This is a genomic window from Shinella sp. WSC3-e (assembly GCF_945994535.1).
Taxonomy (GTDB): domain Bacteria; phylum Pseudomonadota; class Alphaproteobacteria; order Rhizobiales; family Rhizobiaceae; genus Shinella; species Shinella yambaruensis.
The window spans coordinates 3,452,501-3,507,390 of record NZ_OZ000530.1 but is presented as its reverse complement, the minus strand read 5'-3'; the positions used below and the strand labels follow the sequence as shown (position 1 = coordinate 3,507,390).

Annotated in this window: 58 protein-coding genes, 1 tRNA gene and 1 pseudogene; 35 read left to right on the top strand and 25 right to left on the bottom strand. The window is 65.3% G+C overall.

Annotation, left to right across the window (positions count from 1 at the left end):
* Positions 1-85 precede the first annotated feature (85 nt).
* Positions 86-418, bottom strand: coding sequence for a hypothetical protein (locus tag AABF56_RS17310; RefSeq protein WP_272806892.1), 333 nt, complete (start codon positions 416-418; stop codon positions 86-88).
* Positions 419-830: 412 nt separating this feature from the next.
* Between AABF56_RS17310 and AABF56_RS17305 the strand changes: the two genes are divergently transcribed.
* Both AABF56_RS17305 and AABF56_RS17300 read left to right on the top strand, forming a co-directional pair.
* Positions 831-1,388, top strand: coding sequence for a biliverdin-producing heme oxygenase (locus tag AABF56_RS17305; protein ID WP_272806891.1), 558 nt, complete (start codon positions 831-833; stop codon positions 1,386-1,388).
* Positions 1,375-3,942 carry an HWE histidine kinase domain-containing protein gene (locus AABF56_RS17300; RefSeq protein ID WP_272806890.1) on the top strand — a complete coding sequence of 856 codons (2,568 nt, stop codon included), beginning with the start codon at positions 1,375-1,377 and terminating at the stop codon, positions 3,940-3,942. Before AABF56_RS17305 ends, AABF56_RS17300 begins: the two co-directional genes overlap by 14 nt.
* Before the next feature lie 404 nt (positions 3,943-4,346).
* Here AABF56_RS17300 and AABF56_RS17295 read toward each other — a convergent pair whose 3' ends face one another.
* Both AABF56_RS17295 and AABF56_RS17290 read right to left on the bottom strand, forming a co-directional pair.
* Positions 4,347-4,616 (bottom strand): hypothetical protein, encoded by a 270-nt coding sequence (locus AABF56_RS17295; protein WP_272806889.1) that lies wholly within the window; start codon positions 4,614-4,616, stop codon positions 4,347-4,349.
* Between the two features lie 147 nt (positions 4,617-4,763).
* Complete coding sequence (locus AABF56_RS17290) at positions 4,764-5,138, bottom strand: hypothetical protein (RefSeq protein ID WP_272806888.1); 375 nt, start codon at positions 5,136-5,138, stop codon at positions 4,764-4,766.
* Between the two features lie 162 nt (positions 5,139-5,300).
* On the opposite strand from AABF56_RS17290, the gene AABF56_RS17285 reads away from it, so the two are divergent.
* A complete protein-coding gene (locus AABF56_RS17285) occupies positions 5,301-5,483 on the top strand; it encodes a hypothetical protein (RefSeq protein WP_272806887.1) in 183 nt (60 codons plus the stop codon).
* A gap of 81 nt (positions 5,484-5,564) precedes the next feature.
* Here the strand turns inward: AABF56_RS17285 and AABF56_RS17280 are convergent.
* A tRNA-Leu gene (locus tag AABF56_RS17280) sits at positions 5,565-5,649 on the bottom strand.
* Between the two features lie 164 nt (positions 5,650-5,813).
* Here AABF56_RS17280 and AABF56_RS17275 point away from each other — a divergent pair.
* Positions 5,814-6,329 (top strand): disulfide bond formation protein B, encoded by a 516-nt coding sequence (locus AABF56_RS17275; RefSeq protein WP_398431381.1) that lies wholly within the window; start codon positions 5,814-5,816, stop codon positions 6,327-6,329.
* 70 nt (positions 6,330-6,399) lie between these two features.
* Here AABF56_RS17275 and AABF56_RS17270 read toward each other — a convergent pair whose 3' ends face one another.
* On the bottom strand, positions 6,400-6,957 hold the full coding sequence (locus tag AABF56_RS17270; RefSeq protein ID WP_024271138.1) for an HNH endonuclease: 558 nt from the start codon (positions 6,955-6,957) through the stop codon (positions 6,400-6,402).
* Positions 6,958-7,063: 106 nt separating this feature from the next.
* The gene (locus AABF56_RS17265; protein WP_272806886.1) at positions 7,064-7,714 is read right to left on the bottom strand and encodes a DNA-3-methyladenine glycosylase family protein; all 651 of its coding nucleotides are present in this window, start codon (positions 7,712-7,714) and stop codon (positions 7,064-7,066) included.
* Between the two features lie 152 nt (positions 7,715-7,866).
* Here AABF56_RS17265 and gluQRS point away from each other — a divergent pair, with 152 nt between their 5' ends.
* Entirely contained in the window at positions 7,867-8,775 is a 909-nt protein-coding gene (gene gluQRS / locus AABF56_RS17260; protein ID WP_272806885.1) for a tRNA glutamyl-Q(34) synthetase GluQRS, read from the top strand.
* Here gluQRS and AABF56_RS17255 read toward each other — a convergent pair.
* Entirely contained in the window at positions 8,722-9,666 is a 945-nt protein-coding gene (locus AABF56_RS17255) for a YihY/virulence factor BrkB family protein (RefSeq protein ID WP_244769374.1), read from the bottom strand. The genes gluQRS and AABF56_RS17255 overlap by 54 nt on opposite strands.
* Positions 9,667-9,855: 189 nt before the next feature.
* Between AABF56_RS17255 and AABF56_RS17250 the strand changes: the two genes are divergently transcribed.
* The 11 genes from AABF56_RS17250 (at position 9,856) to AABF56_RS17200 (ending at position 19,317) form a co-directional block, all read left to right on the top strand.
* Positions 9,856-10,704, top strand: coding sequence for an SDR family oxidoreductase (locus AABF56_RS17250; protein ID WP_272806884.1), 849 nt, complete (start codon positions 9,856-9,858; stop codon positions 10,702-10,704).
* A gap of 101 nt (positions 10,705-10,805) precedes the next feature.
* On the top strand, positions 10,806-11,003 hold the full coding sequence (locus AABF56_RS17245; RefSeq protein ID WP_023514935.1) for a twin transmembrane helix small protein: 198 nt from the start codon (positions 10,806-10,808) through the stop codon (positions 11,001-11,003).
* A 7-nt stretch (positions 11,004-11,010) separates the two neighbouring features.
* The gene (locus AABF56_RS17240) at positions 11,011-11,589 is read left to right on the top strand and encodes a cob(I)yrinic acid a,c-diamide adenosyltransferase (protein WP_272806883.1); all 579 of its coding nucleotides are present in this window, start codon (positions 11,011-11,013) and stop codon (positions 11,587-11,589) included.
* A 34-nt stretch (positions 11,590-11,623) separates the two neighbouring features.
* Positions 11,624-12,412 (top strand): rhomboid family intramembrane serine protease, encoded by a 789-nt coding sequence (locus AABF56_RS17235; RefSeq protein ID WP_272806882.1) that lies wholly within the window; start codon positions 11,624-11,626, stop codon positions 12,410-12,412.
* Positions 12,413-12,595: 183 nt separating this feature from the next.
* Positions 12,596-13,345: an electron transfer flavoprotein subunit beta/FixA family protein gene (locus AABF56_RS17230; protein ID WP_272806881.1), complete on the top strand. Its 750-nt coding sequence runs from the start codon at positions 12,596-12,598 to the stop codon at positions 13,343-13,345.
* Positions 13,346-13,368: 23 nt separating this feature from the next.
* A complete protein-coding gene (locus tag AABF56_RS17225; protein ID WP_272806880.1) occupies positions 13,369-14,298 on the top strand; it encodes an electron transfer flavoprotein subunit alpha/FixB family protein in 930 nt (309 codons plus the stop codon).
* Positions 14,299-14,446: 148 nt separating this feature from the next.
* Positions 14,447-15,319, top strand: coding sequence for a 3-hydroxybutyryl-CoA dehydrogenase (locus tag AABF56_RS17220; protein ID WP_244769380.1), 873 nt, complete (start codon positions 14,447-14,449; stop codon positions 15,317-15,319).
* 142 nt (positions 15,320-15,461) lie between these two features.
* Positions 15,462-16,445, top strand: a complete 984-nt coding sequence (gene cysP / locus AABF56_RS17215) for a sulfate ABC transporter substrate-binding protein (protein WP_244769381.1) — start codon at positions 15,462-15,464, stop codon at positions 16,443-16,445.
* A gap of 132 nt (positions 16,446-16,577) precedes the next feature.
* Entirely contained in the window at positions 16,578-17,399 is an 822-nt protein-coding gene (gene cysT, locus AABF56_RS17210; RefSeq protein ID WP_272806879.1) for a sulfate ABC transporter permease subunit CysT, read from the top strand.
* Between the two features lie 2 nt (positions 17,400-17,401).
* On the top strand, positions 17,402-18,298 hold the full coding sequence (gene cysW / locus AABF56_RS17205) for a sulfate ABC transporter permease subunit CysW (RefSeq protein WP_272806878.1): 897 nt from the start codon (positions 17,402-17,404) through the stop codon (positions 18,296-18,298).
* The gene (locus tag AABF56_RS17200) at positions 18,295-19,317 is read left to right on the top strand and encodes a sulfate/molybdate ABC transporter ATP-binding protein (RefSeq protein ID WP_272806877.1); all 1,023 of its coding nucleotides are present in this window, start codon (positions 18,295-18,297) and stop codon (positions 19,315-19,317) included. The genes cysW and AABF56_RS17200 overlap by 4 nt, the downstream gene beginning before the upstream one ends.
* Positions 19,318-19,336: 19 nt before the next feature.
* On the opposite strand, the gene tlpA is transcribed toward AABF56_RS17200, so the two are convergent.
* Positions 19,337-20,011, bottom strand: coding sequence for a thiol:disulfide interchange protein TlpA (gene tlpA / locus AABF56_RS17195; protein WP_272806876.1), 675 nt, complete (start codon positions 20,009-20,011; stop codon positions 19,337-19,339).
* Positions 20,012-20,033: 22 nt separating this feature from the next.
* Between tlpA and argH the strand changes: the two genes are divergently transcribed.
* The 4 genes from argH (at position 20,034) to AABF56_RS17175 (ending at position 25,818) form a co-directional block, all read left to right on the top strand.
* Positions 20,034-21,437 (top strand): argininosuccinate lyase, encoded by a 1,404-nt coding sequence (gene argH, locus AABF56_RS17190; RefSeq protein ID WP_244769386.1) that lies wholly within the window; start codon positions 20,034-20,036, stop codon positions 21,435-21,437.
* Positions 21,438-21,541: 104 nt separating this feature from the next.
* The gene (gene lptM, locus AABF56_RS17185; protein ID WP_244769387.1) at positions 21,542-21,727 is read left to right on the top strand and encodes an LPS translocon maturation chaperone LptM; all 186 of its coding nucleotides are present in this window, start codon (positions 21,542-21,544) and stop codon (positions 21,725-21,727) included.
* A 73-nt stretch (positions 21,728-21,800) separates the two neighbouring features.
* Entirely contained in the window at positions 21,801-23,069 is a 1,269-nt protein-coding gene (lysA, locus tag AABF56_RS17180; RefSeq protein WP_244769388.1) for a diaminopimelate decarboxylase, read from the top strand.
* A 118-nt stretch (positions 23,070-23,187) separates the two neighbouring features.
* Complete coding sequence (locus AABF56_RS17175; protein WP_272806875.1) at positions 23,188-25,818, top strand: TIGR02302 family protein; 2,631 nt, start codon at positions 23,188-23,190, stop codon at positions 25,816-25,818.
* Positions 25,819-25,824: 6 nt separating this feature from the next.
* On the opposite strand, the gene AABF56_RS17170 is transcribed toward AABF56_RS17175, so the two are convergent.
* The 3 genes from AABF56_RS17170 to AABF56_RS17160 all read right to left on the bottom strand — a co-directional run bounded on the left by AABF56_RS17170 (position 25,825) and on the right by AABF56_RS17160 (position 27,675).
* The gene (locus AABF56_RS17170) at positions 25,825-26,184 is read right to left on the bottom strand and encodes a response regulator (protein WP_064331584.1); all 360 of its coding nucleotides are present in this window, start codon (positions 26,182-26,184) and stop codon (positions 25,825-25,827) included.
* Between the two features lie 175 nt (positions 26,185-26,359).
* On the bottom strand, positions 26,360-26,908 hold the full coding sequence (hpt, locus tag AABF56_RS17165) for a hypoxanthine phosphoribosyltransferase (protein ID WP_272806874.1): 549 nt from the start codon (positions 26,906-26,908) through the stop codon (positions 26,360-26,362).
* Positions 26,909-27,000: 92 nt separating this feature from the next.
* Positions 27,001-27,675 (bottom strand): hypothetical protein, encoded by a 675-nt coding sequence (locus tag AABF56_RS17160; protein ID WP_272806873.1) that lies wholly within the window; start codon positions 27,673-27,675, stop codon positions 27,001-27,003.
* Positions 27,676-27,879: 204 nt separating this feature from the next.
* Between AABF56_RS17160 and ftsE the strand changes: the two genes are divergently transcribed.
* The 4 genes from ftsE to AABF56_RS17140 all read left to right on the top strand — a co-directional run bounded on the left by ftsE (position 27,880) and on the right by AABF56_RS17140 (position 31,247).
* Positions 27,880-28,539, top strand: a complete 660-nt coding sequence (ftsE, locus tag AABF56_RS17155; protein ID WP_244769392.1) for a cell division ATP-binding protein FtsE — start codon at positions 27,880-27,882, stop codon at positions 28,537-28,539.
* Entirely contained in the window at positions 28,532-29,539 is a 1,008-nt protein-coding gene (locus AABF56_RS17150; RefSeq protein WP_272806872.1) for a cell division protein FtsX, read from the top strand. The genes ftsE and AABF56_RS17150 overlap by 8 nt, the downstream gene beginning before the upstream one ends.
* A gap of 70 nt (positions 29,540-29,609) precedes the next feature.
* Complete coding sequence (locus tag AABF56_RS17145) at positions 29,610-30,323, top strand: YdcF family protein (protein WP_272806871.1); 714 nt, start codon at positions 29,610-29,612, stop codon at positions 30,321-30,323.
* A 135-nt stretch (positions 30,324-30,458) separates the two neighbouring features.
* Positions 30,459-31,247 carry a lysophospholipid acyltransferase family protein gene (locus AABF56_RS17140; RefSeq protein WP_244769395.1) on the top strand — a complete coding sequence of 263 codons (789 nt, stop codon included), beginning with the start codon at positions 30,459-30,461 and terminating at the stop codon, positions 31,245-31,247.
* On the opposite strand, the gene AABF56_RS17135 is transcribed toward AABF56_RS17140, so the two are convergent.
* Positions 31,248-31,799, bottom strand: coding sequence for a gamma-glutamylcyclotransferase (locus AABF56_RS17135; RefSeq protein ID WP_272806870.1), 552 nt, complete (start codon positions 31,797-31,799; stop codon positions 31,248-31,250).
* A gap of 85 nt (positions 31,800-31,884) precedes the next feature.
* On the opposite strand from AABF56_RS17135, the gene AABF56_RS17130 reads away from it, so the two are divergent.
* Positions 31,885-32,892 (top strand): DUF2125 domain-containing protein, encoded by a 1,008-nt coding sequence (locus AABF56_RS17130; RefSeq protein WP_244769397.1) that lies wholly within the window; start codon positions 31,885-31,887, stop codon positions 32,890-32,892.
* Positions 32,893-32,894: 2 nt separating this feature from the next.
* Here the strand turns inward: AABF56_RS17130 and AABF56_RS17125 are convergent, their stop codons facing one another.
* Positions 32,895-33,824, bottom strand: a complete 930-nt coding sequence (locus AABF56_RS17125) for a prephenate/arogenate dehydrogenase family protein (RefSeq protein WP_244769398.1) — start codon at positions 33,822-33,824, stop codon at positions 32,895-32,897.
* A gap of 64 nt (positions 33,825-33,888) precedes the next feature.
* Positions 33,889-34,638: a class I SAM-dependent methyltransferase gene (locus AABF56_RS17120; RefSeq protein ID WP_244769399.1), complete on the bottom strand. Its 750-nt coding sequence runs from the start codon at positions 34,636-34,638 to the stop codon at positions 33,889-33,891.
* A gap of 89 nt (positions 34,639-34,727) precedes the next feature.
* On the opposite strand from AABF56_RS17120, the gene gloB reads away from it, so the two are divergent.
* Positions 34,728-35,492, top strand: coding sequence for a hydroxyacylglutathione hydrolase (gene gloB / locus AABF56_RS17115; protein ID WP_272806869.1), 765 nt, complete (start codon positions 34,728-34,730; stop codon positions 35,490-35,492).
* Complete coding sequence (locus tag AABF56_RS17110; protein WP_272806868.1) at positions 35,492-35,914, top strand: cupin domain-containing protein; 423 nt, start codon at positions 35,492-35,494, stop codon at positions 35,912-35,914. Before gloB ends, AABF56_RS17110 begins: the two co-directional genes overlap by 1 nt.
* Here AABF56_RS17110 and yddG read toward each other — a convergent pair whose 3' ends face one another.
* Both yddG and AABF56_RS17100 read right to left on the bottom strand, forming a co-directional pair.
* On the bottom strand, positions 35,915-36,796 hold the full coding sequence (yddG, locus tag AABF56_RS17105) for an aromatic amino acid exporter YddG (RefSeq protein ID WP_272806867.1): 882 nt from the start codon (positions 36,794-36,796) through the stop codon (positions 35,915-35,917). It lies immediately after the preceding gene.
* 40 nt (positions 36,797-36,836) lie between these two features.
* Positions 36,837-37,628 (bottom strand): DUF3108 domain-containing protein, encoded by a 792-nt coding sequence (locus tag AABF56_RS17100; protein ID WP_443021134.1) that lies wholly within the window; start codon positions 37,626-37,628, stop codon positions 36,837-36,839.
* A 241-nt stretch (positions 37,629-37,869) separates the two neighbouring features.
* Here AABF56_RS17100 and rpmB point away from each other — a divergent pair, with 241 nt between their 5' ends.
* Entirely contained in the window at positions 37,870-38,160 is a 291-nt protein-coding gene (rpmB, locus tag AABF56_RS17095) for a 50S ribosomal protein L28 (RefSeq protein ID WP_064331573.1), read from the top strand.
* A gap of 160 nt (positions 38,161-38,320) precedes the next feature.
* Complete coding sequence (locus tag AABF56_RS17090) at positions 38,321-38,959, top strand: VUT family protein (RefSeq protein ID WP_244769404.1); 639 nt, start codon at positions 38,321-38,323, stop codon at positions 38,957-38,959.
* A 121-nt stretch (positions 38,960-39,080) separates the two neighbouring features.
* On the opposite strand, the gene AABF56_RS17085 is transcribed toward AABF56_RS17090, so the two are convergent.
* The 4 genes from AABF56_RS17085 to AABF56_RS17070 all read right to left on the bottom strand — a co-directional run bounded on the left by AABF56_RS17085 (position 39,081) and on the right by AABF56_RS17070 (position 43,771).
* A complete protein-coding gene (locus AABF56_RS17085; protein WP_272806865.1) occupies positions 39,081-40,082 on the bottom strand; it encodes an esterase-like activity of phytase family protein in 1,002 nt (333 codons plus the stop codon).
* 31 nt (positions 40,083-40,113) lie between these two features.
* Positions 40,114-42,015 carry a cobaltochelatase subunit CobT gene (gene cobT, locus AABF56_RS17080; protein ID WP_272806864.1) on the bottom strand — a complete coding sequence of 634 codons (1,902 nt, stop codon included), beginning with the start codon at positions 42,013-42,015 and terminating at the stop codon, positions 40,114-40,116.
* A gap of 16 nt (positions 42,016-42,031) precedes the next feature.
* Positions 42,032-43,030, bottom strand: a complete 999-nt coding sequence (cobS, locus tag AABF56_RS17075) for a cobaltochelatase subunit CobS (RefSeq protein ID WP_064331569.1) — start codon at positions 43,028-43,030, stop codon at positions 42,032-42,034.
* A gap of 117 nt (positions 43,031-43,147) precedes the next feature.
* Entirely contained in the window at positions 43,148-43,771 is a 624-nt protein-coding gene (locus AABF56_RS17070) for a J domain-containing protein (RefSeq protein ID WP_244769407.1), read from the bottom strand.
* 118 nt (positions 43,772-43,889) lie between these two features.
* Between AABF56_RS17070 and AABF56_RS17065 the strand changes: the two genes are divergently transcribed.
* Entirely contained in the window at positions 43,890-44,171 is a 282-nt protein-coding gene (locus AABF56_RS17065; RefSeq protein ID WP_244769408.1) for a BolA family protein, read from the top strand.
* Positions 44,172-44,272: 101 nt separating this feature from the next.
* On the opposite strand, the pseudogene AABF56_RS17060 reads toward AABF56_RS17065, so the two are convergent.
* The 4 genes and pseudogenes from AABF56_RS17060 to AABF56_RS17045 form a co-directional block, all read right to left on the bottom strand.
* Positions 44,273-45,013: pseudogene (locus tag AABF56_RS17060) on the bottom strand (transporter associated domain-containing protein); the annotation flags it as partial.
* A gap of 176 nt (positions 45,014-45,189) precedes the next feature.
* Entirely contained in the window at positions 45,190-46,317 is a 1,128-nt protein-coding gene (aroB, locus tag AABF56_RS17055) for a 3-dehydroquinate synthase (protein WP_272806862.1), read from the bottom strand.
* 10 nt (positions 46,318-46,327) lie between these two features.
* Complete coding sequence (locus AABF56_RS17050; protein WP_272806861.1) at positions 46,328-46,921, bottom strand: shikimate kinase; 594 nt, start codon at positions 46,919-46,921, stop codon at positions 46,328-46,330.
* 110 nt (positions 46,922-47,031) lie between these two features.
* On the bottom strand, positions 47,032-47,958 hold the full coding sequence (locus AABF56_RS17045) for an IS110 family transposase (protein ID WP_272806860.1): 927 nt from the start codon (positions 47,956-47,958) through the stop codon (positions 47,032-47,034).
* A 366-nt stretch (positions 47,959-48,324) separates the two neighbouring features.
* On the opposite strand from AABF56_RS17045, the gene AABF56_RS17040 reads away from it, so the two are divergent.
* From AABF56_RS17040 to AABF56_RS17020, 5 genes are all read left to right on the top strand, one after another.
* A complete protein-coding gene (locus tag AABF56_RS17040) occupies positions 48,325-48,474 on the top strand; it encodes a hypothetical protein (protein ID WP_133034593.1) in 150 nt (49 codons plus the stop codon).
* On the top strand, positions 48,471-49,418 hold the full coding sequence (gene xerD / locus AABF56_RS17035; protein ID WP_272806859.1) for a site-specific tyrosine recombinase XerD: 948 nt from the start codon (positions 48,471-48,473) through the stop codon (positions 49,416-49,418). The genes AABF56_RS17040 and xerD overlap by 4 nt, the downstream gene beginning before the upstream one ends.
* Before the next feature lie 75 nt (positions 49,419-49,493).
* On the top strand, positions 49,494-50,447 hold the full coding sequence (locus AABF56_RS17030) for an acetyl-CoA carboxylase carboxyltransferase subunit alpha (RefSeq protein WP_272806858.1): 954 nt from the start codon (positions 49,494-49,496) through the stop codon (positions 50,445-50,447).
* A gap of 204 nt (positions 50,448-50,651) precedes the next feature.
* Positions 50,652-52,154 (top strand): L,D-transpeptidase family protein, encoded by a 1,503-nt coding sequence (locus AABF56_RS17025; protein WP_272806857.1) that lies wholly within the window; start codon positions 50,652-50,654, stop codon positions 52,152-52,154.
* Positions 52,151-52,399, top strand: a complete 249-nt coding sequence (locus AABF56_RS17020) for a sulfurtransferase TusA family protein (RefSeq protein WP_272806856.1) — start codon at positions 52,151-52,153, stop codon at positions 52,397-52,399. Before AABF56_RS17025 ends, AABF56_RS17020 begins: the two co-directional genes overlap by 4 nt.
* Before the next feature lie 92 nt (positions 52,400-52,491).
* Here the strand turns inward: AABF56_RS17020 and AABF56_RS17015 are convergent, their stop codons facing one another.
* The gene (locus AABF56_RS17015; protein ID WP_272806855.1) at positions 52,492-54,447 is read right to left on the bottom strand and encodes a M23 family metallopeptidase; all 1,956 of its coding nucleotides are present in this window, start codon (positions 54,445-54,447) and stop codon (positions 52,492-52,494) included.
* Between the last annotated feature and the right edge of the window lie 443 nt (positions 54,448-54,890).

The window sequence follows — 54,890 nt, the reverse complement described above, 5'->3', positions numbered from 1 at the left end:
ATCGGTAGGCGCTTCGTGCCGCGCCCGCGTGCAGGACCGACATGGCGTCCGCGGGCGGCATCAGGGCGGGATGCGTGCTGCCTGGCTATCGGACCTTGGCATAGATCATCAGCGCAAAGCCTGCGCCCATGCCGGCATAGCAGATCCACGTCAATATTTCCTGCCAGCGCGTGGGACGCAGGCGATCGATTTCCTCGTCGCCTGGCCCGCCATTGCGTGTCTGGAGCCCGAATAGGCCGAGCGTACGATGGGTGGCCTCGTGGTCGATCCTGGTGTTGCGTATCGTGCCGCCGACGATGCGCCCCAGCAGGTAGCGCTTCATGCCCGCGACGAACGAACCGAGGAAGAACGTGTTCAGGATGAAGGAAAAAGCCAGGGCGATGGCAAGCCCTATGATGAACAGGATCCAGTCGCTCATCTGTCCTCCGCCTTGTGCAGGTGCAGCATGGGGATACGCAAGACGCCCGCGCCTCCGATAATTCCAGGAATACGGCTGATCCAGCCGGCCTATTCGGTTGCGCCGGGACTTTCTCGCCATGCCGGTGGCGGTGTTGGGCGGACTTGCGGAAACGTCTCTCGGCGAATCCCCATGTCCGCGGCCGTGTGAACTATCAAAAAATGCGTTGAGCGCGCACGCCGCTTTTCTTTCTTACCCAAACGGTCCTGCTTGCACTTGTCGTGAGGGACGCAGCGACCTACCTTCCACGGCGATTTGTTCGCCGGTTCCGCTGCGTCCTGCCAGTATTTGATTGAGACGCCGCCGTTTCAAACAGAGGAAGGCGGGTGAATTGAGCATCGGGCGATGTTGGTATTCCCGATGTGGAGAAGAGATGGACGGTAGCGAACGACGCTTTGATCTGAGGAAACGCACGCGGACGGCGCATGAGCGATTGGATGCAGCGGTCGGAGGCTTCTGCACCATTGATGAATATCGGCACTATCTGATGGGGCTTGCCTGTTTCCGGGCCGCGATGGATGGGGCGTTGCAGCGTGTCGTCTGGCCGGCCGGCTGGTCCTGGCGTCCTACCGCCCTCGCCAGATCGCTTGACAAGGACGCAATCGATCTCGGCCTTCCGGCCGCGGGTGAGGCCAGCCACGACATCGCGCTTGCCGACCAAAGTGCCCTGCTCGGTGCGCTCTATGTGCTGGAGGGCTCCACGCTCGGTGCGCGGGTTCTTTGCCGGCGGGCGGCGGCGCTTGGGCTTGACGAGGCCTTTGGCGCGCGGCATCTCGCCGTCCTGTCGAAGGACCTGACGCAGTGGCACGCTTTTCTCCTGCTCTTGGACGAGGCTGGGGACTTCGACATCGACCAGGCTGCTGCGTCCGCCAATGCCGTCTTCGCGCTCGCGCTGCAATGCTTTGAAAGTGAACTTCTTGTCGTCCACTGAACCCGTCAATCTCGATACCTGCGACAGCGAGCCTATCCACATCCCGGGCAGCATCCAGTCGCATGGATGCCTTCTTGCCTGCGATATCGGCCTGACGAGGATCGAGAGGGCTTCCGAGAATGCACGGGCGGTTCTTGGCCACGACTGCAATCCGCTCGGCCGCAGCGCCGTCGACGTTATCGGACAAAAACTGCTGCATGACCTGCGCAACGCACTCGCAACGGCGTCGAGCGTGTCGCGGCCAGCGCTTCTTCTCGACATGGTGTGCGGCGAGCGCGTGTTTGACATCGCGATCCATCACTACAAGTCTGCCGTCATCATCGAGTTCGAGCCGGCGCCCTCCGTCGGCCAGCCGCTGCACATCGCGCGGGAAATGATCGGGCGCATCAGCGATATCATGGATGTCGATCGCCTCGTGCAACGCGCGGGGCGGATCGTTGCGGGCGCGACCGGCTACGACCGCGTGATGATCTATCGTTTCGAGCAGGACGGCTCGGGCAAGGTCGTCAGCGAGACGAAACGCGCGGATCTCGAGAGCTTCCTCGGCCAGTACTTTCCGGCGAGCGACATTCCACAGCAGGCGCGCACGCTCTATCTCAAGAACACGATCCGCGTCATAGCCGATACCAGCGGCGAGCGGGTGCCGGTCAGCCCCGTGCTCGACGCGTCCGGCGAGCCTCTCGATCTCAGCTTTGCGCATCTGCGCAGCGTCTCGCCGATCCATTGCGAATATTTGCGCAACATGGGCGTGGCGGCGTCCATGTCGATCTCGATCATCCTCGATAGCACGCTTTGGGGACTGATCGCCTGCCATCACTATTCGCCGCGCGCCTTGCCCATGGCGCAGCGCGTGGCCATGGAGGTGTTCGGCGAATTCTTCTCCCTGCACCTCAAATCACTCAAGGAGCGCCGGCGTGTCGCGGCCGTTGCCGGCACCCGCGAGGCGCTCGACCGGTTCCTCATCCTATCGTCCCATCACGAGGACGTCGGCGAACTGCTGCGCCAGAGCCTGCGCGAATTCTCCCGGCTCCTGCCGAATGACGGTGTCGGCGTGATGTTCGAGGGAAAGTGGACGTGTCTCGGCGCCACCCCGCCGGAGGACGCGGTCCCCCATCTCCTCGGTTTCATCAGGATGGTCAGCGAAGGCCGCGTATGGGCGACCCATGCGCTGTCGCAGAAGGTGCCCGAAGCCGCGGCCTACGGCGACCGCGTGGCCGGCGTGCTCGCTATTCCGCTCTCGCAGACAGGATCGGATTGCCTGCTCTTCTTCCGAAAGGAACTGGTGCAGACGCTCGACTGGGCGGGCAATCCGGAAAAGACCTACGAGACGGGTCCGCTTGGCGACCGGCTTACGCCGCGCAAGAGCTTTGCGATCTGGAAGGAAACGGTGAAGGACCAGGCTCAGGCCTGGACGGAGCCCGAGCGGGAAATTGCGGAAATAGCGCGGGTTTCCATCGTCGAGATCGTTCTGCGCCACAACGAACTGATGGCCGGCGAGCGGCGCAAGTCCGAAGTGCGGCAGCGCATGCTGAACCAGGAACTGAGCCACCGTGTGAAGAACATCCTGGCCGTCATCAAGTCGCTGGTGACGAGCCCGCAGCATCACAAGAGCACGCTTGAGGACTATGTCGCCACTCTTCAGGGCCGCATCGAGGCCCTCTCGGTCGCCCATGACCAGGTGGTTCGCGGCGATGGCGGCGGCATCCTCGCCGAGCTGCTGCAGGCGGAACTTCAGCCCTACAGGGCAAAGGCATCGACCATCAGCCTTTCCGGCCCGTCCGTCTGGCTCGACAGCCGGGCCTTCTCCGTCATGGCGCTGGTGTTTCACGAACTCGCGACCAATGCCGCCAAATACGGGGCCTTGTCGATGGCGACGGGCTCCGTGGAGATTTCCTGGGCGATGACCGGGGAGGCCGTCTGCGAGATCCGTTGGCGCGAGCAGGGCGGCCCTGTCGTGCATGTTCCCTCCCGCAGCGGCTTCGGCAGCGCATTGATCGAGCGGAGCGTTCCCTACGACCTCAACGGCGAAAGCACGATCCGCTTCGAGCCGTCCGGGCTGGAAGCCGTCTTCAGGATTCCGCCCCCGCATGTGAAGCTCGCGTCATCCGGTTCGGGGCCGGCAACGCGCATGGTGGATGACACGTCCGAGCGACCCAACGCTTTGAGCGCAGCCGATCCAGCGGTGCTCATCGTCGAGGACCAGATCCTCATAGCCCTCGACCTGGAGGCCATGCTCGCCGATGAGGGCCTGTCGAAGGTTGCGACCACCAGCTCCGTCAAGCAGGCAATGGCACAGATCGAAGCCAACCCGCCCGACCTTGCTATCCTCGATATCAATCTCGGCCCGACGAACTCCTTCGCCGTCGCCGAAGAACTGCGCAAAAGAGGGACGCCCTTTGTGTTCGCGACAGGCTACGGAGAGGGCGCAGAACTCCCTGAAGCATTGGCAGGCGTTCCCATCGTGCGCAAGCCTTATAGCCGGAACGCGATCGTGGCGGCACTCGGATCCCTGATCGAAAGTCAGCAGCCGGGTCCCGGCAGGGACAAGAGCTGAGCGGAGACAACTTGCAGGCGCGGATAATTAGGGGAGCATGCCGGCCGCTATCGACTCCGCCGCCCGGACGATGCATCTTCTCGTTGTCGGACCAGGGGAGATGTTGTGTTATGGCTCGGCAGCTCGCTTTGATTTTCATTATCGGCGTCATTGCCTATGCCTGTTTTTGGGCGGCGTGGACGTGGTTTTGATTGTGGGGGGCAATCTGAGGAGGGCGGGTTGAGTTTGGATGACTTCATTCGCATCCTCAGGTGTGATGGCGCGATTGCATATGCCCTCGTCGGGTTGGTCTTTTTCTCGGTCGCTTGTGAAGTCACATCGCGGATTCGGAGCTGGGACGGCTATCTCTCGCGCTTCTGGTTCGTCATATACGGCGCGGCCGGGTTCCTGCTCGGCGGTGCGATCTATCTGCTGACCCGCGGGCATTGTGCAGCCAGCGCTCCGGTCGTTGCCGTCCTGTCGCCCTTGCCGCTCTGAAATCCCTGCGTTTCGTGGTCGAGGGCTTCGTTCCCGGCATGGTCTCCGGCCATATCCAAGGCCGCTCTGCTGGCCTTGGCGAGATCTGCAATCCCTTCGGCAATGCGTAGCAGGTCCCGCGCCGCCCGCTGCCTTTCTTCACGAACGATATCGTCGATCGCTTCTTTCAGAACATCGCGTGTCGTGTCCATGTCCAACAGCGCCTCCATCACTGCGATGACAGGGAGAGGCCCGCCGAGGGCATGGGGATGCTTTACGGGCCTCTCTTGCCGCATGCACAGCGGCTTGGCAAACTTGGCTTCCGCCAGATGAACGGCGGATGAACACGCATGTTTCGATGCCGGCTACATCACGCCGTGAACCTTGCATCGCTCGTCCAAGCCGGCGGCGTCCGCCGAGGCAACCATGTCCATGACGGTGAACAGAACGGTGTTGAACGTCTCGCTCGAAACGTGGGTCAGCTTGCCGATAAAGCGGCGCTGTTCACCGCCCCTGGCAATACTGAAAGTACCGCAGACATAGGTTCCTCCGCCACTTTCGGCCGCGGCTGTCGCCTCCACGAGTTTCGATCCTTGTTGCCCGGAAGAGCGATCAATCCCTGCCTCTATCGCGGCCTGGTCCTCGGCGGTCAATGCATAACGGCCCGTTTGCGGGGTTAGTACCTCCTCCGGCGCGGGCGTCTGGCATGACACCAAGGTCATGGCAAAGAGTACGGTCACAGCTCGTCGCAATGTCTTGCCTCCTGAGATGCGAAGGAAAATATCACCGCATCACGTTCGGTCAAATATCCTCCGGCGTCAGCGGTTTGCGCATCGCGTCATCGAACGCGCCAAGGGAACATTGCAGCGTCGGGCCGGTTCTCATATCGAGAGGAGATGAACATGACCGTTGAGACCGAACATTCCGGCCCGAAGACGCCGCCCGAGCGCTCGCCCGACCTGCCCGAGGATGTGCCGCAGCGGCCTATCGAAGAGCCGGCCCCCGATGTGGTGCCGGATGATATTCCCGAGCCCGGCCCGGATGTTCCCGATGTGCAGCCGGTGCAGGATCCGCCGGCACGCTAAGTCGCCGCAATCCTTGAACGATGGGGTAAATCTGCCACATTGGCTGCAACGCCTGAGAAACCGGCATTTCCTGAAAAGTTATGGTGCCCCATGCCGGAATCGAACCAGCACTCCTTTCGGAACTCGATTTTGAGTCGAGCGCGTCTACCAGTTCCGCCAATGGGGCACGGCACTTGCAGCCATCGCCGTTTACACGATGCGTTCACGGGCGGCAACCGGCAAATCCGCACGCGCTTATGATCACATATGCGTGCGGGTGATTTACAACGTCGCCTCACCTGATAGAACTCGGCGCCGTTCCGCCGGCATCCCCGCCGGCCCGATTGGACAATGCCGATGACCGCATCCCTCGACCTTTCCCGCAAGACATCCGCAGGCCTCCTGACGCTCGGCATGGCGGCGACCGTGGGCGGGGCGCTCGGCTTCGAGCATATCGGCGGCTATATTCCCTGTGCGCTCTGCCTGTTGCAGCGCGATCCCTACTATTACGGCATCCCGGTCGCGATTGCCGCGCTGCTGTCGGCGCTCTTCGGCGGCCCGGCCTGGCTGACGCGGCTCCTGCTCGCCATCGCCGGCATCATGATGCTCGTCGGCGCGGGCATGGGCGTCTACCACGCGGGTGTCGAATGGGGCTTCTGGGAGGGACCTGCGACCTGCGCGACCTCGGCGCAGGGCGTCACGCAGAATGCCGGCGATCTCCTTGCCGACCTCAATTCCAAGCACGGGCCATCCTGCACGGAAGCCTCCTTCCGTTTCCTCGGCCTCTCCTTTGCCGGCTGGAATGTGATCGCAAGCCTCATCCTCGCCGCGATCGCCTTTTCGGGCGTGCGGTCGGCGAAAGCTTGATATCCCCGCAACCCGGTCGCAAATGCCTGTGGGTGCCGCAAAAACGCCTGGCGTCTCTGCGATTCCGGCATCAGGGCTGCAGTTCGACGTCCCAGTAGAGATAGTCCATCCAGCTTTCGTGCAGATAGTTGGGTGGAAACAGTCGCCCGTTGTTGTGCAGATCCTGAACCGTCGGCTGGTAGGGCTTCTGATGCGGGTGCATGCCCGCCTGCTTCGGCAGCTTGCTGCCTTTTCTCAGATTGCACGGGGAGCAGGCCGCGACCACGTTGCACCAGGTCGTCTCGCCGCCATGGGCGCGGGGGATGACATGGTCGAAGGTCAGGTCGTCCGGCGACCCGCAGTACTGGCATTCGAACCTGTCGCGCAGGAACACGTTGAACCGGGTGAAGGCCGGGTGGCGTGACGGCTGCACGTATGTTTTCAGGCACACGACGCTTGGCAGGCGCATCGTGAAACTCGGGGAAGACACCGAATGCTCGTATTCGGCGATGATGTTTACGCGGTCGAGAAACACGGCCTTGATCGCGTCCTGCCAGGACCAGAGCGACAAGGGATAATAACTCAGCGGCCTGTAGTCAGCATTCAGTACAAGGGCTGGCAGGGCCTGTGGTGAAACAGAAATCGTCAAGGGCTTCTCCTGATCGATTCGGCATCTGCCCTTCTATATTAGGCCCGTTGTTACAGCATTGTGAAGCGGGAAAGGAAAAGCGAAAACAAGCTATTTCGCGGGAAGCTCAGCCTTCGAGCACCGGCACCGCCTCGCGGCGCATCTCCCGGGAATAGTAGGCCCAGAACAGCCGGGCGGAGACGCCGCGCCAGGGCGACCAGCCCTCCGCGATCCGGTCAAGTTCCTGCGGGCTCGGGCGCACGGCAAGGCCGAGCGCATGGGCCACCGCGTTTTGCAGCGCGATGTCGCCGGACGGGAAGATATCCGGATGGCCGCCGCAAAAGAGCAGGTAGACATCCGCCGTCCAGCGGCCGATGCCCTTGACCGCGGTCAGCCTGCGACTGGCCGCTGCCGCCTCCATGTGGCAGACCGCGTCGAGATCGAGTTCGCCGCGGTCGACCATTTCCGCGGCACGGCGCAGCGTCTCCGTCTTGGCGCGCGAGAGGCCGACGGCGCGGCAATCCTCGTCGGAAAGATCGAGGATATGGTGGGGCGTGATGTCGCCGGCCGTCTTCTCGAGCCGATGCCAGATGGCGTCCGCGCTGGCGCGCGAGACCATCTGCGCGACGATGATGCCGGCAAGGCCGCGATAACCGGGCGAGAGACGGCGAAGCGGCACGGGGCCGGCCTTGTCGATGACGGTGAAAAGGCGCGCGTCGAGCAAGGCGAGGTCGACGAGACCCGCTGCGACATCCGCATCCGTCCTGATCATGTGCAACTGCATTTTCCCGAGCGGCCTCGACCCCCTGCCGTCACCGCGGCCTTTGCGGTTCAGGTCTTCACTTGTCCCAAGACCCTTGGCAAACCGCTGCGCGCCTCTGCGCGGCATGCTTTGGTGGCGTAACGCACCTCTTCGTGCCAGAAGACCTCATGCAAACTGCTTTGTCAAAAAATCGTGTCTTCCGGTTCGCGCCGAGCCCGAACGGCCTTCTGCATCTCGGCCATGCGCTGTCGGCGATCCTCAACCACGACCTTGCCGCGGCCTGCGGCGGGCGCTTCCTGCTGCGCATGGAAGACATCGATCCCGCCCGCTCGCGGCCCGAATTCGAAGCGGCGATCTATCGCGATCTCGCCTGGCTCGGCCTCGACTGGGAAAAGCCGGTGCGGCGCCAGTCGGAGCACCTTGCCTTCTACGGCGGGGCGCTGGAGCGGCTGAAAGCGATGGGCGTGCTCTATCCGGGGTTCCTCAGCCGCGGCGAGGTGAAGGCGCGGGTTCTGGCGCAGGAGGCCGCGGGCGGCGTGTGGCCGCGCGATCCCGACGGCGCGCCGCTCTATCCGACGGAGGAGCGCTCGCTCGACCGGGACCGGGCGCTCGGCTGGATCGCTGCAGGCCGCCAGCACGCCTGGCGGCTCGACATGGAGAAGGCGCTGGCGCTCGTGCCGGAGGCGCTCTCATGGTCGGAGGCGGGCGAGGGGCCGGAGGGCGAGACGGGCACCGTCGCGGCGCGGCCGGAGCGCTGGGGCGATGTCATCCTCTCGCGGCCGGATGCGCCGGCGAGCTACCACCTTGCCGTGGTGCTCGACGATGCGGCGCAGGGCATTACCGACGTGGTGCGCGGGCAGGATCTCTTTCATGCGACGGCCGTGCACCGCCTCCTGCAAAGCCTGCTCGGCCTGCCGGCGCCCTCCTATCGGCACCATGGGCTGGTGCCGGGGCCGGATGGGCGGAAACTGTCCAAGAGCAACGAGGATACCGGCCTTGCGGCCTATCGGGAAAGGGGCGTGTCACCGGCCGGCATTCGCGCCCTGCTCGCGGGCTATGGCTTCGTCCTCCATTGAATCCTCCTCGGGCTGCGGCGGTTTGCGCACGCCGCGGATCCGGTCGAGGATCAGGTGCTTCACCCGGTATTTCATCAGCGCCGCGTTGATCTCCGCGCCGATGATGAAGATCGCCCCGACGATGTAGAGGAAGACCAGCGCGATCATGATCGAGGCGAGGCCGGCATAGGTCGAGACATAGTTGGCGAAGGTGGCGAGGTAGGAGGCGAAGGCATAGGCGCCGATGCCCCAGGCGATGAGCGTCACCAGGATGCCGGGCAGCACGTCGGCGATCTTCCGTCGGCCGGCCGGTAGCCATAGATGGGCGATCAGGAGGCCGACGAGCAGCACCAGGATGGTGCCGAACAGCCCCCAGCTTTCCACCCAGGAATAGACATACGTGAGCCAGGGCAGCCAATCGCCCGTCGCCCGGACCGCAAGGGGCGCGGCGACGAGCACGATGCTGATGACCGCCAATGCCAGGACGCCGGCGATGACGAAGCCGAGGCTGGCGAGGCGCGTGACGTACCAGTAGCGCGTCTCGGCCACCCGGTAGGCGCGGTTGAGCGAGACGCGCAGCGCCTCCACCCCGTTCGAGGCGAAATAGGCGGCGGCGAGCACGGAGACCGTCAGCAAGCCGCCGCGCGGGATGGTGAGCACCGCGACGACCTCGCGCGAGATCGGTGCGGCGATCGATTCCGGCCAGGTATCGAAGATCAGGTGCACGGCGGTTTCGGCGAACTGGTCAGCGCCAAGGAAGGAGCCGAGCGCCGTGCCGAAGATCAGGAAGGGGAAGATCGCCAGCAGCGTCGAGAGCGCGACATGGCTCGCCATCGCCCAGCCGTCGTCTTCGGAAAAGTGCCAGATCGCATCGAAGACGACCTTGTAGGCAAGGCGAATGGCGGTCGGCATCGGCAATCTCGGTCCCTCGCGGCCGTCTTCGGCCGTCTCTCGCATTGTCTGCCCGGGCATAACCCCTTACATCGGGATCGGTTCAAGGGCGACCCGGATTATGGTCCGCCACGCGCCCGTGCATCGGAACGACGTGCGGCACTGGTGGTGAATATGGGAAACACGAGCAGATTTGTACAGGAAACCGCCATGCCTTCTTCAAATGCGTCAACGCCGCCGAGCATCATCGTCACGGGATGCTCCTCGGGCATCGGCGCCCATTGCGCCCGGGCGCTGAAGGCGGAAGGCTGGCGCGTCTTCGCGACGGTGCGCCGGCAGGAGGATCTGGCGAGCCTCGAGGCCGACGGCATCGAGGTGCTGCTGATGGACTATACGAAGCCGGAGACGATCGCCGCGCTTGTCGAGACCGTGCTGGCGCGCACCGGCGGCCGGCTCGATGCGCTCTTCAACAACGGCGCCTACGGCCAGGCCGGTGCCGTCGAGGACCTGCCGGTCGAGGCGCTGCGGATGCAGTTCGAAACCAATGTCTTCGGCTGGCACGACCTGACGCGGCGGGTGATTCCCGTCATGCGCCGGCAGGGTTCTGGACGCATCGTGCAGTGCTCGTCGATCCTCGGCATCGTGCCCTATCGCTGGCGCGGCGCCTATAACGCCTCGAAATTCGCGCTCGAGGCCCTGTCGCTGACACTGCGCATGGAGCTTGCGGGCTCGGGCGTGCATGTCAGCCTCATCGAGCCCGGGCCGATCGCCTCGCGTTTCACGGCCAACGCGCTGACGCATATCGAGCGGAACATCGATCTTGAAAATTCCGTGCATGCGGAAGAGTATCGCCGCCAGTTGCGCCGGCTGCGCGGCGAGGCAAAGCCCGCGCGCGGAAAGCTCGGCCCCGAGGCGGTGCATGCGGTGCTGCGCCACGCGCTGACGGCGAAATCGCCGCGGCCGCACTATATCGTCACGATGCCGGCCAAGCAGGGCGTGCTCCTGAAAAAGCTGCTGCCGGCGGCGCTCTTCTATCGGATCATCGGCAAGCTTGGCTGACGCGGCGCGGCGTCGCAGGGGTTTCGCCTGCAAAAAGCGTGCACTTTGCGCGGAATGCCCTATGTGAATAGGGCTGACGGAAATCAAATCGGATCGTTGGCATGTCTTCCTTCCTTACCTTCATGACCCTGCTCGTCATGGGCCTCGTCGCCATCGTGCTGGTGCGCGGTCTCGTCAACATGGCCAAGGGCGGCAGCGGCAACACCTCGAACAAGCTGATGCAGCTTCGCGTGCTCTTGCAGGCGATCGCGATCGTCCTCATCATGCTGACGCTCTGGATCACGGGCGGCGGGCGCTGAGGGGAACATGGTCAAGCTCAACAAGATCTACACGCGCACGGGCGATGACGGCACGACCGGCCTCGTCGCCGGGCCGCGCCGCAAGAAGCATGACCTGCGCGTCGAATCCTATGGCGAGGTGGACGAGGCCAATTCCTGCATCGGCCTCGTGCGCCAGCATCTTGTCGAGCATCCCGATCTCGACGCGATGCTGATGCGCGTCCAGAACGACCTGTTCGACCTCGGGGCGGACCTGGCGACGCCGGAGACCGGCAAGAGGCTCGACTACGAGCCGCTGCGCATCGCGCAGGCGCAGGTGGACCGGCTGGAGCGGGAAATCGACCTGCTCAATGCCGATCTTCAGCCGCTGCGCTCCTTCGTCCTGCCGGGCGGAACGCCCGCGGCGGCGGCCCTGCACCTTGCGCGCACCGTGGCGCGCCGGGCGGAGCGGCGGATCGTGGCCTTGCAGGCCTGCGAGGGCGAGGCGGTCTCGGCCGCGGCCGCGGCCTATATCAACCGGCTCTCCGACTTCCTCTTCGTCGCCGCGCGCTGGGTCAACGACAAGGGGCGTACGGACATATTGTGGGTTCCGGGTCAGAACAGGTAAGCTCGCTTCCAGCGCGCCTCGGGGAAGGGGATCCATGTTCATACCGCTGCACGATGCGAACGCCCTGAAATACATCAAGGTGCAGTATGTCACGATCAGCCTGATCGTGATCAATGTCGCGGTCTGGCTGGTGACGGGCCTTGCCTCGACGCAGGCCTTTTCCGACGCGACGGTGGTCGGCCTCGGCTATATCCCCGCGGTCGTCTTCGATTTCGCCGACTTGGAGCCCAGTCTCGTGCTGGTGCCGGAGGACGCGACCTACATCACCTATGCGTTCCTGCATGGGGACTTCATGCACCTTGCCTCGAACATGCTGTTCCTCTGGGTGTTCGGCGACAATGTCGAGGATGCGCTCGGCCATGTCCGCTTCCTCCTTTTCTACCTCCTCTGCGCGGCGGCCGGCGCGCTGGTGCACGGCCTCGTGCAGCCGGATTCGGAGGCGCCGCTGATCGGTGCCTCGGGGGCGATCTCCGGCGTGGTGGCGGCCTATTTCCTGCTGCATCCGAAGGTGCGCGTCTGGGTGCTGGTGTTCTTCCGCATTCCCCTGCCGCTGCCTGCGGTCATTCCGCTCGCCTTCTGGATCGCCCAGCAGTTCTACATGCTGGTGGTCGACGGCGACAGCGGTGTTTCCTGGGGCGCCCATGTCGGCGGCATCCTCGCGGGCGCGCTTCTCGTGCTCGTGCTGCGGCGGCGGGGCGTGCCGCTGTTCGACCGGACCATCGTCACGCCGAAGGCGGTGCGGCATGTCGAGGCGACGCCCGTTGCCAGCAGCGAGGAGGCTGCCTCCCGGCCCTCCGTGCCGCCGACCCACTGGGGGCGGTGAGCGCGTCGCGATGAGAAAATTGACGTGAACGTAAAGGTAATTTATAACCCGTCCGTTTTCGCGTCGGGGGAGGCCGTGATGCATTGTAATTGGGGAAAAAACGCGTATCGATGTCGCCAACCGACAATCAGGGCGCCTTTCAAAGGCGCATTTTCCCTCGCGGGCATTTGAAGGAAGGAAGCCATGAAGATCTTGGTGCCAGTCAAGCGTGTCGTCGACTACAACGTGAAGATCCGCGTGAAGGCGGATGGCTCGGGTGTCGAGCTTGCGAACGTGAAGATGTCGATGAACCCGTTCGACGAGATTTCGGTGGAAGAGGCGCTTCGGCTGAAGGAGGCGGGCAAGGCGGAGGAAGTGGTCGTGGTGTCGATCGGCCCGGCGAAGGCCGAGGAGACGCTGCGCACGGCCCTTGCCATGGGCGCAGACCGGGCGGTGCTGGTCGAGACCGAGGACCAGGTCGAGCCGCTGGCGGTCGCCAAGATCCTCAAGGGCGTGGCGGAAGCAGAAGCGCCGGGTCTGGTCATCGTCGGCAAGCAGGCGATCGACGACGATTCGAACCAGACCGGCCAGATGCTGTCGGCGCTGCTCGGCTGGGCGCAGGCGACCTTCGCCTCGAAGGTCGAGATCGGCGATGGCAAGGCGACCGTAACGCGCGAGGTCGACGGCGGCCTGCAGACCATCGAGGTCAAGCTTCCGGCGGTGGTCACGACGGACCTTCGCCTCAACGAGCCGCGCTACGCCTCGCTGCCGAACATCATGAAGGCGAAGAAGAAGCCGCTCGACAGGAAGACGCCCGGCGACTTCGGCGTCGATACCGCCCCGCGCCTCAAGGTCTTGAAGACGGAAGAACCGTCGGGCCGCAAGGCGGGCGTCAAGGTGAAGAGCGTCGCCGAGCTGGTCGACAAGCTCAAGACCGAAGCCGGCGTGCTCTGAGAACGGAAAGGGAGAACATCATCATGGCCATTCTTCTTCTGGCAGACCACGACAACACCCACCTTTCCGACCAGACCGCCAAGGCGCTGACGGCGGCGAGCAAGATCGGCTCCGACGTGCATGTGCTCGTCGCCGGCAGCAATGCGAAAGCTGCGGCCGAACAGGCGGCGAAGCTGTCGGGCGTGACGAAGGTTCTGCTCGCCGACGATGCAAGCCTCGCCAACAACCTCGCCGAGCCGCTGGCCGCGCTGATCGTGTCGCTTGCCGGCAGCTATGACGCCATCGTCTCGGCCGCCACCTCGGTGGGCAAGAACGTCCTGCCGCGCGTTGCCGCCCTGCTCGACGTGGCGCAGGTCTCGGAGATCGTCGAGGTCGTTTCCCCCGACACGTTCAAGCGTCCGATCTATGCGGGCAATGCGATCCAGACGGTCCAGTCGACGGATGCGAAGAAGGTGATCACGGTGCGCACGGCGTCCTTCGCCGCGGCAGGCGAAGGCGGCAGCGCAGCGATCGAGACGGTCTCGGCCGCGGCGAACCCCGGCCTTTCCACCCACATATCCGACGCCCTCTCCTCGTCGGGCCGTCCGGAGCTGACATCCGCGAAGATCATCATCTCGGGCGGGCGTGCGCTCGGCTCTTCGGAGAAGTTCCAGGAGGTGATCCTGCCGGTGGCCGACAAGCTCGGCGCGGCAGTCGGTGCGTCCCGCGCTGCGGTCGATGCGGGCTATGCGCCGAACGACTGGCAGGTCGGCCAGACGGGCAAGGTGGTCGCCCCTCAGCTCTACATCGCCTGCGGCATCTCGGGCGCGATCCAGCATCTGGCGGGCATGAAGGACAGTAAGGTGATCGTGGCGATCAACAAGGACGAGGAGGCGCCGATCTTCCAGGTCGCAGACTACGGCCTCGTCGCAGACCTCTTCGACGCCCTGCCCGAACTCGAAAAGGCGCTTTGAGCCGGCTTTGGGTCCGGCTTTCGCGACGATGATTTCACTGGAAAAATGCGTCGCGGCGCTTTATCACTTCACCGGGCCGGCTCGCCGGCCCGGTGTTTTTTTGCCGACGCGGTAGAGGCGTAGGCGGTGCGATGGGGCGATAGGCGCTATGATCAAGAACGTCGGTATTGTCGGTGCGGGCCAGATGGGATGCGGGATCGCGCACGTCTCTGCCATGGCCGGGTACAAGGTCCATATCTACGACCTGTCGCCGGAGCGCATCGAGACCGGGCTCGCCACGATCAACGGCAACCTCGCCCGCCAGGTTTCCTCCGGCAAGATGACCGACGAGGAGCGCAAGAAGGCGCTCGCCCTGATCAAGGGGTCGGCAGACATCAACGACCTCTCCGACGCCGATCTCGTCATCGAGGCGGCGACCGAGGACGAGACCGTCAAGCGCAAGATCTACGGCCAGGTCTGTTCGGTGCTGAAGCCCGAAGCGATCCTTGCGACCAACACCTCCTCGCTCTCGATCACCCGGCTGGCGTCCGCCACCGACCGGCCGGAACGCTTCATGGGCATCCATTTCATGAACCCCGTTCCGGTCATGAAGCTGGTGGAGCTCGTGCGCGGTATCGCGACCGAGGAAAGCACGTTCTCCGCCGCCAAGGAATTCGTCGCCAAGCTCGACAAGACGATCACCGTCGCGGAGGATTTCCCGGCCTTCATTGTCAACCGCATCCTGTTGCCGATGATCAACGAGGCGATCTACACGCTCTATGAGGGCGTCGGCTCGGTGGAAGCCATCGACACGGCGATGAAGCTCGGCGCCAACCATCCGATGGGCCCGCTCCAGCTTGCCGATTTCATCGGCCTCGATACGTGCCTGTCGATCATGCAGGTGCTGCACGACGGGCTCGCCGACTCGAAGTATCGTCCGTGCCCGCTGCTGGTGAAATATGTCGAGGCCGGCTGGCTCGGCCGCAAATCCGGCCGCGGTTTCTACGACTATCGCGGCGAGGTTCCGGTCCCGACGCGCTGAGCGGCCGGACATTCCCCGAGCCGTCCCTTTCAGGGAAAAATGTTTCGCCTGCTGCAAGCGCCACGGCAGGCCATGCCTCGGATCGGAACCGGCCGGTCGCTATTGTCTGCCCGAATTCAGGTTCCATTCGGGGTTTTTTCAGATGAAACGTTTGCTCCTTCTCGGCGTGGCTCTCCTTGGCCTCGCCGCTCCGTTCTCCGCGCAGGCCGCCGACAAGCTGCTCAACGCTTCCTATGACGTGGCGCGCGAGCTTTTCGCTGCCGAGAACGAGGCCTTCGTGAAGGCGCATCCGGGCGTCACCGTCGACCAGTCGCATGGCGGCACCTCCAAGCAGGCGCGCGCCATCGTCGAGGGCCTCGAAGCCGACGTCGTGACCTTCAACCAGGTGACGGACATCGACTTCCTCGTGAAGAACGGCTTCGTCGCGGAAGGCTGGCAGCAGAAGTTCCCGAACAGTGCCTCGCCCTTCTATTCCTTCCCCTCCTTCCTCGTTCGCGCCGGCAATCCGAAGAACATCAAGGACTGGTCCGACCTTGCCCGCGACGACGTGAAGGTCATCTTCCCGAACCCGAAGACCTCGGGCAATGCGCGCTACACCTATCTCGCCGCGACCGCCTATGCCAAGGAGGCGTTCGGCAACGACCCGGTCAAGGTCGAGGAATTCGTCACCAAGATCTTCGACAACGTGCCGGTCTTCGACACGGGCGGGCGCGCGGCGACGACGACCTTCGTCGAGCGCGAGATCGGCGATGTCATCATCACCTTCGAGGCGGAGACCAAGTCGATCGCCAAGCAGTACGGCGAGGACAAGTTCGAGAGCGTCGTGCCCTCCGTCTCGCTGCTCGCCGAATTCCCGGTCGCCATCGTCGACAAGGTGGCCGACGCCAAGGGTAGCCGGGATCTTGCAAAATCCTACCTCGACTTCCTCTATGCGCCGGAAGGCCAGAAGATCGCCGCCGAATTCGGCCACCGCGTCCATGACGAGACGGTCGCCGCCGAATTCAAGGACCAGTTCCCGGAGATCCGCCTGGTGAACGTCGATGACGTCTTCGGCGGCTGGAAGAAGATCTCCGAGGAGCACTTCGCCGAAGGCGGCACGCTGGACAAGATCTACGGCAGCCGTTGATCCCTCGACCTTCGTTCTATTGCGACCGGCGGGCGAAAACCCCGCCGGTTGTGGCGTGAAAAGGGCGCAAATCCCGGCGGAACAGTGCGTCCCCATGCTTTTCATGACATTGCTTGAGAAAGGAAGCGCCTCTTGAGACGGCGTGTACTGCCCGGATTGCCGCTCGCGCTCGGCATAACCCTCGTCTATGTGGCGATCATCGTCGTGCTGCCGCTGGCCGCGCTCGTCTTCAAGGCGGCGAGCCTCGGGCCTGAGGACTACTGGCGCATCGTCTCGTCGGACCGCGCCTTCGCCAGCTACCGGGTCACGGTGCTCTGCGCACTGGCGGCGACGGTGTTCAACCTTGTCTTCGGCCTGTCGCTCGCCTGGGTGCTGGTGCGCTACCGCTTTCCCGGCCGCCGGCTTGTCGATGCGCTTGTCGATCTGCCCTTCGCGCTGCCGACGGCCGTCGCGGGCATCGCTCTCACCACGCTTTTCGCCACCAACGGCTGGTTCGGCGGGCCGCTTTCGCTTCTCGGCATCAAGGTCGCCTATACGCCGCTCGGCATCATCGTCGCCATGAGCTTCACCAGCATCCCCTTCATCGTGCGCACGGTGCAGCCGGTGCTGGAGGAGCTGGATCCGGCGCTGGAAGAGGCGGGGCAGACGCTGGGGGCGAGCGACCTGTCGATCTTCACCGGCGTCATCCTGCCGCTCCTGACGCCGGCGCTTCTGGCCGGTGTCTCGCTCTCCTTCGCCCGCAGCCTCGGCGAGTTCGGCGCCATCATCTTCATCGCCGGCAACCAGCCGTTCTCCACCGAGATCACGGCGCTGCTCGCCTTCATACGGCTGGAGGAATACGACTACCCGGCCTCCGCCGCGATCGCTTCCGTCATGCTGCTGACGGCCTTCGTCATGCTGGCTGTCACCAATTTCATGCAGGCCCGCGCCCTGCGCTACACGGCAAGGGGCTGACCATGGCGCATCACGGAAAGGGCAAGCCGCCCCGCGTCGGCGATAATCCGGTCTTCCGCCGCACGCTGCTCGCCTTCGTGCTCGTGCTGGTCGCGCTGATGATCGTCGCACCGCTCGTCGTCATCGCCGTCGAGGCCTTCTCGCGTGGTGTCGGCTATTTTGCCGCCTCGATCGCCGATCCGGATACGCGGCACGCGATCCTGCTGACGGTCGTCACGGCGCTGATCGCGGTGCCGGTCAACACGGTCTTCGGCGTCGCAGCGGCCTGGGCCATCACCAAGCACGATTTCCGCGGCAAGCGGCTGCTCACCGTCGTCATCGAACTGCCCTTCTCCGTGTCGCCCATCGTGGCGGGTGTCTCCTATCTCTTCGTCTACGGCCTGCAGGGCCTGTTCGGCCCGGCGCTGCAATCGGCGGAGATCAAGATCCTCTTCGCGCTGCCGGGCATCGTGCTGGCCAGCATGTTCGTGACGGCGCCCTTCGTGGCGCGCGAGCTGATCCCGCTGATGCAGGCGCAGGGGCGCGACCTCGAGGAGGCGGCGACGTCGCTGGGGGCGAGCGGCTGGCGCACCTTCTTCTCCGTCACGCTGCCGAACATCAAGTGGGCGCTGCTCTACGGCGTCGTGCTCTGCAATTCGCGCGTAATGGGCGAATTCGGTGCCGTTTCCGTCGTTTCGGGCAATATCCGCGGCCAGACGAACACGCTGCCGCTGCATATCGAGCTGCTCTATCACGACTACAACGCGGCCGGCTCCTTCGCCGCCGCATCCATTCTCGCCGGCCTTGCCATCGTCACGCTCATCGCCAAGGTGGCGCTGGAGCGGCAGGGCGCGGGCCGCGTCCAGCGCCCCTCTCAGCTGGCCGGCGCCGACAGCATCACCTCGGAGGTAAAACCGTGAAGATCCGCCTTACCAACGTGGTCAAGGAGTTCCAGACCTTTCGCGCCGTGCACGGCGTGTCGCTCGATATCGAAAGCGGCGAGCTGGTGGCGCTGCTCGGTCCCTCCGGCTCCGGCAAGACGACGATCCTGCGCATGGTCGCCGGCCTCGAATATGCTGATGGCGGCGCGATCTATTTCGGCGAGGAGAATGCCACTGACATTCCGGTGCGCGAGCGCGGCGTCGGCTTCGTCTTCCAGCACTATGCCCTCTTCCCGCACATGACCGTCGGCGAGAACATCGCCTTCGGCATGAAGGTCTCCAAGGTCAAGCGTTCGCCCGAGGCGATCGCCAAGCGTGTTGCCGAACTGCTCGATCTCGTGCAGCTCGGCGGCCTCAAGGACCGCTTTCCCGGCCAGATCTCCGGCGGCCAGCGCCAGCGCGTGGCGCTCGCCCGGGCGCTCGCCGTCGATCCGCGCGTGCTGCTGCTCGACGAGCCTTTCGGCGCGCTCGACGCCAATGTGCGGCGGGACCTGCGCCGCTGGCTTCGGAAAATTCATGACGAACTGGGCATTACCACGCTCTTCGTCACGCACGACCAGGAAGAGGCGCTGGACCTTGCCGACCGGGTCGTCATCCTGAACAAGGGCAAGATCGTGCAGGAGGGGACGCCCGAGACGGTCTGCCGCAATCCAGCCGATGCCTTCGTGATGAACTTCCTCGGCGATGCGAACCGGCTCGATGCGGATATCCGTGGTGGCAAGGCCTATGTCGACGGCGTGGCCTTCGAGGCCGGCGGCGTGGCGGATGGCTGCGGCCAGATCCTGTTCCGCCCGGCCGACGTCACCTGGCGCGACGAGGGGCAAGGCATTGCCGCGAAGATCGTGCGCGTCATCGACCGGCCGGATTCGCGCCGCGTGCTGGCCCTGACGGGCAGCGGCCAGCCGGTCGAGTTCGATACGGCGCCGGAATTCCCGTACGGCAAGGGCGAGGAGGGTTTCCTCGACATCCGACGACCGCGCGCCTATCCGGCGGCGTGAGGGGAACTCCGGCTGCGGCTTAGCTTTCCGGCGCCGCCAGCGCGGCGTTGATCAGCGCCTTGGCGTCCTCGCTGTCCCAGGCGGCGGGGCCGTTCATCGCCGATATCAGGCAGCCCTTGTCGTCCATCAGCAACGTGACGGGCAGGCCGAAGGCGAGGCCTTCCTTCTTCAGCGTGTTGAAGACGCCCATCGAGGCATCGCGGTAGTAGCCGAGTTCGTTGACGCCCGTTTCGGTGAGGAAGGCCTTCGGCTTCTCGTCGTCGCCGGTGTCGATGTTGATCGCGACGACCTCGAACCTGTCGCTGCCGAGCTCCTTTTCGAGCGCGTTGAGCGCCGGCATCTCCTCGCGGCACGGAACGCACCAGGTGGCCCAGAGGTTGACGAGCAGCGTCTTGCCGGAAAAATCGGCGATCGTCCTCTTCTTGCCGTCGGGGCCGTCGAAGACGAGATCGGGCAGCGGGCGGTGCGCGTCCACCGTGCGCATGGCGGCGACCTGCCCCTTGGAAAAGGGCGTCAGGGCTTCGGCCTTCTCCGCGGCGGCCGCGCAGGCGGCGGGATCGGCGGAAGCGACCGCGCCATTGCCAGACAGGCTTTCCTTCACGTATATCGCAGCACCACCGGCGAGAAGTCCGGCGAGCCCGGCAATGGCGATGAGCTTTCCTGCCGGCAGGCCGAGTTTCTTCTTCACTGTCATTTCATTCTCCAGGACGGGACCCATGGCTGACGGCACTTCCGAGACGAAATCCTCGAACCAGATGTGGGGCGGCCGTTTCGCCTCGGGACCGGATGCGATCATGGAGGAGATAAATGCCTCCATCGGCTTCGACAAGAAGCTTTACGCCCAGGACATCCGCGGCTCAAAGGCGCATGCCGAGATGCTCGCCCACCAGGGCATCATTTCGGCGGACGATAAGGAAAAGATCGTTCACGGTCTCGACACGATCCTGTCAGAGATCGAAAGCGGAAGTTTCGAGTTCTCCCGCCGGCTGGAAGACATCCACATGAATGTCGAGGCGCGGCTGGCGACGCTGATCGGCCCCGCGGCCGGCCGCCTGCACACCGCCCGCTCGCGCAACGACCAGGTGGCACTCGACTTCCGCCTCTGGGTGAAGGAAGAGCTGCAGAAGACGGAGAAGGCGCTGACGGGTCTGATATCGGCCTTCCTCGACCGTGCCGAGGAGCATGCCGAGACCGTCATGCCGGGCTTCACCCATCTGCAGACCGCCCAGCCGGTGACCTTCGGCCACCATTGCATGGCCTATGTCGAGATGTTCGGCCGAGACCGCCAGCGCGTGCGCCACGCCATCGAGCATCTCGACGAAAGCCCGATCGGCGCCGCCGCGCTTGCCGGCACGGGCTACAATATCGACCGGCACATGACGGCGAAGGCGCTCGGCTTCCGCGAGCCGACCCGCAATTCCATCGACACCGTGTCGGACCGCGATTTCGCCCTGGAATTCCTGTCGATCGCCGCGATTGCCGGCGTTCACCTGTCGCGCCTTGCCGAGGAGATCGTCATCTGGTCGACGCCGCAATTCGGCTTCATCCGCCTGTCGGATGCCTTCTCCACCGGCTCCTCCATCATGCCGCAGAAGAAGAATCCGGACGCCGCCGAGCTGGTGCGCGCCAAGACCGGCCGCATCAACGGCTCGCTGATCGCGCTTCTGACGGTCATGAAAGGCCTGCCGCTCGCCTATTCCAAGGACATGCAGGAAGACAAGGAACAGGTCTTCGACGCGGCCGAGAGCATCGAGCTGGCGATTGCAGCGATGACCGGCATGGTGCGCGACATGACGATCCGCACCGACAGGATGAAGGCGGCGGCCGGGTCCGGCTATTCCACCGCCACCGATCTTGCCGACTGGCTGGTGCGCGAGGCGGGGCTTCCCTTCCGCGACGCGCATCATGTGACGGGCCGCGCCGTGGCGCTGGCCGAGGGCAAGGGCTGCGACCTTGCCGACCTGTCGCTCGAGGAGCTGCAGGCGATCCATGCCGCCATCACCGCCGACATCTTCAACGTCCTGACGGTCGAGGCCTCGGTTGCGAGCCGCAAGAGTTTCGGCGGCACCGCGCCCCTGGAGGTCCGCAAGCAGATCGCCTGGTGGCGGCAGCGGAACTGATCAGATTGCTTGCAGGACTCATCAGTAGATTAAGGGTGCACAAGGGCGGGCGAATTCGCTAAGGATGGTGCCCACCCGATCACCGGCATTCCAGGGAACGCTTCATGACACGCATCGATATCGGCAGGCTGGCTCTCGTGCTCTGCCTTTCCGCAGCGGTTCTGACCGCCTGCGGCCGCAAGGGCGATCTCGACCTGCCGGGCGGCGCGCAGCCGGTCTACAAGACCGTCGACGGCAAGAAGGTCGAGCAGGTCGAAGACAAGCCCTTCATCCTCGATCCCCTTCTCTAGTTTTGATGTCCTCCCGAACGCAAAGCCGCTGCACGGTTTTGCCGGAATTGCCCTTGTTTAACGGACGAGACCTGTGAACCATTTCGAGCATCGCGACGGCATCCTCCATGCGGAGGACGTGCCCGTTCCGGAAATCGCCAAGGCGGTCGGCACGCCCTTCTACGTCTATTCGACGGCCACGCTGGAGCGCCACTACAAGGTCTTCGCCAAGGCCTTCGACGGCGTCGATGCCATGGTGTGCTATGCTATGAAGGCGAATTCGAACCAGGCGGTGCTGAAGACGCTCGCCCGGCTCGGCGCCGGCATCGACGTGGTCTCGGAAGGCGAACTGCGCCGGGCGCTGGCCGCCGGCGTCCCCGCCTCGCGCATCATGTTCTCCGGCGTCGGCAAGACGCCGCGCGAGATGGACCTTGGCCTCGAGGCCGGCATCTACTGCTTCAACGTCGAGTCCGAGCCGGAGCTGGAGGTGTTGAACGCCCGCGCCGTGAAGGCCGGCAAGGTGGCGCACGTCTCCTTCCGCATCAATCCGGACGTCGATGCCCGCACGCACGCCAAGATCTCGACGGGCAAGAAGGAAAACAAGTTCGGCATTTCCTGGGAGCGCGCCCGCGCCGTCTATGCCCGCGCCGCCGGCCTGCCGGGCATCAAGGTGACCGGCATCGACATGCATATCGGCAGCCAGATCACCGAGCTGCAACCCTTCGAGGACGCCTTCAAGCTCTTGCGCGAACTCGTCGATACGCTGCGCGCCGACGGCCATACGATCGATCACGTCGATGTCGGCGGCGGCCTCGGTATCCCCTACAAGACGGACAATGCGCCGCCGCCGCTGCCGGACGCCTATGCCGAGATCGTCAAGAACCAGCTCCAGGGTCTGAACTGCAAGATCGTCACCGAGCCCGGTCGGCTGATCGTCGGCAATGCCGGCATCCTCGTCACCGAGGTCATCTATGTGAAGGACGGCGGCGAGAAGACCTTCGTCATCGTCGATGCGGCCATGAACGATCTCATCCGCCCGACGCTCTACGAGGCCTGGCACGAGATCCAGCCGGTCGTCATCTCCGCCGCCAGTGCGCCGCGCATCCGGGCGGATGTGGTGGGCCCGGTCTGCGAGACCGGTGACTATCTGGCGCAGGACCGCGAAATGGCGCAGCCCAAGCCCGGCGACCTGATCGCCGTCGGTTCCGCCGGTGCCTATGGCGCCGTGCAGGCCGGCACCTATAACAGCCGCCTGCTGGTGCCGGAGGTGCTGGTCAACGGGGCCGCGTTCCATGTCGTGCGGCCGCGGCAGAGCTATGACGACCTGATCGGCCTCGATTCGGTGCCGGACTGGCTCGCCTGACCTTCGGAAGCGCTAAAACCGGCCGCCTGCGCGATCACGATTTTGCGCGTGCCCTCGTCTTCGCCACAAAGCATGTTATCTTTTGGTGGTGACAACCTGCAGCGGAGAGCGGCGACCGATGGCGATTGACACGCGAGGACAGCGCGGGAAGGAGGCGACCGGCAGCCCGGTGGCCCGCCGGCTCGCGGGAAAACGCCTTGCCGCCCAGGCCATCCTCTATCTGGAAGCGCTCGCCCCGCGGGTGCTGCCGATCCTGCTTCTCGTCGCGGCTTTCCTGGCGCTCACCTGGTTCGGCTATTTCCGCCATGTGCCGGCCTGGCTGCATCTTGCGACGCTCGCCGCCTTCGCGCTCGGCCTCGTCGGCCTGCTCGTCCGCCTGCGCGGCATCGTCTGGCCGTCGACCGACAAGGCCTATCGCATGCTGGAGGCGCGCAATGCGCTCGCCCACCAGGCGATCCGGGTGCAGGACGACCGGCCGGCCGGCGGCGATGCCTTTGCCGAGGCGCTGTGGCGCGAACACCAGGCCCGCATGGCGCGGATGATCGGCACGCTGAGGACCGGGGCGCCGGAGCCCGATATCGCCCGCCACGACCGCCATGCCCTGCGTGCGGTGCCGCTGCTCCTCGTCGCCATCGCCTTTGCCTTCTCCTATTCCAACCGCGGCGGACTTCTGGCCGATGTGGTTACCGTCCGCACCCCCGCCGAAACCGCGCCGGACGTGCGCATCGACGCTTGGGTGACGCCGCCGGCGCACACGTCGCGCGCGCCCATCTTCCTGACCGGCAGCCCGCAGGGTCAGCCGGGCGAGGCCGCCAGAGGCGAGATCCGCATTCCGCAATTCAGCGAACTGACCGTGCGCGTCACCGGCGGTGGCGGCGACGAGGCGGTGAGCTATCAGGTGACCGGCGAAACCGCGGCCACGGCCATCCGCCCCGAGGCGGAAAAGCCGAAGGATGAAAAAGCCGAGGCTTCGAAGGTCGAGGCGAAGGTGCCGGTGGCGGCCGCCAGTGACGCCAGGACCATGCGCTACAAGATCCTGAAGGACGGCACGCTCTCGGTTGCCGGCCAGACCTGGACCTTTGCGGTCATTCCGGACCGCGTGCCGGAAATCGCCTTCGACGGCATCCCGAAGAAGACCGTCGCCTCGGCGCTGGAGATCAGCTTCATCGCCAAGGACGATTACGGGATCCAGGAGGCGCATGCGGAGATCGTGCCGGTCGAAAAGCCGAAGGATGCGCGTCCGCTCTATCCGTTGCCGGAGTATAGGCTCGACCTGCCTCGCCGTGCCGCGCGCGACGCCAAGGGCACGACGAGCCGCAACCTGTCCGAACACCCGCTCTCCGGCAAGCGCGTGAAGATCACGCTCGTCGCCAAGGATGCCGCCGGGCAGGAGGGGCGCAGCCAGCCTGTCGAGATGATCCTGCCGGCCAAGACCTTCTTCGAGCCGCTCGCCGCGGCCGTCGCCGAACAGCGGCAGGTCTTCGCGCTCGATGCCAACCAGCTGCCGCACGCGATCGCGCTCAACGAGGCGCTGACGATCCGGCCGGAAGAGACGATCCCGAACCTCACGCATTACCTGCTGCTGCAATCGGCCAATGCGCGCATGAAGCTCTCCCGCACGGACGACCAGATGCGCGAGACGGCGGACTATCTCTGGGAAATCGCCCTTGGCATCGAGGACGGCAACCTGTCGCTGGCCGATCGCCGGCTGCGCGAGGCGCAGAAGGCGCTTTCCGAGGCGCTGGAGCGCAACGCCTCCGACGAGGAGATCGCCGCGCTCATGAAGGAGCTGCGCGAGGCGATGCAGGCCTATATGGAGGAGCTTGCGCGCCAGGCGGCCAAGAACGGCCAGATGCAGCAGAATGCCCAGCAGCAGGGCCAGATCCTGCGCCAGCAGGATTTGCAGCGCATGATGGACCAGATCGAGAATCTGGCCCGTTCCGGCGCGCGTGACCAGGCCCAGCAGATGCTCTCCGAGCTGCAGCGCATGATGAACAACCTGCAGGCCGGCCGGCCGCAGCAGGGCCAGCAAGGCCAGCAGAACGACGCGATGCGCCAGCAGATGGACAAGCTCGGCCAGCTGATGCAGCAACAGCAGAAGCTGATGGAGCAGACCTTCCAGTTCGACCAGGCGCTGCGTGACCGCCAACAGCGCGGCGATCCGATGCCGGGCGAGGAGGGCGAGCAGCGGCCGGGCGACAACGGCTCCGGCCAGCAGCCGACCGACCAGATGACGGCCGAACAGTTGCGTGAGGCGCTGAAGAAGCTGCAGGAGCAGCAGGACGCGCTGGGCAAGCAGCTCGGCGAGATTCAGGAAGCGCTGAAGGGCATGGGGCTGGAGCCCGGCGAAGGTTTTGGCCAGGCCGGCCGCGAGATGAAGGGCGCTTCGGAAGCGCTCGGCGAGGGCCAGGGCGAATCGGCCGTCGGCAGCCAGGGCCGCGCGCTGGAGGCGCTGCGCCAGGGCGCGCAGAACATGATGAGCCAGATGCAGGCCATGATGGGGCAGGGACAGGGCCAGGGACCGGGCGAAGGTATCCCGCAGGCGGGCCGCAACGGCCGCGATCCGCTGGGCCGCGAGCGCACCCTCAACGGGCAGGGCCCGGATTTCGGCGGGCCGACCAAGGTTCCGGAAGAGATCGACATCCAGCGGGCGCGTGAAATCTTGGAGGAGATCCGTCGTCGCCTCGGCACTGGGGCAGCGCCCGGTTTCGAACGGGATTATCTGGAGCGGCTGCTCGGAATCCGCTGAAGCGCGTCAGGCCGCGAGCGCCGTCGCCACGGCGCGGCGGATGTCCGGCAGGCTGAAGGGCTTGCTCACCACGTCGACGATCTTCGAGGCAAGGTCGTCGGCCCGCTCGCGCTGCTCGGCATAACCGGTCATCAGCAGGATCTTCAGCGCCGGATGGGCGGCGGACGCCTTGTGGGCAAGCTCGATGCCGTCCATCACGGGCATGCGGATGTCGGACAGGAGGAGATCGAAGCCGCCCTCCGTCAGGGCGTCGAGCCCTGCGGCACCGTCCGGCGCCTCGACGGTCTCGTGGCCGTCCATGCGCAGCGCCCGCGCCACGAAGGTGCGGAGCGAATCCTCGTCCTCGGTGATCAGGATCTTGGCCATCGGTTCCCCTTTCGGTCCGTTCATCCGGCCCTGCTCCAGGCTGCCGCTGTCTGGGCGGCGGAACAGAAGGCCGAGCGGCAGGCCGATTCTCCGGTGCCGCTCCGCGAACGAAAAGACCAGACTTTCCTTGTCGATCGGTAAACGACCGATGGGGGAATCTGCGGTCAGGCCGGCGTCAGGCGTCCGCGTCGCCCGTCACGACGCCGACGAAGGGCAGTTCGCGGAAGGCATAGGCGACGTCCATGCCGTAGCCGACGACGAAATGATCCGGGCATTCGAAGCCGACATAGTCGGCTTCCAGATCGGTCTTGCGCTTCTCGCGCTTGTCGAGCAGCACGGCGATCGTGACGTTGCGGGCGCCGCGCTCATACATCAGCTCCTTGGCGAAGCTGAGCGTGCGGCCGGATTCGAGGATGTCGTCGATCAGCAGGATATCGCGGCCATGCACGTCGCTGTCGATGTCCTTGATGACCTTCACGCCCTGCGAGACGGTGCCGGCGCCGTAGCTCGACAGCGTGATGAACTCGACTTCGGGGGCAAGGCCGGCCGCATGAAGGGCGCGGGTGAGGTCGGCTGCGAAGATGAACGAGCCCTTGAGCACGGCGATGACGAGGAGGTCCTTCGTCGGGCCGCTGGCGATCTCGGCCGCCAGTTCTTCATTGCGCTTGGCGATCATAGCGGCGTCGTAGAGCGTTTCGATCTTCTTTCCGCGGACAATCTGCATCGCGAGGCGGCTCCTTGGTCGTGGGCAAATCCGGCAAAATCCCGCGGTCTTGCGTGCGGAATTGCGGGAAACAGAGGAGCCGCTTAGCACAGTCAGGGGACGGGCGCACCCTCGGCGGCGAGGGAAACCGAGACTTTCGGCACTTTTCCGCCATTGTGCGGAATGCGCAACGCGAAGGTCTCGCTGGCGCCCGGCGCGAGCTTTGCGGTTTCGAGCGAGAGGCGGTGGTGGATCGCCTCACCCATGCCCTCGAAGACGATGTCGACCGGCGGCACGGCGGCGATGGTGTCGCCGCCATTGGTGAGGCGGCCATAGACGGCGAGCACCTTCATGCCGTTGCGGTCGTCGACCGTCGTGATGACATCGGCAATGCGCAGCGCGCCGCCCGGTGCGCTTGCGGGAAGCGCCGCCCTGAGGGCGGAAAGTCCGCCGGCATAGGCGAAGACGAAGATGAAGGCCGCCGTGACGAGACCGGCAAAGGCGCGGCCCGGGAGGCGCTGCAAGCCTGCCTCGCACAGCCGGCCGCCGGCTGCGGCGACGCGAAGCAGCAGGTGGCGCGGCGGCATGTCGGCTGGCGTGGGCCTCACGGGACGGTGATTGTCGTTCGACGTGCGGGCGGCGGTGCTGCGGATGACGACGAAATCGGCATCGACCACTTCGAAGCGCGCCGGGAACGGCCTTGCATTCCGGCGGGCCGGCGTCTTCGGCTCCGGCGGCAGAAGGTCGATCCGGCCCTTCGCCTCGCGTCTTGCTCTGAAGGCGTTCATCGCGACCTCCCCGCTTCGCCAGCGCCCTTTCCGCGCAAAATCATGGGCGAAAAGTCGGGCATTGAATGAAATCCTTACGAAACGTAAACCATACTGGTTAATGCTTCGGAAACCCGACCGTGAAAGAGCCGCTTTCCTGTGCGACCTCGCCAGCGGACCTGCTTCGGCAGGCAAGGTAACCCGCCTTTAGAACCGGATTGATCATTGATTCACTTCGAGAATGTCGGACTGCGCTATGGAATGGGCCCGGAAATCCTCCGCGACCTGACCTTCGATATTCCGCACCGCTCCTTCCAATTCCTGACCGGGCCGTCCGGCGCCGGCAAGACGACGTTGCTGCGCCTGCTCTTCCTCTCCCTGCAGCCGACGCGCGGCATCATCCGCACCTTCGACCGCGAGATCTCGACCATCCCGCGCGACGAGCTGCCGATGCTGCGCCGGCGCATCGGCATCGTCTTCCAGGATTTCCGCCTGCTCGATCACCTGACGACCTATGAGAACGTCGCCCTGCCGCTGCGCGTGCGCGGCAAGGAGGAAGCGAGCTATCGCGCCGACGTGCTCGAACTTCTGAAATGGGTCGGGCTCGGGGAACGAATCAACGTGTTGCCGCCGGTGCTGTCGGGCGGGGAGAAGCAGCGTGCGGCCATTGCCCGCGCCCTCATCGACCGGCCGGAACTGCTGCTCGCCGACGAGCCGACCGGCAATGTCGACCCGCCGATGGCACGCCGGCTGCTCAGCCTCTTCCTCGAACTGAACCGGCTCGGCACCGCCGTGGTGATCGCCACGCACGATCTGTCGCTGATGGACCAGGTGGAGGCGCGGCGCATGATCCTCTCGCAAGGGCGGCTCGACATCTATGACTGACGCGCCCCGCGAGACCGCCCAGGAGGCCCAGCCCGCCCGCCGGCCGGAAATGAAGGTGCGCCCGACGGCGCCCATCGTGCCGCCGGCGAATGTTTCCGGCAATGCGCTGATGCTCGTCATCGCCATCATGGCCTTCCTCGCCTGCCTCACCTTCGGCGCGGTCAGCATGGTGCGGGCGACGGCGGCGAGCTGGCAGAGCCAGATCTCCCGCGAGATCACCATCCAGATCAAGCCGGACGACGATCTCGACATGGAGAAGGCGCTCACGGACGCGCGCGACCTTGCCCTCACCTTCTCCGGCACGCGCGACGGCACGATCGTCGACAAGACGGCGACGGCACGGCTGCTCGAACCCTGGCTCGGCGAGGGGCTGAACATCGACGAACTGCCGGTGCCGCGCCTCGTCATCGTCACCATCGACGAGCAGAGCCCGCCGGATTTCACGGCGATGCGGGCCGCGCTGGCGGAGAAGATCCCGACGGCCTTCCTCGACGACCACCGCACCTGGGTCGACCGTCTCGTCGCCATGGCGCGCACGACGGCCTTCATCGGCACGGGCGTGCTGGTGCTCGTCTTCTCCGCCATGGTGCTGACCGTCATCTTCGCGACGCGCGGCGCGCTTTCCGGCAACCGGCATATCGTCGAGGTGCTGCATTTCGTCGGCGCCGAGGCGAGCTTCGTCGCTTCCGAATTCCAGAAGCATTTCCTGAAGATCAGCCTGAAGGGCTCGCTTGCCGGCGGGCTGCTGGCGGCGCTGTTCTTCGCCGTCGCCGGCTTCTGGCAGGGGCGCTCCATCGCGACGCCGCAGAGCGACCAGGCGACGGCGCTGTTCGGCACCTTTTCCATGGGGACCACGGGCTATCTCGGCATTGCCGGTACGATCGTCGTGATCGCGCTGCTGACGACGCTGACGGCCCGTTTCACCGTGATGCGGACCATCCACGAAATCGACCAGATCCGCTCCGACCCTTCACGCACCGACCAGTTGCCCGACCCATGACGCGGACCGGACGGGTGCTCGCCGTAAAACGGACTATCGGTTGCCGCAATCCCGTTCTATGGACGGAATCATGAACGCGCTTGAACGGGCAAAACCGGGTCTGCCGCACGGCGCCCGGTCTGACGGGGCGGGACGGCGACGCAAGGGCCCCGTCCGTCTCGCCGTGCGCGTGGTTCTCGCGCTCCTCCTGCTCGCTGCCGTGGCGGGCACGGGCGGCTTCCTCTATTTCGCCGAAACCGTCGCCGCGCTCGAAACGCCGAACGACCCGAAGGCCGATGCCATCGTGGTGCTGACCGGCGGCTACCAGCGCATCGACCGGGCGATCGACCTTCTCAAGCAGGGCGCCGGCGAGCGGCTGCTGATCTCGGGCGTCAACCCCGCGACGAGCGGCAACCAGATCCGTAAGCTCACGCAGAGCTCATCTACGCTGTTCGAATGCTGCGTCGACATGGGTTACGAGGCGGTCGACACGATCGGCAATGCCAACGAGACGGCGCGCTGGATCAGCGACCACCAGTTCCGCCGCGTGCTCGTCGTCACCAACAACTACCACATGCCGCGCAGCCTGCTGGAGCTGAAGGTCATCGATCCCAGGACCGAGTTCATCGCCTATCCCGTCGTCAATTCGGACCTGAAGAACGGCAACTGGCTGCGCCAGCCGGGCGTGATGAAGGCGATGCTGTCGGAATATCTCAAGTATAGCCTTGCGCATATCCGCGCCTTTGCCGGCGCGCGCAGCTGGTCCGGACTGCGCGGCGACATGGCGGGCCTTTCCGGCGGCTGATCGCTATGGCGGAAGCCTCCTTTCAGGCCCTTGTTTTTCCGCATCCCGTCAGTGCAAAACCGTGCACACTTTTGCGCGACACGCTTTTGAATATCGTGTAGGGCGAAGAAACGCGTCCCGCTGACAGGCTGCCTGATGATCGCTTTCCGTTCCGTGCTCTTCAATACCCTCTTCTACCTGAACCTCATCGTGCAGATGATCGTCATGACGCCGGCCTATTTCCTGCTGCCGCGCAAGAAGGCCTACGGCATCGCCAAGAACTGGGTGAGGAGCAATCACTGGCTCTTCGAGACGATCGTCGGCACGACCTTCGAGATCGAAGGGCTGGAGAACATCCCGAAGGGCGGCTACATCTTCGCGCCGAAGCACCAGTCCTTCTGGGATGCCTATGCATTGCTGCCCTGGCTGGACGATCCCTTCTATATCCTCAAGCGTGAGCTCACCTGGATCCCGCTCTTCGGCTGGTATCTGAAGAAGCAACGCATGGTGCCGGTCGATCGCAGCGCGCGCGGCAAGGTCATGGCCGCCGTCATGCAGCGTACCAAGGCGGAGATGAATTCCGGCCGCCAGCTCATCATCTATCCGGAAGGCACGCGCCGCCCGCCGGGCGCGACGCCGGAATACAAGTACGGCATCGCCCGCCTCTATCGCGATCTCCAGGTGCCGGTCGTGCCGGTCGTCATGCATCCGGGCCTGTTCTGGCCGCGGCGCAAGTTCATCCGCTATCCAGGGCACTTCAAGGTGCGCATCCTGCCGGCGATCGAGCCGGGCATGGATCCGGACGCCTTCCTCGCCCATCTCGTCGAGGTGATGGAGACGGCGAGCGACCGGCTGCTGGTGGAAACCGCGGCGGCGAACCCGAACCTGCCTTTGCCGCCGACGGCCGAGCGGCGTCTGGCGGAGCTGAAGGCACACGCCGCCTGATCAGGCGGAGCTTCGTGCGTGGAGGTTTTCCGCGGTGCGACCGACATCCTCCAGCCAATGGTCGCGGATGCCCATTTCGCGCAGATGCACCAGCGTGTTACGCACATAGTCGATATTGTGGCCCGACTTGCCGACGGCGGAACTGACGGTCGCGGCCGCCTCCTCGACGGAGAGCGCGCCGGCGAACTGGTGGTGGGCGCGGTCGCAGATATAGGCGAGCGTCGAGACGCGGCGGCCGTCGCCGAGCGTCGCGGCAAGCGTGCGCTCCTTGTAGACATGGGTCACCAGTTCCCGCTCGCGCAGGTAATCGACCACCGCTTCCCGGCTTGCGGGTGCGATGCGGAAGGCGACGCCGCGGCAGGAGCCGCCGCGATCGAGGCCCAGCACGAGGCCGGGTCTCACCTCCGTGCCGCGATGGACCCAGGAGCGCACGCAGAGCGAACGGCGGAAGCCGAAGAGATGGGCCGGCTGCTGCTCCTCGAATTCGAAGCCCGGATTCCACATCAGCGAACCGTAGCCAAAAACCCAGAATTCGTTCATATCCACCGTCACCTGGACCATCTCTCAAAAAGCCGCCGCAATTGCCGGCTTTGACGCGCTTGCGGGCAAATCATGTCCGCCACCATTGGAGAACAACATGGCATCGTCAAGCCGCGCCGGCACGTCCGGCGTCACGCGCAAACTCGTCCGGCTCGCCGTTGCCGTCGTTCTCGTCGCCGCGCTCTATACGGGCGGATGGTTCTATGCCGCAAGCTGGCTGAAGGACACGCTGGACCGGCAGCTCTCCGCCTCCGCGCAGGGCATGCATTCGGCCTCGTGCAGCAATCTTTCCGTTCGCGGCTTCCCGTTCCGCATCGGCCTATTCTGCGATGCGGTCGGCATCGATGACCGCCCGACGGGCCTGTCGGCGAGCTTCGGGGCGCTCCGCTCGGCCGCGCAGGTCTATCGCCCGGGCCATGCGGTCGCCGAACTCGACGGGCCGGCGCAGGTGCGCGTGACGCCCGATCTCGTCTTCGATGCCGACTGGGATCTTCTGCGGGCAAGCGGCACCGCCTGGACGAACGGGCTCGACCGTGCCTCGGTCGCCTACGACGGGCTGAAGGGCCGGCTCAACGTGCCCTCCGAGGCCGTTTCGCTCGGCGTGACCGCTGCCCACGGTGAAAAGCATATCCGCCAGTCCGGCGGGGCGCTCGATGTCGCCGCCTCCTTCGATGCGCTCTCGCTCGATCTTGGCGACCGGGTGCTGCCACCGCTTGACGTCACGGCCGACATGACGATCGCCGATGCCGCGACATGGATCTCCGCCGAAGGCCCGCCGGCCGGCGCGCCGCTCGGCGCAAACATGGAGCTGCGCCGCCTGTCGCTCGACCTCGGCGACGGCAAGGTGGCGACCCTTTCCGGCCCGCTCAAGGTGGGTGACGACGGTTACCTCTCGGGCACGCTCGATCTCGACATTGCCGGCATCACGGTCTGGCGCGACCGGATCTCCGAGGCGTTTCCGGAGATCGCGGAGACGGCGGCGCAGGTCGCGCAGGTGGTCGAAGGCCTGTCGAAGGGTGGCGACCGGGCGGTGGTGAAGCTCAATGTGCAGGACGGGACGGTCTATCTCGGCCTCTTCCCGATCGCGTTCATCCCACCGATCTGATCTCAGCTCTTCTTGTCGGCGACCGGCCGGCCGAAATTCGGCGCGGACGTATCCTGGCCCGCATCGATGATCGAGCGGCGGATGGCGCGAGTGCGGGTGAAAAGGTCGAAGAGCTTCTCGCCATCGCCCCAGCGGATGGCGCGCTGCAGATAAGCGAGGTCCTCGGAAAAGCGCGCCAGCATTTCGAGGATCGCGTCCTTGTTGTGCAGGCAGACGTCCCGCCACATGGTCGGGTCCGAGGCGGCGAGGCGGGTGAAATCGCGGAAGCCCGAGGCGGAATACTTGATGACTTCCGATTCCGTCACCGTCTCCAGATCGTCCGCCGTGCCGACGATGTTGTAGGCGATGATATGCGGCAGGTGCGAGACGATGGCGAGCACCTTGTCGTGGTGCTCCGTGTCCATCTCGTCGACCTTGGAGCCGAGCGCCTCCCAGAAGGCGGCGAGCCTGCGCTTGGCCTCCTTGTCCGTGCCGTGCACGGGGGTGAGGATGCACCAGCGGTTCTGGAACAGTTCGGCGAAGCCGGCGTCCGGGCCGGAATGCTCGGTGCCCGCCAGCGGGTGGCCGGGGATGAAATGCACGGTCTTCGGCATGTGCGGCAGCATCTGCGCGACGACCGAGGTCTTGGTGGAGCCGACGTCGGTGACGATGGCACCGGGCTTCAGGTGCGGGGCGATGTCCTCCGCCACCTTGCCGGAGGCGCCGACGGGCACCGAGACGATGACGAGGTCGGCGCCTTCCACGGCCGTGCCGGCGTCATGGACGTAGTCGGTGCCAAGCTCGAGTTCGCGGGCGCGGTCGAGCGTCTCCTGGCTGCGGCTCGAAATGGTGACGGTCCTGGCTAGGCCCTTCGCCTTGACGGCGCGGGCGATGGAGGAGCCGATGAGGCCGATGCCGATCAGCGCGATCTTGTCGAAATGTCCGTCCGTCATGCCCTTCGCCCTTCGTTTCCGCTTGGGCCCGCTCTAGCGGGCGGGCCGGCATTTGTCGAGGGGATCAGCGCGGCGCGCGCTCGCGCGTCGTCGGCACGCCCTGCGGGGCGAGCACCGGCACGAAGACGCGCCGCGAGGCGCGGGCGGCGACGGGCAGGCCCTGATAGAGCCGCTTCTGCGCCTCCACGATGATGACGCCGGAGAACATCGGCCAGAGCATGCGCCCCAGCCGCTCGAAGGCACCGCGCAGTTTCTGCACGCTGCGCAGCTTGGAGGGCGGGAAGAACAGCGCTTCGGCCGAGGCGCCGGGCGTGAAGTTGGTCTCGCGCAACAGCGCGGTCAGCTGGCCGCGCGAATAGGGCCGGCCGGAGCCGAAGGGCGTATGCTCCATGCGTGCCCAGACGCCGCGCCGGTTCGGCACGACGATGACGAGCCGCCCGCCCGGGGCCAGCACGCGCCAGAGCTCCTTCATCGTCTCGCGCGGGTTTTCCGCAAATTCCAGCGAATGCACCATCAGCACGCGATCGACCGAGGCATCCGGCAGCGGCAGTTCCTCGTCGAAGACGAGGGCCGTGGAGGAGAGCTCGCCCGGCGGCCAGTTCACCGCGCCCTGGCCAGCCGGCATGAAGGCGAAGGTGCGCTCCGTATCGGCGCGGAACCGTTCCAGGTAGGGCACGGCATAACCGAGCCCGACCAGCCGTTCGTCCGGCAGGCGCGCCCAGAGCGAGGCGAGCGCCATGGCGATCGAATGGTCGGCGAGGCGCCCGAGCGGCGAGTGGTAGAATTCACGAAGGTCGACGATATCGGCATGCATGACCTGAATGTGCGCGACGGGCTGGTGGACTTCAAGGCCGATTGCCTTACATTCCCGCCGACCGCCCGCAATGCGATGAGGAATGCGCCATGACCCCGCTGGAAATAGACCTCTTTCCCTGCCGCAGCGACAATTTCGGCGTGCTGCTGCACGATCCGGCGACGGGGGCGACCGCGAGCGTCGATGCGCCGGAGGAAAAGCCGATCCTCGATGCGCTCGCCCGCCGCGGCTGGACGCTCAGCCATATCTTCACGACGCATCACCACAACGACCATGTCGAGGCCAATCTGGCGCTGAAGGACCGTTTCGGCGCGACGATCATCGGGCCGGCGCGCGAGACGATCCCGGGCATCGACCGCAAGGTGGATGGCGGCGACAGCTTCGACTTTGCCGGCAGGCGCGTCGAGGTCATCCTGACGCCGGGCCATACGGCGGGGCATGTCTGCTTCCATCTGCCCGTGGAAAAGCTGCTCTTTGCGGCCGATACGCTGTTTGCGCTCGGCTGCGGCCGGCTCTTCGAGGGCACGCCGGCGCAGATGTGGCAATCGCTTGAAAAGCTCGCCGCGCTGCCGGAGGAGACGACCGTCTATTTCGGCCATGAATACACGCTCTCCAATGCACGCTTCGCCATAACCGTCGATCCGGGCAATGCCGCCCTCGCAAGCCGCGTGGCGGAGATCGAGTCGCTTCGGGCGGCGGGCGCTTTCACCGCACCGACGACCATCGGCCTCGAAAAGGCGACCAACCCCTTCCTGCGGGCCGCCGATCCTTCGATCCGCCGCCATCTCGGCATGGAAACGGCGAGCGATGCCGAGGTCTTTGCGGAAATCCGCGCACGCAAGGACCGGTTCTGATGACGCCGCAGGATATCATCGCGCGGCTCGGCATGGAGCGGCATCCGGAAGGCGGCTGGTATGTGCAGACCTTTCGCGATGCCGCGGGCGGCGCGCGCGGACATTCGACGGCGATCTATTACCTCCTGGAGCGGGACGAGCGCTCGCACTGGCACCGGGTGAAGGATGCGGTCGAGGTCTGGCACCATTATGCCGGCGGGCCGCTGGCGCTATCTTTGAGTGACGGCGCGGCGCCGGCGGAAACGCAGGTGCTGGGGCCGGACCTTGCGGCGGGCGAACGGCCGCAGGTCATCGTGCCGGCGAACTGGTGGCAAGCGGCCGAACCGCTCGGCGACTGGACGCTGGTCGGCTGCACGGTCTCGCCGGGCTTTCTCTTCTCCTCCTTCGAGATGGCGCCACCCGGCTGGGAACCGGGCGCCTGATCAGGCCGGGCTTGCCGCCGCCTTGCGGAAGATCATGTCCTTGGCGGCGAGGATTGCCCCGCCTGTGACCAGCAGGCAGGCAAGGCCGATGCGCCAGGACGGTTCGGCAAAGCCGGAAAGGATCAGCACGAGCGTCGAGAGCAGCGGTGCGGCATAGCTTGCGGCCCCGAGGATCTGGATGTCACCGTTCTTGATGCCGAAATCCCAGGCATAGAAGGCCGCGCCGACGGGCAGGAGGCCAAGGCCGGCGACGGCGAGCCATTCGAAGCCCGTTTGCGGCCAGACCGTGGTTTCCAGCATCAGGTGGCAGGCAAGCGAGAGGAGGGCGGTGGCGAGGCAGAAGCCTGTCACCACATCCGTCGAGACCGCCTCGAAACGGCGGGTGAGCAGTGAATAGCCCGCCCAGGTGAAGGCGCAGAGGAAGGCCGCGCCATAGCCGACAAGGTACGCCTCATCGAAGGCAAAGCCGTTGCGGCCGACGATGAGCACCGTGCCGCCGAGGCCGAGGCACGCGCCGACGACATGGTTCCATTTCAGCCGCTCGCCCGGCAGCAGCGCCGAGCCGACGACGATGAGGAGCGGCCAGAGATAGGCGATCAGGCCGGCTTCCACGGCGGGCGCGTTGCGCAGCGCGGTGAAGTAGAGGAAGTGGTAGCCGAAGAGGCCGAGAATGCCGGTGATCCAGACCTTGGCCGGTTGCCGCAGCAGCCTGGTGCGCTCGGGTCGGGCGAGGAGCACGAAGATGCCGGGCAGGCTGCCGATCAGGAAGCAGACGGCGGAGAGCTGGAAGGGCGGCATCTTGCCGGAGGCCGCGGTGAAGAGCGCGAGCAGCGACCACATCAGGATCGCCGAAAAGCCAATCAGGGTCGCACGCGTCTTCAAGGCCGATCACTCCCGCCGGTCCGCCGACGGGCCGGGCGCGTCAGCCGCCGAAGCGCGTGGCCGAGACGGTGACAGGGCCGAGCTTGGTCGGAATCTGTACATAGACCGGAGCATATACCTTCGCGCCCTCGGCCTTGGCAAACCAGATTTCCATCGTCTTCAGCTTGCGCAGGTATTCCACGTCGTCGCGGCCCTTGCGATAGCCGGATTTCGGCACGAAGCGGATGCCGCAGACGACGACCTCGCCTTCGAAGCCCTTGGTGGAATAGGGCTTGGTGCCCTTGGAGCTCAGTTTCAGGTCGAGGCGGCTCTCACCGTCGAAGATCGGCAGCGTCTTCGGGCAGACGCGGCTTCCCTCCGGGATGATGAGGCCGGAAATCGGGTCGAGCACGGCGCGCATGTCGGCGGTGGAGACGGGCACCCAGTTCTTCGGCTTGCGCCGCGGCGGCGTCATGCTGGCGGTGATGACATTGCCGTTGTGGAAGGTGACGTCGATGGCGCGGCTGCGCTTGCCGCTCTTGTAGTTCACCGAATAGTTCGTGGCGTGCAACCGGCCACGGCTGACGGTGCCGGAGACCGAGGTCGTGCCCTTGGTGCTCGAGAAGATATCGGCAAGGCCGGCCGATTGCAGGCTGCCGGAAATCGTGTAGCGATTGCCGTTGAAGGCCGAGCGGAAGGTGGCGGTTGCCACCGGCAGGCCGGACAGGCGGATGCTGTAATCCGTGCGGTGCTCGATTTCCGCCGACGAAAGCGGCGTTACGCCACCCATAAGGGCAAGCGACATGACAGCGCCAGCAACCCAAACCCGCCCGTTCATCTTCACGACTCCCATTGAGACGCTCCGCCTAGTCTGCCATTGCGGCGATTCTACGCCGCGGCAAAAGTCCGATCCACTTGCTCTTGCCTGCAAATCATGGCCTTTGGCAACTGAATTCAGGGTGAACGGCAGGTTTGGCTTGACGTCGGCGTCGCGTGTGACTATAGAACCGCGACTTTCCAAAAAGGCCAGACGGACTGCGGCCGGTTTCGGTGCCGGAAACGTATTGTCCTGAACAAAGAAAAATAGGTGTATCATGTCCCGTAGTTGCGAATTGACCGGCAAGGGCGTCCAGTCGGGCAACAATGTGAGCCACGCAAACAACAAGACGAAGCGCAAGTTCCTGCCGAACCTGTGCAATGTCACGCTGATTTCCGACGCCCTCGGCCAGCGTTTCCGTCTTCGCGTTTCCGCTGCTGCCCTCCGCTCGGTCGAGCACCGCGGTGGCCTCGACGCCTTCCTGCTGAAGGCCGAAGAGAACGAACTGTCGATGCGCGCTCGCCTGCTGCGCCGCCAGATCGCCAAGAAGACCGCTGCAGCCGCCTGATCCAAGGCGTCACGTCAGACCGTTTTCATTGAGGCTTGACCGGTCGCCGGGCAGGCCTCAATGCTTTGCGCTAAAACGCAATTCCTGGCGGAAGGCTGCTTTGCACCTTTCCCGGAATCGCCTCATCCCTCCAACTGGTGGCATCACCCAGGATAAAAAAATGCTCGCGAACCGCATTACCCTTCTCTATGTCCTCCTGATGACGGCCGTGGTCGTCGCCTCAAACGTGCTGGTGCAGTATCCGCTTTCGGGCGTGCTGCTGGGCATCAACCTCGGCGACCTGCTGACCTATGGTGCCTTCACCTATCCGGTCGCCTTTCTCATCACCGACCTCACCAACCGCCAGTTCGGCCCGCGCGTCGCGCGCCGCGTCGTCGCGGCCGGTTTCGTCGTGGCGGTGGCCTTCTCCTTCGCCGTCGCCTCGCCGCGCATCGCGATCGCATCCGGTTCGGCGTTCCTGTTCGGCCAGCTGCTCGACATCTCGGTCTTCAACACGCTCCGCCGGCAGGCCTGGTGGCGCGCGCCGCTGATCGCGTCGCTGATCGGCTCGCTGCTGGATACGATCCTGTTCTTCTCCTTCGCCTTCGCGCCGGCCTTTTCCATCTTCGGCCCGAACGATGCCTTCGCGATCGAATGGGCGCCGATCCTGGGCGTTCTTGCCGCGGAAGCGCCGCGCTGGATCTCCTGGGCGCTCGGCGACTTTTCGGTAAAGGTTCTGGTCGGCTTCGTCATGCTGCTGCCCTATGGCGCGCTGATGAGCAAGCTGAAGCCGATGCCGGGCGTCGAAAAGCTGGCCTGAGAAGAAAAGCACAGCCGACGGGCGGTTTAGGTTGACGACACGCCGCGCGCCACCCATCGCCGCCCCGGAACGTGAATGCTCGGCTCAAGGCCGGGCCTATGACGGAGGGGTGGCGGTGGCGTTATTTTCCCGATAGCAGGCGGAATTCGAGCATCAGATTGCGCTGGAGGATGGAGTGGTTGTCGTCGGAGACGACGATCAGACGGATATCGTCCTCACCCATCACCACGACGTCCAGCCCTTCCATATTGTCGATCTGATGGCTGAGGTCGACATCGATCAGCACGTCGCCGTCGACCACCGCACCGGGGCGGATCTTCCCGCCGTCGATGCGGCGGATGCGCATGCCGATGCCATCGGAGAGCCGGAAGCGGCGCTCCAGCAGCAGGAGGTCGCCATTCGGCAGGAAGGCGCCGTCGGTGATGTCCCAGGGATCGTTGCGCGTGACAGCGAAGGTGCCGGCGCGCGGGCCGCCGAGCACGGCGGCAAAGACGTTGCCGTCGGGATCGAGGCTGCGTTCCGTGACGGTGACCGGCACGGCGCCGAGCGGCCCCGCCTCCGGTGACATCGCCAGCGTCTCCATGCCGCGGTTGCTGCGCAGCTCGCGCCGGGGGAAGGGCAGGGCGAGGCGGCGGGCGGGCCTTGCGTCCATGAAGCCGGGGTCGGGATAGGCGTCGATGCGGTGGACGTTCTCGAAGCTTACCAGAACCTCGCCCTTGCCGAGGGCAAGGCCCTCCGCATCCATCTGGTACTTGACGTTTTCGTCCTGGCCTTCCTCGTTGAGCATCGAGCGTATCTTGAGATCGGCAAGGCCGCTCAGGCGGCCTTCGGCGTCCCTCTCGATGCGGCCGGTCAGCCAGTGGCCGGTATCGAGCACGGCGACGAAATCCTGCCGGTCGGCGCGGAAATGGATCGCCGAGACGGCGCCGAGCAGGGGATTGCTGGACGAATAGCTGATGCCGCCGAGGAATTCGAGCTTGCCGAAGGTGCGCTGGTCGGAGCCGAAGGTGAAGTGCGTGATGGCGCGGCTGGTGACGGGAAGCGCGACGACCTCCGCCGTTGCAGGCCCTGGCAACGGCAGCGAAAGCGCGATGGCGGCGGCGAGAAGAGGGAGGCCTCGCATAAGGCTCCCTATGCGCCGGCGTGGTACCGGCTCAGCCGGCACGGCGTCGGCCGGCGGGGCGTCGGCTGGTGGCCTCGTCGGCGAAGAGCGAGGCGAGCTGTTCCGTCATTGCGCCGGCCAGTTCGTCGGCATCGACGATGGTGACGGCGCGACGGTAGTAGCGGGTGACGTCATGGCCGATGCCGATGGCGAGAAGCTCGACCGGCGATTTCGTCTCGATCTGCTCGATGACGGCGCGCAGGTGCCGTTCCAGATAGTTGCCGGGGTTCACCGAAAGCGTCGAATCATCGACCGGCGCACCGTCCGAGATCATCATCAGGATACGGCGCTGCTCGGGGCGGGCCAGCAGGCGATTGTGCGCCCAGATCAGCGCCTCGCCGTCGATGTTTTCCTTGAGCAGGCCCTCGCGCATCATCAGGCCGAGATTGCGCCTCGCGCGCCGCCACGGGGCGTCCGCGCCCTTGTAGACGATGTGGCGGAGGTCGTTGAGGCGGCCGGGGGATTGCGGCTTGCCGCTGCCGAGCCATTTCTCGCGCGACTGGCCGCCCTTCCATGCCTTGGTGGTGAAGCCGAGGATCTCGACCTTCACGCCGCAGCGCTCCAGCGTACGCGCGAGAATATCGGCGCAGGTGGCGGCGACGGTGATCGGCCGGCCGCGCATCGAGCCGGAATTGTCGATGAGGAGCGTCACGACCGTATCGCGGAAGGTCGTGTCCTTCTCGCGCTTGAAGGAAAGCGGCTGCATCGGGTCGATGATGATGCGCTGCAGGCGGGCGCTGTCGAGATAGCCCTCTTCGAGGTCGAATTCCCAGGCGCGGTTCTGCTGTGCCATCAGGCGGCGCTGCAGACGGTTCGCCAGGCGGCCGACGGCGCCTTGCAGATGGGCGAGCTGCTTGTCGAGGAACGCGCGCAGGCGGTCGAGCTCCGCCTCGTCGCACAGCTCTTCCGCCGTGATCATCTCGTCGAATTCCTCGGTGAAGACCGTGTAGTCGACCTTCTCGTTGAAATCGCTGAAGGGATGGTTCGGGCGGCGGACCTCGCCGGGTGTCTCGCTGTCGTCGCCGTCGTCGTCGACGAGATCGTCGTCGGAGATCTCCGCGCCGTCCATCTCGCCTTCGTCCATCTGGTCGTCGGACGTCTCGTTCTCGTCGGCGGGCGCCGCGTCGTCGCCGGCGTCCTCCTGGCTTTCGTTGTCTTCCTGCTCGTCGCTGCGCGGCTGGTCCTCGTCCTCGGGCGTCTCCGAATCATCCGGCTCGGTTTCGTCCTCGCCATACTGTTCGGCGACGTTCATCGAGGCGAGCATATTGCGCACGACGCGGGAGAAGGCCTGCTGGTCGTTGATGGCGGCGGTGAGGCCGTCCATGTCGCGGCCGGCCTTGTCGGTGATGAAGTCGCGCCAGAGGTCCAGCACCTTGCCGGCGGAGGCCGGCGGGGCCTGGCCCGTCAGCTTCTCGCGCACGATGAGCGCGACGGCCTCTTCGAGCGGCGCATCGGCCTGGCGGCTGATCGCGCCGAAATTCGCCTTGGCGTATTTCTCCGTCAGCATGGTGGTAAGGTTCTGCGCCATGCCCGGCATGCGGTTGGAGCCGATGGCCTCGACACGCGCCTGCTCGACCGCGTCGAAGATCGCGCGGGCGTCGGCCCCCTGCGGCGACATGGTCGCGTGGATGCGCGCATCGTGGCAGGCCTTGCGCAGCGCCATCGAATCGCCGAGGCCGCGGGTGATCGCGACTTCGGCGGGCGAGGGGCGCTTCGTCAGTTCCGGCAGGCGGATGCGCTCGCCGGTCATGCCGGGGCGCTCGTTGGCGAAGGAAACCTCCACCTCCGCATCGCCGGCGACGGCGCGCACGCAGCCCGTCACCGCGCGGCGGAACGGCTCCATGTCGACCACGCCGCCGGGCCTCGGCTTCGAATTGTCTCCGCGAGCTGCCATGCGCTTTTCCCGGGCCTCAGGCCGTCGCCTCCAGCACGATGTTGGCGGCGCTTTCCTTCAGCTCGACGCCGAAGGCGCGCTGGTAGAGTTCGGCGACCAGCGTGCGTTCCAGCTCGTCGCACTTGTTGAGGAAGGTGACGCGGAAGGCGAAGGCGAGATCGCCGAAGATCTCGGCGTTTTCGCCCCAGGTGATGACGGTGCGCGGGCTCATCACGGTGGAGAGGTCGCCGTTGATGAAGGCGGCGCGGGTGAGGTCGGCGACGCGGACCATGCGCGAGATCGTGTCGCGGCCGTCCTTGCCGGCGGCAAGGCGCTTCACCTTGGCGGCGACGATGCTGACCTCGTTGTCGTGCGGCAGATAGTTCAGCGTGGTGACGATCGACCAGCGGTCCATCTGCGCCTGGTTGATCTGCTGCGTGCCGTGGTAGAGGCCCGTCGTATCGCCGAGGCCGACCGTGTTGGCGGTGGCGAACAGGCGGAAGGCGGGGTGCGGGCGGATGACGCGGCTCTGGTCGAGCAGGGTCAGGCGGCCGGAGGATTCCAGCACGCGCTGGATGACGAACATGACGTCCGGGCGGCCGGCGTCGTATTCGTCGAAGACGAGCGCGACATTGTGCTGGTAGGCCCAGGGCAGGATGCCGTCCTTGAATTCGGTGACCTGCAATCCGTCCTTCACGACGATGGCGTCCTTGCCGACAAGGTCGATACGGCTGACATGGCTATCGAGGTTGACACGCACGCAGGGCCAGTTGAGGCGGGCGGCGACCTGCTCGATATGGGTCGACTTGCCCGTGCCGTGATAGCCGGAGACCATGACGCGGCGGTTATGCGCGAAGCCCGCGAGGATGGCGAGGGTGGTTTCCCGGTCGAACAGGTAGTCCGGGTCGAGGTCCGGCACATAGGCGTCCGCCTTGGAATAGGCCGGAACCTTGAGGTCCGTATCAATGCCGAAAACCTCCCGGACGGATACCGTGGTATCGGGGAGGTTGGAAATATCGAGATCCATCTTGCTCATCACGTCTCCGCGGGCGGCGGGCTTGCCTCCACCCCAATATCCTAGTGCACGCCGACTGCGCCCTTTGCCTGATGGCATCGTGCGAAACCGGGCGATTCCGTCCGGCCGCAAAATGCTCTAGCAGAAGCCGGCCTGCTTTAACAATTGATATGCTTGGATGACCGCGCGAAAACGCTCTTCCGAGCCTCTATCTCCGCCATTTGCATCGGGGTGATGCTTTTTGACAAGGGCTTTGTAGGCGGTCTTGATGTCCTGGGCCGTTGCGGTGGCGGCAAGGCCGAGCGTGTCGTAGGCTTTCGCCTCCAGCGTTTTCAGCTTCCTGGCACGCGGCTCCATCTGCGGCCGGCGGCCTTTCCCCTCGGCGAAGAAGCCGAAGGGATCGCGGATGCGCTGATTTGCCCCGGCGGAACCCGAACGCGCCGTGCCCTGCGCCGGACCGTTCTTCGCCGCCTTGTTGACGCCGATCGTCCAGGTCGGGCGGTGACCGGTGATCGCCTCCTTCTGGTAGCGGGCGATCTCGCCGTCGGAGAGGCCGGAGAAGTAGTTGTAGCCCTTGTTGTATTCCTTGACGTGCTCGAAGCAGAACATGAAATACTGGCCTTCGGCATTGCGGCCGACGGGTGCGCGATGCACGGCATTTTCTTCGCAGCCATCCCACTGACAGATCGGCGCGGAGCGTTCGGGACGCTCCACGCGCCGCTTCGTGCGGATGCGGTCGAAGTATTTGGAATCGAGTTTCATGGCCCCATTATGGGGTTCCGGAAGGCCTGCAACAAGAATTGACAAAGCGGATTGTTGCTGGCTTTGTGGAACCATTTTGTGCATCGCGGCGCACGGTTTCCGCCGCCGAAGGTCTGCCATGTCCATGAAGTCCAGCATCGCCGAAAAGCTGACCGCCGCCTTCACGCCGGAGCGGCTCGACGTCATCAACGAGAGCCACCTGCATGCCGGCCACCAGCCGGATTTCAACGGCGAGGGGGAGACGCATATGCGCGTGCGCATCGTCGCCTCCGCCTTTGCCGGCATGAGCCGCGTGGCGCGCCACCGGGCGATCAACGACCTGGTGAAGGCGGAGTTCGATGCGGGGCTGCATGCGCTGGCCGTCGAGGCGGCCGCGCCCGGGGAAGCAACCCGCTGGTGATGAGCGCATTCCCGCTTTTCTTCGAATAGCGAAAACGCTCTCATTTTTGTTTTTGCGCAATTCCGGACGCAAAACCGCTGCACACTTTTGCTGGAATTGCTTTAGGTTCGCGGCGCTTCCGGCTCGACGGGGCGGACGCGCAGCTTGGTGATGCGGTTCTTCACCCGCTTCATCACGATGAAGCGCTTGCCGTAGAAGGTGAAGGCCTGGCGCTCTTCCGGGATCGATTTCGATTCATGGATGACGAGGCCGGCAATGGTCGTCGCCTCCTCGTCGGGCAGGTTCCAGTCGAAGGCGCGGTTGAGGTCGCGGATCGTCACGCCACCGTCGACGACCAGCGAGCCGTCTGCCTCCTGCCGCACGCCCTGCATGTCGACATCCTTCTCGTCGGAGATGTCGCCGACGATCTCCTTAAGGATGTCCTGCAGCGTGACGAGGCCCTGCACCTCGCCATATTCGTCGACCACGGTCGCGAAATGCTCCTTGCGGCGGAGGAACGCGGCGAGCTGCTCCTTGAGCGTCGTGGTGTCGGGCACGAACCAGGGCTTTTGCGCCACCCTGGTAATGTCGAGGTTCTTCGGTTCGACGCCGGGTTCCGCCAGCGCGCGCAAAAGGTCCTTGGCGTGCACGACGCCGACGATGTTGTCGACCGAGCCGGCCCAGAGCGGCATGCGCGTATAGGGGCTTTCGAGCACGGCCTTGACGATCTCCTCCGGCGGGTCGCCGGCATTGAGCGCCCGCATGGTCGTGCGGTGGATCATGATGTCGGAGACTTCCAGCGCATCGAGATCGAGCATGCCGGGGGATTTCTCCCGGTCGGATTTCGCCACCGCGCCGTCGCGGGGGGATTGGCCGCCCCGGCGATCGCCCTCCGCCTCGCGTGTTTCCTGATGCGCGCGCCAGAGCGCGGCGATCGGTTTGCGCCGGCGGAAGAGAACCACGGTGAGAATGATCAGGCCGAGCAGAAGAACGGCCAGCAGCCAGAAAAGGGGAGCGAGCGCGGCGGGCGTGTCGCTGTTCATTTCGGCAGCTTTTCCTTGAGGAAAGCGATGACCTCGGATTGCGGCACGTCATCGGCGACGAAGGACTGGCCGACGCCGCGCGTCAGGATGAAGGTGAGCCTGCCGCCCTTGACCTTCTTGTCCTGGGCGATGGCGTCCATCAGCACCTCCGCCGGCGGCAGGTCGCCGGGGATCTGGCCCATGGCGGTCGGCAGGCCGACCTCGGCGAGATGCGCCTCGACGCGCTTGCCGTCGTCGGGGCTGGCAAGGTTCATGCGGGCGGAAAACTGGTGGGCGAGCACCATGCCGATCGAGACGCCCTCGCCATGCACGAGGCGGGCGCTGTCATACCGTGTCGCCGCCTCCAGCGCATGGCCGAAGGTATGGCCGAGATTGAGCAGGGCGCGCTGGCCGTTCTCCCGCTCGTCGGCGGCGACGACGTCGGCTTTCGCCTGGCAGCTCGTGGCGATCGCCTCGATGCGGGCCTCGCCGCCGGCAAAGACGGCGCGCCAGTTCTTTTCCAGCCAGGCGAAGAAGTCCGGCTTGTCGATCAGGCCGTATTTGGCGACTTCGGCATAGCCGGCGCGGAATTCGCGCGGGGAAAGCGTGTCGAGCACGTCCGTATCGGCGAGAACCAGGTCCGGCTGGTGGAAGACGCCGATGAGGTTCTTGCCGTGCGGCGAGTTGATGCCGGTCTTGCCGCCGACGGAGGAATCGACCTGCGCCAGCAGCGAGGTCGGCACCTGGATGAAGCGTGAGCCGCGGCGCGCGATGCCGGCGGCAAAGCCGGTGAGGTCGCCGATGACCCCGCCGCCGAGCGCCACGACCGCGTCGTTGCGCTCGATGCGGGCGGCGAGCACGCTGTCGCAAACGCTGATCAGGTGTTCGAAGCTCTTCGTCTTCTCGCCGGCCGGCAGCACGAGCGAGACGGCCTCGATGCCCTCCGCCTTCAGCGCGGCCATGAAATCGTCGAGATAGAGGGGGGCGACATGCGCGTCGGTGATGACGGCGATCTTGCGGCCCTTGAGGCGGCCCGCGATCTCGCGGCCGGCGGCGGATATGAGGCCCGGGCCGATCAGGATGTCATAGGAACGGTCGCCGAGGTCAACCCGTACGGTGCGGCGGGCGGTGGCAGGTGCAGTCATCGTCATCTCGTCAGGCTTTCTTGGCGGCGGCGGTGATCGCGGTGAGCACCTCCTCCACCATGGTTTCCTTCTTCACGTCACGCGACAGGACCGTGAGATCGGCCTGCGCATAGATCGGATAGCGGGCGTTCATGAGGTTTTCGAGCGTCTGGCGCGGGTTCTCCGTCTTCAGTAGCGGGCGGGTGTCGCGTTTGTTGACGCGCTCCCACAGGACGTCGAGGTCGGCCTTCAGCCAGACCGACAGTCCGCCGCGCTTGATGTGCTTGCGGGTGTTCTCATTGATATAGGCGCCGCCACCGGTCGATACGACCCGCGGGCCGGAGCGCAGCAGGCGCTTGATGACGCGGGTCTCGAGCGCGCGGAACTCCGCTTCGCCATAGGCCGCGAACAGGTCGGTGATCGACATGCGCGAGACGCGCTCGATCTCGTGGTCGCTGTCGATGAAGGGAATGCCGAGCGCCTGCGCGGTCATGCGGCCGATCGCCGATTTGCCGGCGCCCATCAGGCCGATCAGCACGAGGTTGCGCTTGCCGAGCGCGGCGCGGGCCGCCTCGGCAAGCGTGGGGGCAAGCGTGAGAGGGGCCTGGTCGGTCAGCTCGGTCATGCGTGTTTTCCGGGGTTTCGTCCCTTTCCGTATCGACAAAAGCGCTGGAAGCGTCAAGCCATGCGTCGCACGGGAGCCGCAAAGGCCGTGCGGATGGGTGGCAACTGTGTTCAAGCGAAGTTGGTTTTGTCGCGCTGCATTGCATTGAGGATCGTGATGAGCTTTCTTGCGACGGCGATGATGCCGGCCTTTGCGGAGTCTGTTCTGGCTGAGACGGCCTGATGGAAGGCGCGCAGGCGCGCTGAGGCCTTGATTGCGCCGAGGGCCGCCATGTAGAGGGCCTTTCGCACGCGTGGCCTGCCGCCCTTGATGCGGCGGCGGCCGTTTCTCCTGCCGGAATCGTCATTGAAGGGAGCAAGGCCGGCAAGGCTTGCGGCTGTTTTGGGCGAAAGGCTGCCGAGTTCGGGCATATGGGCCAGCAGGGTCAAGGCTGTCACCTTGCCCACGCCGGGCGCGGAGGTAAGGCGATGGGCGTGTTCGGTGAGGGCCTGGCTCTTCATGTGGTGGTCGATCGCAGCCTGGATCGAGGCGATCCTCTCGCCGAGGATGGCGATCATGGCCTCGATGTCGGCGCGGATGGCGGGATCGAAGGCATCGCAAAGATGCCGGCGCTCGGTTGCACGGGCATCGACGAGCTGATCCCGGCGGCGGGCAAGGGCCGCCAGCCGCTCGCGGACCGGGCAAGGCGGCGCCTCGGCCGTCAGGCCGAACATGGTTCCCATCTCGCAAAGCGAGCGGGCATCGATGCGGTCGGTCTTGGCCAGCCGTCCCCGCGCTTCGGCAAAGCGCCGGGCCGTCTTCGGGTTGACGCGGGCAAAGGCGATGCCGGCCTGTGAAAGACACAGGCGCAGCATCCGGTCGCAATGACCTGTCGCCTCGAAGACGACCAGGTCGGTGGCCGGGTCGAGGCGACAGGCAAAAGCGGACAGCGCGGTCTGCTCGTTGGGGATGCGGCAGAACCTGGCCGTTTTCGGATCGAAGATGTCGATCATGTCCTTGCCGATGTCGCAGCCGATGAAGGTATGGTGTATCGTCATGGCGCCTGCTCCTGTGTGCGGGGTCTGTGGCGACAGCCCCGTGCAACTGTTCAGGTTGATGGGCGAAGCGGGAAGGGACCAAGCCATGCCGCGGCCTGCCGTCAAAAACGGCGGCCTGGATCCTCTCGGCCTCCTTCCCGCAACCATCTTACATCAGACCAAACACACAGGATCCTCGGGGCAAGCCCGAGGATGACGGAAGAAGGGAGGGCGCCCCGCGAGAAAGACCGTTTCCCCTGCCGCACCGGCCAATGGCCGGTAACCTCTCCTCGCCCACGGGTCATCCTCGGGCTCGACCCGAGAATCCACGCCCTTGCGCTCGGCGGTGGGCGAGGCGATATAGGGACCATCGTCCCGGAGAGCGCCATGCCGACCCTGTTCCGATTCCTGTTCTTCTGCGCCGTGATCGCCGGTTCGATCTACGGCACGATGGTGGCGCTGGTGACCTTCGTGGAGCCGACGGAGCGCGAGGTGACGATCCGCATTCCTTCCGAGCGGGTAAACCCGCAACAATGAGGGATCCATCCGCCCTTCAGGTCGAATCCTTTCTCGAGATGATGAGCGCCGAGCGCGGCGCGGCGACGAACACGCTGCAATCCTACGAGCGGGACCTGGAGGATGCGCGTTCCTTCCTCAACGAGCGGAGCGTGCGGCTGGTGGAGGCGACGGCAGACGACCTGCGCGCCTATCTCGCCCATCTCGCCCGGCAGGGCTTTGCCGCCTCCTCGCAGGCCCGCCGGCTTTCGGCGCTGCGGCAGTTCTTCAAGTTCCTCTATGGCGAGGGGCTGCGTGGCGACGACCCGACCGGCATTCTCGATGCTCCCCGCAAGGGCCGGCCGCTGCCGAAGACGCTGAGCGTCGAGGATGTCGGCCGCCTGATCGCCCGGGCGGAGGCGGAGGCGGCGGAACCGGGCGACACGCTTCTCCAGCGCCGCCGCATGCATCTTCTGGTGGAACTTCTTTATGCCACGGGCTTGCGCGTCAGCGAACTCGTCTCGCTGCCGGCGAGCGTGCTGGCGCAGACGGGGCGCTTCCTCGTCGTGAAGGGCAAGGGCAACAAGGAGCGGCTGGTGCCGCTGTCGCGCGCCGCCGTCGCGGCGCTCGAAACCTATGGCGAGGCGCTGGCGGCCGATATCGGCGCCGATCCGGCGGCGGGCGCCTTCCTGTTCCCGGCGAAAAGCAAGGAGGGCCATCTGCCGCGCCAGGTGTTCGCCCGCGACCTGAAGGCGCTGGCGGGGCGGGCGGGGATCCGGGCCTCGACGCTCTCGCCGCATGTTCTGCGCCATGCTTTCGCCAGCCACCTCCTGCAGAACGGCGCGGACCTGCGCGCGGTGCAGGAACTGCTCGGCCACTCGGACATTTCGACGACACAAATCTATACGCATGTGCTGGAAGAACGGCTCCACCAGCTCGTTCAGACCCATCACCCCCTTGCCAAACAGGCAAAAAAACCGGATTAGGACCCCTCTTCATGCCACTGGTCCCGGCCGACGGCATCCTGACGCGGTTTGAGCAAACGATCGGAAACGCATCTCATGCACAACTACCTCGATTTCGAAAAGCCCATCTCGGATCTCGAAGGCAAGATCCACGAACTCCGCAAGCTCGCCGAGGAAGATGAGAGCATCGACACGACGGATGAGGTCGGCCGGCTGGAAGTGCGCGCCCGCGAGGCGATGGCCGATATCTACGCCAAGCTGACGCCCTGGCAGAAGACGCAGGTTGCGCGCCATCCGCAACGCCCGCATTTCCTCGACTTCGCCGCCCAGCTTTTCGACGAGTTCACCCCGCTTGCCGGTGACCGCAAGTTCGCCGAGGACGAGGCGATCCAGGCCGGTCTCGGCCGCTTCAACGGCGAGGCCGTCGCCATCATCGGCCAGGAGAAGGGCAACGACACCAAGTCGCGCCTCAAGCACAATTTCGGCAGCGCGCGGCCGGAAGGCTACCGCAAGGCGATCCGCGTCATGGAAATGGCCGACCGCTTCGGCCTGCCGATCATCACGCTGATCGACACGGCCGGCGCCTATCCCGGCATCGGGGCGGAAGAGCGCGGCCAGGCGGAAGCCATCGCCCGATCGACCGAGATGTGCCTCAATGTCCGCGTGCCGATCGTTTCCGTGGTGCTCGGCGAGGGCGGCTCGGGCGGGGCCATCGCGATCGCCACCGGCGACCGCGTCTTCATGCTCGAACATGCGATCTACAGCGTGATCTCGCCGGAAGGCGCCGCCTCCATCCTCTGGCGCGATTCCACCCGCGCCAAGGAAGCGGCCAGCAACATGAAGATCACGGCCGAGGACTTGAAGGCCCTGGGCATCATCGATGGCATCATCCAGGAGCCTGTCGGCGGCGCGCATCGCGATCCGCAGGCCGTCATCGCGCGCACCGGCGATGTCATCGCGGATGCGCTGAAGGAGCTTTCCGCCAAGCCCGGCGACCAGTTGCGCAAGGATCGCCGTCAGCGCTACCTCAATATCGGCCGCCAGCTCTGAGGGGATTCTTGCCGGTCGGTGGCTCCCGGGCCGCCCTTTGCCCCATCTCGGCCATAATCCTTGTGTCTGAAACGATGCGGCGTGCCGGCAGCCTCGCGAAAGAATTCCCGGTTAACACTTTATGAAGTATAAGCCGGTTACCACTGCGCGTCCGCCCGCCGGCGCGACGGCTTGCGATCTGACGATTGTTGACGGACTTCTGGAATGCGCCTGACTGTTCTTGCCGCCGTATCGCTCCTTGCCGTGGCCGCCGCCGGCTGCACCAACGAGACGCTCGACTCTTTCGACAAGGTCGACGTCGACATCAGCAAGGTTTCCAAGAAGACCGACTACCAGCTTTCCTCGGCGGTGCTCGGCAAGCTTTCCTCGATGAACATCGACCGGTCCTCGCCGATGATGTTGCGCATCTTCAAGGAAGAGGGCCGGCTGGAACTGTGGAAGGCCGACCGCTCCAACCGCTACCAGCTGGTGCGCAACTACAAGATCTGCGCCTGGTCGGGAAAGCTCGGCCCGAAGATGAAGGAAGGCGACCGCCAGGCGCCGGAAGGGTTCTACCCGCTGTCCAGGGCGCACATGAACCCGAATTCGAGCTACTTCCTGGCTATCAATACTGGCTTTCCGAATGCCTATGACCGCGCCAACAAGGCGAGCGGCAGCCATCTGATGATCCATGGCGCCTGTTCGTCGTCCGGCTGTTATTCGATGACCGACGAGCAGATGGTGGAAATCTTCGCCTTCGCGCGCGATGCCTTCAACGGCGGCCAGTCGACAATCCAGCTCCAGGCCTTTCCCTTCCGCATGACCGCGGAAAACATGGCCCGTCACCGCGACAATCCGAATATCGAATTCTGGAAGATGCTGAAGGTCGGATACGACCATTTCGAGCTGACCAAGCGTCCGCCGGAGGTCAATGTCTGCGAGAAGAAATATGTCTTCAACCAGCAGGCCGACAAACCCTTCTCGCCGGCGGGTGCCTGCCCGGCGATGACGACGCCGGCCGCCCTCGAGGTGGCGCTCGGCAGCTACAACAAGACCTATGCCGCAGCCTATGCCAAGGCCATGCAGAAATATGACGGCACGGTCTGGATCGAACCCTCGGAAGCCCAGCGCAAGGCGATCGTCGCCGACCAGCGCAAGGGCCGTGAGCTCGCCTATGCGCCGACCGGCAATTCGCTGGACGCCGGCAAGCTGATGACGGCCCGCGAGATCGCCGAGCAGAAGCGCAAGGCGGAAGAGGCCGAAAGGCGCAAGGTCGAGGCGGCCGAACGCGCGGTGCGCGAGGCCGAAGAGGCAAAGCTTGCGGCCGAGCAGGCGAAGATCAAGGAAGCGGAAGCCTTCGCTGCCGACGTCGCCGCCGAGAAGGCGCAGAAGCAGGCACGCGGCGCGGGCGCCCTGCCGGTGCCGGAGGACAATCCGGGCGTCGCGGCCGTCGAGAAGAAGGAAGAGAAGCCCTTCTGGAAATTTTGGAACAACAAGACCGCGCCGCGCAAGGCCGAACCCGCCGCCGACGTGACGCAGCAGAGTCAGCAGGACGCCGGCGGGCAGGCGGCGCAGACGACGCAGAGCACCGCCGTCACGACCACCGGCCAGCGTGTCGAAAAGCCGGCCGCGGGCGCTGATGCCCTGCCGGTGCCGGAGGACAATTCGAGCGTCCAGGTCGTCGAGAAGACGGCCGAAAGGCCGTTCTGGAAGTTCTGGCAGAAATGATCGCGACGGCGGCCCGCGACGACGCCGAGGTCTACGACCTGCGCGGCCTGAAATGCCCGCTGCCGGTGATGAAGACGCGCAAGCGCCTTTCGACGATGGATGCCGGCAGCACGCTCTGGGTGGAAACCACCGACCCGCTCGCCGTCATCGACATACCCCACTTCTGCCACGAGAACGGCCACGCGCTCGAAGCGAGCGAGCGCGTCGAGGCGGGGCATCGTTTCCTGATCCGCAAGAAGGCGTGAGCCCGCGGGAACGCGTTTCTGGTCGCTTGATCTGATCGTAAACGACGGTGCCGTTCGCCTGTGCGCCACAGCCCTTCGGGATTTCCGCAGCCTCAATGCGTCTCGGCGACTTCCGTCGATCCGCCGCGGCCGAGCAGGTCGTCGATGCGCTTGCGCTCGACCTCGAACTGGGCGAGGGCCTTGCCCTCCAGCGACTTGCCGCCGGGCAGGCGGATCTTCAGCGCATCCACCTTGTTGCCGTTGACGATCATCTCGTAATGCAGGTGCGGCCCGGTCGAAAGCCCGGTTGAGCCGACATAGCCGATGACTTGGCCCTGGCGGACCTTGACGCCGGGCTTGATGCCCTTGGCGATGGCGTTCTGGTGGTTGTAGGACGAGACATAGCCATTGGCATGGCGGATCAGCGTCTGGTTGCCGTAGCCGCCGGAATCCCAGCCGGCCTTCTCGACGACGCCGTTGCCGGCCGCGATGATCGGCGTGCCGCGCGGCGCGGACCAGTCGACGCCGGTATGCATGCGCGAAAAGCCGAGGATCGGGTGACGACGCATGCCGAAGCCCGAGCGGAAGGTGCCGTTCGGGACCGGATTGCGCAGCAGGAACTGCCGGATGCTCTTGCCGTTCTCGTCGTAATAGTCGATCGAGTCGTCTTCCGGGTTCTGGAAACGGTAGACGCGGGTTTCTGTGTCGCCGAACTTGGCGTCGAGGAAGAGGATCTCGGATTCCTCCGTCGCCGCGCCGCTCTGGTCGGTGACGGAAAAGAAGGCTTCGAGCGAATCGGTCGGCCGCAGCTGCGCCTGGAAATCGACATTGCTGGCAAGGACGCGGATGACCTCCGCCGTCATGTCCTTGCCCATGCCGTAGGAGAGCGCGGCGCGATAGATGCCGTCATAGACGCGCGGCAGGTCGCGCCCGGCAATGATCGCCGGCCGGTCGTCATTGTCGAAGGCGGTGGCGACGGCGTCGAGCACCGGCGGCTCGATGCCGTTGACGAAGCGGCCCTTGTCGTCGAGCGCGGCGGTCGTCACATGGCGGCCGCGCGAATAGACGCTGGCGCGCACGATACTGGCTTCCTTGCCCTTCTGCGCGATGCAGATGCGCAGCACGTCGCCCTCGGCCAACTGTTTGCTGCCGAGCGGGCCTTCAAGATAGGCGGAAAGATCGTCGGCCTGGGCCTTGGTATAGCCGGCCGCGGTCATGATCTCGCCGATATCGGCCGCCCGGCGCACGGGGATCACGTCGTCGGCATATTCCGTGTCGTCCGGCGTCAGCGTGTCGAAATTCGAGACGCTCATGTTCTCCTCGACGATGCGGGCCGTCAGGCCCTGAAGCAGGTCGAGATCGGAGGAATCGGAAGCGAAGCGCTGCGGATCGACATAATAGAGCGAGGCGACCTGCGTGCTGCCGTCGGTCAGCACCGAGCCGTTGGTGCGCACATTCTCCTCGACCTCCTCGATCGACATCTGGTCGGCATAGTCGAGCGCCGAACCGCCGGTCGGGAAGGCATCGGTCTGCAGCGCGACCTCCGATTCGACATCCGAACCATAGATCGTGCCCATGCGCGAGGCGGGCGCGGCATCCTTGCCGTTGGTGGAGAAGATCGCGAGCGGATCGAAACGTGGATAGTCCTCGCTCGTCGTGTGGTTCGCGGCCAGCGCCATCTTCACATGGGCGAAGGGCTGCCGGCGCACCACTTCCTTCTCGCCGTCGTGGATTACGGTGGAGATTTCCATGATCTTCTTGTCGGCCGGCTTGGCGACGATGGCCGTCTCGACGACGCGCTCGCCGCGTTTTGCCGTTTCGCCGGTCTTGCTCGTCTGGTTCGTGGCGCCGAGCGCGGCAAAGGCCTCGGCGGGAATGGCGAGCTGCTGGCGCCCGTCGAGCGCGGCGAACAGCGCGACGCCCATCAGGATGGAGGAGGTGATGCCGGTGAGGAACGTGCCGGAGAGCCAGCGCAGCGAGATTTCCCGGCGGTCGGGCGCCTTGCGTCCGTCGGCGAGGATCGGCGGCTCATTGCCGAGGGATCGGATCATGTTCCGGTCGGTGGTCATGCCGATTGCGCTTCGCCCTGTGTCGCGGTCTGGTTTCAGCGCGGGACCATGCACGCAGGAAGGCATGCGAGTCAAATCACGCTGGTTCTCATGAACTCCTCTAGAGAGGCGGAATGTGAAAATCTGAGGGCAATGGCCGCCAATCGGCTTCTGTTCGGCCGGGAAGCCCTGAAAATCCGGGGGAAATGAATGCCGGGCGTGCCTTTCCGAAGAAATTTTCAAAAAAATGTCACATGCCCTGTTGACGTTATGGGATGAGTAGGCCTATAACCCGGCCATCGAACGAGAGCGGCGGCGCTTCTGGCGGCCGACGAACTCGCTCTAGGGTTTCCTGACGGAGCTGGTGAGAATTGGGCCTGATTTGGTTCGGGTGATTTTTGCGGTTCTGACGAGACTGGGACGGTTTGGCCGTCGGTTATTTGACAATTGAATATTGAAGAAAG

Bases quoted from the DNA above. Each gene is read 5' to 3' on its own strand.
- AABF56_RS17310 (WP_272806892.1), bottom strand. From the start codon at position 418: ATGAGCGACTGGATCCTGTTCATCATAGGGCTTGCCATCGCCCTGGCT.
- AABF56_RS17305 (WP_272806891.1), top strand. From the start codon at position 831: ATGGACGGTAGCGAACGACGCTTTGATCTGAGGAAACGCACGCGGACG.
- AABF56_RS17285 (WP_272806887.1), top strand. From the start codon at position 5,301: ATGACCGTTGAGACCGAACATTCCGGCCCGAAGACGCCGCCCGAGCGC.
- AABF56_RS17275 (WP_398431381.1), top strand. From the start codon at position 5,814: ATGCCGATGACCGCATCCCTCGACCTTTCCCGCAAGACATCCGCAGGC.
- gluQRS (WP_272806885.1), top strand. From the start codon at position 7,867: ATGCAAACTGCTTTGTCAAAAAATCGTGTCTTCCGGTTCGCGCCGAGC.
- AABF56_RS17255 (WP_244769374.1), bottom strand. From the start codon at position 9,666: ATGCCGACCGCCATTCGCCTTGCCTACAAGGTCGTCTTCGATGCGATC.
- AABF56_RS17250 (WP_272806884.1), top strand. From the start codon at position 9,856: ATGCCTTCTTCAAATGCGTCAACGCCGCCGAGCATCATCGTCACGGGA.
- AABF56_RS17245 (WP_023514935.1), top strand. From the start codon at position 10,806: ATGTCTTCCTTCCTTACCTTCATGACCCTGCTCGTCATGGGCCTCGTC.
- AABF56_RS17240 (WP_272806883.1), top strand. From the start codon at position 11,011: ATGGTCAAGCTCAACAAGATCTACACGCGCACGGGCGATGACGGCACG.
- AABF56_RS17235 (WP_272806882.1), top strand. From the start codon at position 11,624: ATGTTCATACCGCTGCACGATGCGAACGCCCTGAAATACATCAAGGTG.
- AABF56_RS17230 (WP_272806881.1), top strand. From the start codon at position 12,596: ATGAAGATCTTGGTGCCAGTCAAGCGTGTCGTCGACTACAACGTGAAG.
- AABF56_RS17225 (WP_272806880.1), top strand. From the start codon at position 13,369: ATGGCCATTCTTCTTCTGGCAGACCACGACAACACCCACCTTTCCGAC.
- AABF56_RS17220 (WP_244769380.1), top strand. From the start codon at position 14,447: ATGATCAAGAACGTCGGTATTGTCGGTGCGGGCCAGATGGGATGCGGG.
- cysP (WP_244769381.1), top strand. From the start codon at position 15,462: ATGAAACGTTTGCTCCTTCTCGGCGTGGCTCTCCTTGGCCTCGCCGCT.
- cysW (WP_272806878.1), top strand. From the start codon at position 17,402: ATGGCGCATCACGGAAAGGGCAAGCCGCCCCGCGTCGGCGATAATCCG.
- tlpA (WP_272806876.1), bottom strand. From the start codon at position 20,011: ATGACAGTGAAGAAGAAACTCGGCCTGCCGGCAGGAAAGCTCATCGCC.
- argH (WP_244769386.1), top strand. From the start codon at position 20,034: ATGGCTGACGGCACTTCCGAGACGAAATCCTCGAACCAGATGTGGGGC.
- lptM (WP_244769387.1), top strand. From the start codon at position 21,542: ATGACACGCATCGATATCGGCAGGCTGGCTCTCGTGCTCTGCCTTTCC.
- AABF56_RS17175 (WP_272806875.1), top strand. From the start codon at position 23,188: ATGGCGATTGACACGCGAGGACAGCGCGGGAAGGAGGCGACCGGCAGC.
- AABF56_RS17170 (WP_064331584.1), bottom strand. From the start codon at position 26,184: ATGGCCAAGATCCTGATCACCGAGGACGAGGATTCGCTCCGCACCTTC.
- hpt (WP_272806874.1), bottom strand. From the start codon at position 26,908: ATGCAGATTGTCCGCGGAAAGAAGATCGAAACGCTCTACGACGCCGCT.
- AABF56_RS17160 (WP_272806873.1), bottom strand. From the start codon at position 27,675: ATGAACGCCTTCAGAGCAAGACGCGAGGCGAAGGGCCGGATCGACCTT.
- AABF56_RS17150 (WP_272806872.1), top strand. From the start codon at position 28,532: ATGACTGACGCGCCCCGCGAGACCGCCCAGGAGGCCCAGCCCGCCCGC.
- AABF56_RS17145 (WP_272806871.1), top strand. From the start codon at position 29,610: ATGAACGCGCTTGAACGGGCAAAACCGGGTCTGCCGCACGGCGCCCGG.
- AABF56_RS17140 (WP_244769395.1), top strand. From the start codon at position 30,459: ATGATCGCTTTCCGTTCCGTGCTCTTCAATACCCTCTTCTACCTGAAC.
- AABF56_RS17130 (WP_244769397.1), top strand. From the start codon at position 31,885: ATGGCATCGTCAAGCCGCGCCGGCACGTCCGGCGTCACGCGCAAACTC.
- AABF56_RS17125 (WP_244769398.1), bottom strand. From the start codon at position 33,824: ATGACGGACGGACATTTCGACAAGATCGCGCTGATCGGCATCGGCCTC.
- AABF56_RS17120 (WP_244769399.1), bottom strand. From the start codon at position 34,638: ATGCATGCCGATATCGTCGACCTTCGTGAATTCTACCACTCGCCGCTC.
- gloB (WP_272806869.1), top strand. From the start codon at position 34,728: ATGACCCCGCTGGAAATAGACCTCTTTCCCTGCCGCAGCGACAATTTC.
- AABF56_RS17110 (WP_272806868.1), top strand. From the start codon at position 35,492: ATGACGCCGCAGGATATCATCGCGCGGCTCGGCATGGAGCGGCATCCG.
- AABF56_RS17100 (WP_443021134.1), bottom strand. From the start codon at position 37,628: ATGGGAGTCGTGAAGATGAACGGGCGGGTTTGGGTTGCTGGCGCTGTC.
- rpmB (WP_064331573.1), top strand. From the start codon at position 37,870: ATGTCCCGTAGTTGCGAATTGACCGGCAAGGGCGTCCAGTCGGGCAAC.
- AABF56_RS17090 (WP_244769404.1), top strand. From the start codon at position 38,321: ATGCTCGCGAACCGCATTACCCTTCTCTATGTCCTCCTGATGACGGCC.
- AABF56_RS17085 (WP_272806865.1), bottom strand. From the start codon at position 40,082: ATGCGAGGCCTCCCTCTTCTCGCCGCCGCCATCGCGCTTTCGCTGCCG.
- cobT (WP_272806864.1), bottom strand. From the start codon at position 42,015: ATGGCAGCTCGCGGAGACAATTCGAAGCCGAGGCCCGGCGGCGTGGTC.
- cobS (WP_064331569.1), bottom strand. From the start codon at position 43,030: ATGAGCAAGATGGATCTCGATATTTCCAACCTCCCCGATACCACGGTA.
- AABF56_RS17070 (WP_244769407.1), bottom strand. From the start codon at position 43,771: ATGAAACTCGATTCCAAATACTTCGACCGCATCCGCACGAAGCGGCGC.
- AABF56_RS17065 (WP_244769408.1), top strand. From the start codon at position 43,890: ATGTCCATGAAGTCCAGCATCGCCGAAAAGCTGACCGCCGCCTTCACG.
- aroB (WP_272806862.1), bottom strand. From the start codon at position 46,317: ATGACTGCACCTGCCACCGCCCGCCGCACCGTACGGGTTGACCTCGGC.
- AABF56_RS17050 (WP_272806861.1), bottom strand. From the start codon at position 46,921: ATGACCGAGCTGACCGACCAGGCCCCTCTCACGCTTGCCCCCACGCTT.
- AABF56_RS17045 (WP_272806860.1), bottom strand. From the start codon at position 47,958: ATGACGATACACCATACCTTCATCGGCTGCGACATCGGCAAGGACATG.
- AABF56_RS17040 (WP_133034593.1), top strand. From the start codon at position 48,325: ATGCCGACCCTGTTCCGATTCCTGTTCTTCTGCGCCGTGATCGCCGGT.
- xerD (WP_272806859.1), top strand. From the start codon at position 48,471: ATGAGGGATCCATCCGCCCTTCAGGTCGAATCCTTTCTCGAGATGATG.
- AABF56_RS17030 (WP_272806858.1), top strand. From the start codon at position 49,494: ATGCACAACTACCTCGATTTCGAAAAGCCCATCTCGGATCTCGAAGGC.
- AABF56_RS17025 (WP_272806857.1), top strand. From the start codon at position 50,652: ATGCGCCTGACTGTTCTTGCCGCCGTATCGCTCCTTGCCGTGGCCGCC.
- AABF56_RS17020 (WP_272806856.1), top strand. From the start codon at position 52,151: ATGATCGCGACGGCGGCCCGCGACGACGCCGAGGTCTACGACCTGCGC.
- AABF56_RS17015 (WP_272806855.1), bottom strand. From the start codon at position 54,447: ATGACCACCGACCGGAACATGATCCGATCCCTCGGCAATGAGCCGCCG.